This window comes from Kitasatospora sp. NPDC127035, assembly GCF_042726075.1.
Lineage (GTDB): Bacteria > Actinomycetota > Actinomycetes > Streptomycetales > Streptomycetaceae > Kitasatospora.
In genome coordinates, this window is the sequence record NZ_JBHXDN010000019.1 from 93296 (window position 1) to 143303 (window position 50008).

The following is a 50008-nucleotide window of genomic DNA, read 5'->3' on the forward strand; positions in this document are numbered from 1 at the left end:
CTGAGCCCGAAGGCGTTCAGCAGCAGCGCCAGCCAGAGCGAGCCGCCCAGCAGCAGCAGCGCGCCGAGCTCCGGGACGCCCAGCGCCGGGGCGCCGGGCCAGAGCACGGTGGCGGCGGCGTCGAGGGCGGCCACGGTGGTGAGGTAGATGAACAGGCATCCGAGCAGCACGCCGCCGGTGCGGCGGACGAACTCGATCGGCGTGTGGCTGGTCCGCAGCGCGGCCACCGCCATCGCCCGGTACCGGAAGAGCAGCCACTCGGCGAGGCCGAGACTGAGCGTCAGGGCGATCATGGCCGGCCCCGTCGGGCTGGCCGAGGCGCCCTCGGCGGCTCCGGTGCGCACCGCCTCGTGCACGGTGACGCCGAGGCCGGCGATCATGGTCAGGGTGCCGACCGCCAGGCCGAACAGCAGGTGCGGCACCTCCTTGACGAGCGGCAGCCGCAACGGCACCGGCTCCGGCTCGCTGCGACGACAGCGCACCAGCTCCCGGGCGGCCAGGCCGATCGCCAGGCCGAGGGAGGCCAGCAGCACCGCGGTGCGGACCACCTGCGGCACGTCGACGGCGAGCACCACGCCGGCGCCGAGCGCGGACGGTGCCAGCGCGAGCAGCAGGAACTTCTCCCGGCCGAGCACCAGCAGCACGGTGGCCGCCGCCAGGTAGCCGGACTGCCCGGCGGCGAAGCAGAGCGCGCCCAGCGGCCCGCCGACCACGTACCCGGCGGTGGCGGAGGCCACCGCACCCAGCGGTGCCCCGATCGCGAGGCAGGCGGCGGCGGACCGGCGCCGGCCCCGGCCGAGCCAGGCGTACGAGCGGTGCGCCAGTGCCTGGTTCCAGGCCCAGCTGGCCAGGGTGGCGACGGAGAGCGCGAGCATGCCCGAGGGCAGCCCGAACCGCATCCGGTCGGCGGCGAACAGGTTGGCGCCCAGCAGGTAGCCGAGGCCGGGCAGGGCGAACACCAGGCCCCGGACCACGCAGCGCCAGGGGTCGGCCCGCCAGGGGTTGGCGAACTCGGCGCTCGGGCCGGGGTAGCGGCGCTCGACCTTCTCGAACAGCTCCGCGGCGACGGTGAAGGAGTCGGGGCGGCCGTACAGCAGGGCCGCCTGCTCGTCGGAGAGGCCGTCGGACTCCAGGAAGGCCGCGATCTCGTACGGGTGGACGGCGTCCGCGCAGACGTCGCGCAGCCGCTCGGCGAGCTCGTCCAGCGGGTCGGGGGAGAGGTCGAGCGGGTCCTCGGCCGGTTCGGGGCGCTGCTCGGGCAGGACCGGGCGGCGCCGCCCCCGCGGCGGGAGGGTGCGCAGCTGCACGGTCTGCTCGGCCCAGTCGGGTCCGGCCTCGTCGGGGACGAGACGGAGGGGACCGCTCATGCGCCCACCTCGCTGCGCTCGGCGGCCGCTTCGCGGCACGCGCACCTGCTGATGATTCGCTCGCTGCGCTCGCTCATGCCGTGACCTCGCTGCGCTCGTGCTCGGACGGCTGCTCCCAGTCCGGGTCCGGCGGGCCGTCCGTGACGGCGACCACGCCTTCCGGCAGCCAGCGGGAGGTGCCCAGCAGCTCGGTGTAGATGCCGCGGAAGCCGTCGATGTTCTGGCGGAGCGTGAACTGCTCGATCACCCGCAGCCGGGCCTGCTCACCGAGCCGGGCCCGCCGCTCCGGGTCGCGCAGCAGCTCGATCGCGGCGGCCGCCATCGGCTCGGGCTCGCGCGGCGGAACGACCAGGCCGGTGTCGCCGACCGCCTCGCGCACACCGCCGACGTCGGTCGAGACGGTGGAGCGGCCGCAGGACATGGCCTCGATCAGGGTGAACGGGAAGCCCTCGCTGATCGAGGAGAGCATCACCACGTTCCCCGCGGCGTACGCGTCGGTGATGTCCGCGACGCGGCCCTCGAAGGCCACCGAGTCGGCGACGCCGAGCTCGGCGGCCAGGGCTATGCATCCGTCGCGGTACGCCTCGCCGCCCTTGGGCGTGCCGCCGAACAACCGCAGCCGTGCCTCGGGTATCTCCTGCTGGACGATCGCGAAGGCCCGGATCAGCGTCTCCAGGTCCTTGATCGGGTCGACCCGGCCGGCCCAGCTGAGGGTGGGGGTCTCCGGCTCGGGTCCGGCGGGCGGGAAGGCCGCCGGGTCGACACCGTTGTAGACGGTCCGGATGTGCGCGGAGGGCGTGCCGCCGCGCTCCTCCCAGCGCCGGTTGTACCGGTTCCCGGGGGTGACCAGCGCGGCCCGCCGGTAGCTCTCCTCGGCGAGCATCCGGTAGAAGCCGAGCAGCAGGGCCTTGACCGGCCAGCGGTACGGGCCGGTGCGGTAGCCGAGGTAGCGCTCGCGCAGGTAGATGCCGTGCTCGGTGAGGAGAAACGGTACGCCGTACTGCTGGGAGGCGATCAGGCCGGGCAGGGTGGCGAGGCCGCCGCTGGCTGCGTGCGCCACACCGTCGCGGGGCGGCTCGACCGAGAGCGGCCGGAGGGCGTGCTCCAGCAGGTCGGTGGCGTTCAGCGCGTCGTGCAGGGTGGGCCGGGAGACGGCGGTGGAGAGGTAGTCGCGGGTCCAGACGTGCTGGAGGGTGCGCAGGGCCCGCTCGCTGCGCAGCGCCGGGCTGAGCAGCCCGCGCCGGGCGAGGTCGGCGAAGCCGTACAGCTCGGTGCCGAAGTGGGTGGTGTAGACCGGGTCCAGGATGGAGTGCAGGAAGCGCTCGTAGGCGTTGAGGAAGCGCCGCATCTCCTTGCCGCGCGGTGCCCGGCCGTCCGCGGCCGGTGCCCAGAGCGGCGCGGTGGTGACGGACCGCACGTTGGCGGGCAGTTCCCAGGCCAGTGGTTCGTGGCCGGTTCCGGTGACGGCGATGATGTCGAAGTCGACGTCCGGCATGCCCTGGACGAGCTGGTCGCACCAGACGCTGACACCACCGTGCTGGTGCGGGTACGTCCCCTCGGTGAGCAGGGTGACGCGCATCTCTGTCCCCCCTCCTGTTCTTGCGTCAAGCACCCGGCCGTGGTGGCCGGGTCGGGTGGTTCCGGTGGCGGGCCGGGAGGACCGGCCCGCCACCGGGTCACCGTTTAGCGGGTGCCGGTCTTGCCGGCGGTCTTCTTGGCGGGTTCGGCCTTCCCCCCGGAGGCCTTGCCGTGCTGCGGGGTGGTGCCCTTGCCGGCGGCCTTCCCGGCGGTACCGGTCGTGCTACCAGCAGTGGTACCAGTGACCGCGCCCTTGCCGGCCACCGGGGCCCCGCTTCCGGGGACCAGGGTCGGCGCGTCGGTGCGGTCGGTGTCGCCCGGGCCGGCCGGGACGGCGTCCGCCGTGCCCTGCGGCACGACCTTGGTGTCGCTCGGCGCCGGGGCGGTGACCGACTTGGCGGCGACGCTCGGGCTGGTGCCGGCCGGGGCGGCCGGGGTGCCCGCGGCGGGCAGCTTCAGCTGGATGCCGCTCTGCAGCTGGCCGGGCTTGACCCAGCCGGAGAGCGAACCGGCGTAGGCGGTGCCGAACGCGGTGCTGCCGATGGCGAGCTGCTGGACGGTGCCGGTCGGCATGGTGGCCTGGACCTGGACGCCGGCCGGGGCGTTCACCGTGACGGTGTCGCCGGTCCGGTAGGCGGTGACCTGGCCGGAGGAGAGCGCCGTGTTCCAGGCCGCGCGGCGCTGGAACTCGACGCCGAGGTCCTTCTGCGCCAGGTTCACGATCGGGGTGTTGTCGGCGTGCAGCGACCGGTAGGTCGAGAGGATCCGCTCCAGCACCGGGTAGACGATCCGGTCCTCGGCCAGGTTCGACTGGTGGATGAAGTGCGGCCGCGGGTCGTTGCTCAGCACGTGGCCGAGGTCGATCCGGGCCTCCAGCGGAACGATGTACGAGAGGTAGCCGGTGTTCACGTCCAGCGGCGTCGGCAGGCAGGTGGAGTTGGCGTTGTTCTCGCAGACGCCGCTGCCACCGTTGGCCGCGCTGGTGTAGATCCAGTTGTACTCGTCCGTCTGCTCCTTCGCCGTGGCGGCGTTGTAGAAGACGTTCATCGGGTAGCGCGGCACGGTCAGCGTGGACGAGCCGACGGCCCGCTGGGCGGGCTCGCGGGACGCGTCGCTGGCGGTCCACTTGACCCCGTTGGCGGCCAGCGCGGGAGCCAGGAACGGGTTGTCGCTGGTCTCCTGCGGGGCGGTCAGCAGGCCGGAGTGCTCGCCGGTGACGAGCTCCGTCTTGTCCAGCGTGAGGCCCCGGGCGGTGGCCCAGTCGAGGTTGTTCTTGATCTGCGAGCTGATGGTCGCCTGGTCGATCCAGACGGTGTTGCCCGCGCCGTCCTTGGAGCACTTCCACGGGACCACCGAGACGTCCTGGAGGCAGCCCAGGTACGGGTGGGTGTAGGTGTGGTTGACCCAGCGGTAGCTGGTCTGGTCGGCGATCATCTGGTCCACCACCGGGTCGGTGGTGGTCTCGTGGTCGACCTTCCAGTCCTCGCTGCCACCGCCGTTGAACACCATGTCCATGGTGAAGTTGTTGGTGGTCTGCCACTGCTTCGCGAACTGCGCGTCGGCGACCGACATCCGGATCGGGTTGGCCGTCTCGGGGGTGCCGGGCGGGCAGGTGACGTCACCGGGGGTGCACTTGAGGACGGTGTCCCAGCGGTCGTCGGCGAGGAAGACGTCGTCGACGTGGGCAGCGAAGTAGTTGCGGTCGTAGCCGAGGTGGACACCCTGGGTTATCCAGTCGACTATGCCGCGGGCCAGCAGGCGGTACTGCTGCTGGTACTGGTTGTAGACGAAGGTGACGACCAGTTCCTTGCGGCCGTCGTGGCTGTACTCGCCGACCAGCGAGCCCTTGGCGGTGCTGCCGGGGATCGGCACCTCGACCAGCGGGGTGAAGCTCGATCCGGCCGGCAGCGTGGCCAGCGGGGTGGCCAGGTAGCCGTAGCTCTCGGAGACGCTGGGGTCGTTGTCCTCGAACGGGACGGAACCCTTGAGGTACCCGAACGGCCCCGTCAGGCCGGCCGTGGAGACCTGTCCCTGGAAGCCGTCCAGCGTGCCCATGTAGCCCGGGTTGACGGCCCAGTTCAGGCCGACCTCGGGCCGGGCGTAGGTGTAGGCGTCGACCTGGCGGACGTTGAACGCCGCCTCGTACGTGGCGATCGCGGTCATCTCGGCGGAGCCGGCCGCGAACGGGTTGTCGTTGGGCAGCACGATGCCCTGGTACTTGCCGCGCGGCTGCCCGTTCAGCGTGTCGCTGAGGAAGGCGGCGTCGATCACCGGGCGGTTGGCGTCGTTCAGGTCGACGATCTTGTACGGGGTGCCCTGGCTCTTGAGCTCGGCGGCGATCGCCGCCGTCGCCGGTCCGCCGTCACTGATGACCAGGACCGTGAGGTCGATCCGGGGCGTGGTGGTGGCACCGTGTGCGAGGGACGACTGCAGGCCACCGGCCAGCAGAACGGCTGCCGCGCAGGCGGCAACTCTTCGGGTCGCTCGACCCATGTTGTCTTTCCTCCCCTGGGCAGGGCGCTCCGCTGCTCGGCACTCGCCTGCCCTGTCGCTGTTCGCAGGCAGCATGCTGCCCGGCGCCCATCCTGGTGGAGAGTCCGTTCCAGGTGGGACCAAATGGGCAGGAGTGCAGCGAATCTGTTACCAACGTTCATGGTCGGGCCATGAAAGCGCTGATTGTGGCCGGAACGGCACCGGCTGCGCAAATAATCAATTAAAAATTAAAACCCGAAGCCTGAGCGTTACCGCTGCTCACCCACCGTGTGGTCCGGGCGGGCGAGGTGGACCCTACACTGGCGGCGTCGCGCCTCACACTCTCGCACACCCTGCCGTTTCGATGGGCAGGTTCATGCAATATCGCGCAGGGTTGTGCCACGTCACCGTCCGAATATCCAATGGAGGCCGCCGCGTGACCGAACAGCAGACCGAGACCGCCGTTTTCCCGGCCGCCCGCAGCCTGGGTCTGTTCGGTGCCGTCAATGCCCGCGACCTCGGTGGCTATCGGACGGTCGGCGGGCGGCTCCTCCGCCCCGGTGCCGTACTGCGCAGCGACGGGCTCAACCGGCTCACCGACGAGGACCTCGCCCTGCTGGCCGCGCTGGGCCTGCGGCAGGTCGTCGACCTGCGCAGCCTGGAGGAAGTGCGCGAGGCGGGCCCCGACCGGGTGCCCGGCCTGCCGGTCGCGGTGATCGCCGACGCCGAGCACTCCGCCACCGCGATCACCGTGGAACGCGCCGCGCCCGACGGCGTGACCCTTCATCACCTGCCCGTTTTCGCGGCGGACTTCGATATTTTCGCGGCACTGCGGGAAGCGCTCGGTGACCGTAGCCCGGAGAAGCAGCGCGCCCTGCTCGGTGACGGCCGGGCCGGCGCGATGATGACGGGCCTCTACCGGTGGTTCGTCACCGACCGGATCGCCCGCGAACGATTCTCGGCCGTCCTGCGCCTGCTGGCCGCGCCGGGCGGTGCGCCGCTGCTCTTCCACTGTTCGGCCGGAAAGGACCGCACCGGCTGGACGGCGGCCGTGCTGCTCACCGCGCTCGGCGTCGATCGGGAGACCGTGTTCGCCGACTACCTGCTCACCAACGAGCGGTCGGCCGCGATCGTGGCCTCGATCGTGGAGAGCTTCCGCGCCCGGGGGCTGATGCACGAGCCGGAGCTGCTGCTGCCGGTCTTCCGGGCCGAGCGCTGCTACCTGGAGGCGGCGTTCGAGGAGGTCGAGTCCGGATGGTCCGGTTTCGAGGCGTTCTGGACGGACGGCCTCGGTCTGGACGACGAGGTGCTGGCCGGTCTGCGCGCCAACCTGCTGGAGCCGTAGGGCCCGCCCGGCCCCGGCCCGCCCGGCGATCCGCCGGGCGTTCGGTCTGACCGGCGATCCGCGGGTGCCCCGGCGCCGGGTGCGCGTCCGGCGGGAGCCGTCGGGCACGCACCCGGTCGGGACGACGGAGTCACCCCTCGCTGATCAGGCCCTCGCGCAGCTGGGTGAGGGTCTTGGTCAGCAGCCGGGAGACGTGCATCTGGGAGATGCCGATCTCGTCGCCGATCTGCGACTGGGTGAGGTTGCCGAAGAACCGCAGCATGATGATCCGGCGCTCGCGCGGCGGCAGCTTCGCCAGCAGCGGCTTGAGCGACTCCCGGTACTCCACGCCCTCCAGCGCGAGGTCCTCGTAGCCGAGCCGCTCGGCCAGCGGTCCGTCGCCGTCCTCCTCGCCCGGGCTGGAGTCCAGCGAGCTGGCGGTGTACGCGTTGCCGACCGCCAGGCCCTCGACCACGTCCTCCTCGCTGACGCCGAGGCAGACGGCCAGCTCGGCGACGGTGGGGGAGCGGTCCAGCCGCTGGGAGAGCTCGTCGCCGGCCTTGGTGAGTGCCAGGCGCAGCTCCTGGAGCCGCCGGGGCACCCGGACCGACCAGCTGGTGTCCCGGAAGAAGCGCTTGATCTCCCCGACCACCGTCGGCATCGCGAAGGTCGGGAACTCGACCCCGCGCTCCGGGTCGAACCGGTCGATCGCCTTGATCAGGCCGATCGTGCCGACCTGGACGATGTCCTCCATCGGCTCGTTGCGGCTGCGGAACCGGGCCGAGGCGTACCGGACCAGCGGCAGGTTCAGCTCGATCAGCGTGTCGCGGACGTACGTGTGTTCGGCGCTGCCGGGGGCCAGGGCGGCCAGTCGCAGGAACAGCGAGCGGGAGAGCGTCCGGGTGTCCAGCCCGGCGCCGGACGGCGCCGGGGCGGCCTCCGGGACCGGCTCGGGGCCCGCCTCCGCGGTGCTCGGCCCGGCTGCCTCCGGGCCCGCCCCGGGGGGTGCTCCCGCTTCGGCGCCGGGTGGCGCGGCCGGGCCCCGCCGGAACGGGATCCGGTCGACGGCGAACGTCGCTCCTTCGGCCTGACCAGCGTGGATCTCCGCAGTGCCCAGCTCTCCGGACATGCACCCACCCCCTTGTGACTGACAGTTGAACGGGTGCCGTCGCCCGGCGGTTCCCGAGCGATGCCTTCCCCCTCCATACCGGAACACGGTCTCCGGCAAACCAGGGGGTCGCAAGACGTCACGCGCCGGTAACGCGGAGCGATCCCGCCGTCGCACGGAGCGCCGTCCTGTTTTGTCGGGGATTGTGACGGTCAGTCTTCCCAGGAGTTGCCGGTCCGAAGCCTGGCCAGGATCCGGGAGAGCAGCCGGGAGACGTGCATCTGGGACATGCCCAGCTCGGTGCTGATCTGGGACTGCGTCAGGTTGGCGAAGAACCGCAGCATGACGATCCGTCGTTCCCGCTCCGGCAGCTGCACCAGGAGGTGACGGACCATGTCCCGGTGCTCCACCTCGGCCAGCGCGGAGTCCTCGTAGCCGAGCCGGTCGAGGAGGGCCAGCCCGCCCTCGTGCTCCTGCGCGGCCTCCAGCGACGCCGCGTTGTACGCCCGGCCGGCGTCCAGGCAGGCGCGGACGTCCTCCTCGGGGATGCGCAGGCTGGCGGCGATCTCGGGGACCTTGGGGGCCCGGCCGTGCGTGACCGTCAGCTCCTCCATCGCTCCGCTGACCTGGACCCAGAGCTCCTGGAGCCGGCGCGGGACGTGCATGGTGCGGACGTTGTCCCGGAAGTAGCGCTTGATCTCGCCGAGGATGGTCGGCAGTGCGTAGGTCGGGAACTGCACGCCCCGGGTGGGGTCGAACCGGTCGATGGCGTTGATCAGGCCGATCGTGCCGACCTGGACGACGTCCTCCATCGGTTCGCTGCGGCTGCGGAACCGCGTGGCGGCGTACCGGACCAGCGGGATGTTGACCTCGATCAGTGCCGCCCGGACCCGCTCCCGCTCGGGGGCGTCCGGGGGCAGCTCGGCGAGCCGCTCGAAGAGCACCCGGGTCAGGGTCCGGACGTCCACCGTCGGACGGCCTCCGGGGCCGCGCAGGCCGTCCGGGCGGAGTTCGCCGGCCGGGCTGATCACGGTGGCCAGCACCTCGTCGTCCGGCACGCTCCCTGGTGTCCGCACGGACACGTCACCCCTCCCAAAGTCGACAACGGTGAGACCTGTGGACCGGGTGTCGTCGGGTTTCGTGCACCACCTAGCGATGTCCGGCAAAACCGGTCATAGCATCACAAGGCGGGCGCACGTCGGGCAAGCACCGCGTGGAGGTGTGTTGGTGCCGCGCCGGAGGATCCACCGGGCCCTCCGGCGGCACGGCGGCGGATCGTTCCGGGACAGAGCAAGGCGCCCCGTCCGGGTTCCGGGCGGGGCGCCGCGGCCGTCCGGGGGACGCGCCGGGGGTGCGTCGGGACGGCCCTCCGGGCTCAGACCTCGATGTCGGCGATCACCCAGGTGGCGAACTCGCGCCACTGGCCGGCCGCGGCCTGGTGGGCCGGGTGGGTGAGGTACGCCTGCAGGGCCTCGCGGTCCTCGACGAGGCTGTTGATCGCGTAGTCGTGGGCGATGTCGCGCTCGGTGGTGTTCCAGCCGCACTCCCACTCGCGGAGCTCGGGAACGACCGGGCCGAGCTCCTCGAAGGCCTTGGCGCCGGCGAGCGCGCGCTCGTCGTCCTTGCTGACGCCTTCGTTGAGCTTGAACAGGACCAGGTGCCGGATCACGATGCCGCTCCTCGCGGACGGGGGGTGAGAGTCAGGGCCCACCGTAGCCGGTGGGGTCCGGGCTACTTCACCAGCCCGGTCATGAAGGTGCCGACGGCCTTGGCGGCGTTCGAGATGCCTTCGAAGCCGAGCTGGACCAGCTCGGCGGCGCGGGCCGGCGAGGTGATGATCGTGTAGAGCACGAAGACGAGCAGGAGGACCATTCCGATCTTCTTCGCCTGTGCCATCCGGTGACCTTCCTCCTTGCCGTGGGCCGCCGCCATCCGGTCCCCGAGCGGTCCTCTGCACTGGGCAGCTTATCCACCCGGACGGCCCATCAGGTGTGCGACGCGTTCACCCGGTGGGACGAAGGTCCCCGTGACAGGGGCCTTTCTCCGGGTGCCCGCTCGCGGATCGGACGGCAGGATGGGGAACGTACCGAGGATCTGGCAGGAATCCCCGGTGCGTGGATCCGGAGCTCCCCGCTGTGGGACCGGGTGTCGCGACTTCCCCCCGACGCGACCCCGGTTGTGGGACTCCGTCGGGGGAGCGGTCAGTCCCCCCGAGCCGCTCCCCCCTTCCAGGCTCCGTACTCGACCGGGCGTTGGTGGTCATCGGCCCCCGAGTGCGGAGCCCATTTCCGTGTATGAGGGTGCGCGGAAACGCCGAGGGCCCGTCCGGACTTCCGGACGGGCCCTCGGGCTTTCTGGCGGTAGCGGTGGGATTCGAACCCACGGTGAAGTTGCCCCCACACACGCTTTCGAGGCGTGCTCCTTTGGCCGCTCGGACACGCTACCGAGGGGAACTCTACCGGACGGGTGGCACCGTCACGAAATCTTTGTCGGGGAAGGGCCTGCGGCGGTCCGCGGCGCGGTGCGCAGGGGCCTTCGGCGGTGCGCCGGGGGGTGGTGCCGACGGCGGTGTCCGCGGTGGTGTCAGCGGTGGCCGTCGAAGAAGGCGCGGAGCTGCTCGCCGCACTCGTCGGCGAGGACGCCCGGGACCACCTCGGGGCGGTGGTTGAGCCGGCGGTCGCGCATCACGTCGAAGAGGGAGCCGGCCGCGCCGGCCTTCTCGTCGAGGGCGCCGTAGACCACGCGGTCGATCCTGGAGAGCACGATCGCCCCCGCGCACATGGTGCACGGCTCCAGGGTGACGACCAGGGTGCAGCCGCCGAGGCGCCACTCCCCGATCTTCCCGGCGGCCTGGCGGATGGCGACCACCTCGGCGTGGGCGGTCGGGTCGCCGACGGCCTCGCGCTCGTTGTGGCCGCGGCCGAGGACCTCGCCGTCCGGACCGAGGACGAGCGCCCCGACCGGGACGTCTCCGGTGGCCGGCGCCAGCGCGGCCTCGGCGATGGCGAGGCGCATCGGCGCCGCCCAGCGGTCACGGACCGGGTCGGGGCGGACGGGGGCGGGCAGCGGCGGGATCGGGCGGGCGGACTGCATGGCATCCAGTGTCGGGCATGGCGGGCATCCGGCCGTCCGGACGGCGGACACGGACCGTTACCGGACCGCCTCCAGGACCTCGCCGCAGCCGAGCGCCTCGGCGATCTCCTCCAGGGCGTCGCCCGGCACCGCGCCCTCGCCGCTGAGGGCGAGCAGCCGGTCCGGGGCGAGGCCGAACTCGGTGAGCAGGTGGGCGTCGCCGAGCGGGCCGACCGGGACGCTGCCGCGGTCGCCGGACTCCTCGTCGTCGTCCTGCTCCCCGGCCTCGCCGCCCTCCTCCAGTTCGGCGACCAGGTTGTCGAGGTCGCCGAACTCGCTCTCGCCGGCCTGGTCGACCAGCTCGTCGGTGAGGACGGACCCGTAGGAGCTCCGGGCGGCGGCGGCGCCGTCCGACACGAAGATGCGGGGATCCTCCTCGCCGTCCACCCGGACGACGGCGAACCAGGCGTCCTCCTGTTCGATGAAGACCAGGACGCTGTCGTCGTCCTGGGTCGCCTCGCGGGCCAGGTCTGCCAGATCGGCGAGGGTTTCGACGTTGTCGAGTTCCGTCTCGCTCACATCCCACCCGTCGTCGGTGCGAGCAAGCAGTGCAGCGAAGTACGCCACCAGGGACACTCCCAAGATCTCGGTCTCGGCTGTCGGCGCTCTCGGGCAACGCGGAACTGGCCGCCCCCGCGCCAGAGGCGGTCCGCCGTTCGGACCGTCCCATCGGAATCGTGACAGAAAGCCCGGCTCTGCGGGGGGTGTTCGGCAGCGCGTCTTTGCAGGTCGTGTCGGAAGGGTTGGCTGCCGGACGGCGAACGGGGGACGGGGCGGGAAGGGGCATGTGGAGAAGCCGTGGAGGGCTTGTCAGATCCGGAAGGTTCGCATCCGCATCGCTTCGCGCATGCGGCGTTCCTTGGTCCGGCGTGGCTGGACCCGCTCGCGCAGTTCGCGCGCCTCGGTGAGCTCGCGAAGGAAGACGGCACGCCGTTTGCGGCGTTCCGCCTCGGTCTCCGGGCGGTCCGGGGGCGGGCCGAAACGGCCGTCCGACGAGGTCGCGGCCTCGTCCGCCGAGCCGTCCCCGGTGTTCGGGTTGCTCGTCATAAGACCTGACCTTCCCAGATCGGCCCGGTTGATACCACAGGAAGCGCATCCGTCCGGACGTTCGCGGTGCGTCACGGCGTGTCACTGTCCGGCAGGAGGCGGACGGGGGGCGGACGGGGGGCGGCGCGCCCGGGTCTGGCACGGCGTGTCGTACGGGCGTCCGGGCGCGGGCTAACCTCGATGCATGCGGACCCACGTCGTCGACCACCCCCTGGTCGCCCACAAGCTCTCCACCCTGCGCGACGAGCGCACCGACTCGCCGACCTTCCGTCGCCTGACCGACGAGCTGGTGACCCTCCTCGCGTACGAGGCCACCCGGGACGTCCGCACCGACGAGGTGGAGATCACCACCCCGGTGGCGGTCACCACCGGCACCCGGCTGTCCTACCCCCGCCCGCTGGTGGTGCCGATCCTCCGGGCCGGCCTCGGCATGCTGGACGGGATGACCCGGCTGCTGCCGACGGCCGAGGTCGGCTTCCTCGGCATGGTGCGCAACGAGGAGACCCTGGAGGCCTCCACCTACGCGACCCGGATGCCGGACGACCTCTCCGGCCGCCAGGTCTACGTGCTCGACCCGATGCTGGCCACCGGCGGCACGCTGGTCGCGGCGATCCGGATGCTGATCGAGCGCGGCGCCACCGACGTCACCGCCGTGGTGCTGCTGGCCGCGCCCGAGGGCGTCGCGGTGATGGAGAAGGAGCTGGCCGGCCTGCCGGTCACCGTCGTCACCGCCGCCGTCGACGAGCGGCTGAACGAGAACGGCTACATCGTTCCGGGCCTCGGCGACGCCGGCGACCGGCTGTACGGCACGGCCGGCTGAGCAGCCCCGTACGTGCGACGAGAGCCCCCCGGCGCGGTGCCGGGGGGCTCTCGTCGGTCGACCGGGCGGGCGGACCGCCGGCTGTCGGTGGTTCAGCAGCTGCCGGTGGTGCTCGGAGCCGGCGTGGGCTTGGTGGCCAGGGCCAGCGCGGCGGCGGCCTGGGTCTCGTCGAGCAGCGCGTTGTAGCTGTCGCCGATCACGAAGTCCACGGTGCCGTCGGTGCGGGCGTCGGCCGTGCTGGTGGCACCGGCGATCACCGAGCCGACCAGGGTGGACGCCCCGGCGCCGGCCGGGCCGGCGACCACCTGGGCGGTACCGGGCACCTTCTTGTCCAGTTCGGCGGGCGCGTTGCCGACCTTGCCGATGGTGAAGCCGCGCTTCTTCAGCTCCTCGGCGGTCCGCGCGGCCAGCCCCGCCTTGGCGGTGGCGTTGTAGACGTTCACGGTGACCGACGCCGGCTGCGGGATCGCCTGCGGGTCGACGGGGGCGCCGGGCGCTCCCGGGGCGGTCGCCGCGCCGTCCGGGGTGGGAGCGGCCAGCGGTTTGCCGGAGGGGGAGGCGCAGGCCTGGGCCGAGGCGTGCTTGCCCTTGCCGCTGAAGATGTCCCAGAGCTGGACGCCGCCGAGACCGATCAGCGCCAGCGCGAGCAGCGCGCCGATCAGGGCGAACACCTTGCGGCTCTTCTTCGGTGGTCGGCCAAGCCGCGGATAGGCGTTGCCGGTGATGCGGTACTGCTTCCCCTTCAGGCCTTGGGGAGTCAACATGCTCACGGTTTGTCTCCCCCTCGTGCCGGGGCGGGGATCGGGTGACGGGCCGGCCGGGGCGCGGTGTCGGAACGGGGCCGCGGCCGTAGTCAGCAGATTAGTGCCGTACGGCTGCGAAGGTACTAAACGATCATCATCTGGAGTATCCCGGCACCCGAAAGGGGGTATCCGGGTGCGAACGGACCGCCCTCCGGGTGGTGACCGGAGGGCGGTCCGACGTCGCGTGAGGGGCCGGCTGCCCCGACATCTCCGCCGGCGTTCCGGTCGACCCCGTCGACTTCTCCGCCGGTGGCCGGTCCGTCATTCCATTTCGAGGACACGGGCGTGCAGCACCTGGCGCTGCTGCAGCGCGGCGCGGACCGCGCGGTGCAGCCCGTCCTCCAGGTACAGGTCCCCGTGCCACTTCACGACGTGCGCGAAGAGGTCCCCGTAGAAGGTGGAGTCCTCCGCCAGGAGGGTTTCCAGATCCAGCTGGCCCTTGGTGGTCACCAACTGGTCGAGTCGCACCGGGCGTGGGGCGACGTCCGCCCACTGGCGGGTGCTGGTACGGCCGTGATCCGGGTACGGCCGCCCATTGCCGATGCGCTTGAAGATCACACGGAAAGCCTACCGTTTGGGCGGCGGATGGCGCAGCAGCCGCGGCGCCGCCACGCGCTCGGGTGCGAGCTGCGGGCGGCGGATTGGGGCTGTTTCATGGGAAATGTCGCGAAGGTCTATCTGTAGTTCTGCCCAGGAGTGTGCCCGATGTCCGCTGCCGAGCCGCCGTCCCCTTCTCTTTCCTCCTCCGGCGTGTCCCCCGGAGACGTCGTCCCGGCCGCCGTCCGGGAGATCGCCGACGGCTACGCCTTCACCGGCCCCGCCCTCGACCTGGGTGCGGTGCTGCTGGACGGCACCGCCTACCCGGCCGCCCAGGTGCGGGTGCCGCTCGGGGTGCTCAACCGGCACGGGCTGGTGGCGGGCGCCACCGGCACCGGCAAGACCAAGACCCTCCAGCTGATCGCCGAACAGCTCTCCGCCCAGGGAGTGCCGGTCTTCCTGGCCGACGTCAAGGGCGACGTCTCCGGCGTGGCCGCCCCCGGCACGCCCGGCGAGCGGACCGCCGCCCGGGCCGCCGAGGTCGGGCAGGACTGGCGGGCCCGGGGCTGTCCGGCCGAGTTCTACGCACTCGGCGGCCTGGGCGCCGGCATCCCGATCCGGGCGACGGTGACCAGCTTCGGCCCGCTGCTGCTCTCCAAGGTGCTGGACCTGAACGAGACCCAGGAGTCCTCGCTCGGGCTGGTCTTCCACTACGCCGACCGGAACGGCCTGGAGCTGTACGACCTCAAGGACCTCACCGCGGTGATCACCTTCCTCGCCTCGCCCGAGGGCAAGGAGGAGCTGAAGGGCATCGGCGGTCTCTCCGCCGCCACCGCCGGGGTGATTCTGCGTTCGCTGACCACGCTGGAGAACGAGGGCGCCGGCGCGTTCTTCGGCGAACCGGAGTTCGACACCGCCGAGCTGCTGCGGACCGTGGACGGTGGCGGCTCCGGCCCGGAGGGCGCAGGAGGCCGGGGCATGGTGTCGGTGCTGGAACTGCCGGCGGTGCAGGACCGGCCGCGGCTGTTCTCCACCTTCCTGATGTGGCTGCTGGCCGACCTCTACCAGGAGCTGCCCGAGGTGGGCGACCTCGACCGGCCCAAGCTGGTCTTCTTCTTCGACGAGGCGCACCTGTTGTTCAGGGGCGCGTCCAAGGCCTTCCTGGAGGCGATCACCCAGACCGTCCGGCTGATCCGGTCGAAGGGGGTCGGGATCTTCTTCGTCACCCAGACGCCGAAGGACGTCCCGGCCGACGTGCTGGCGCAGTTGGGCAACCGGGTGCAGCACGCGCTGCGCGCCTTCACGCCGGACGACGCGAAGGCGCTCCGGGCGACCGTCTCGACCTTCCCGAAGTCGCCCGCGTACGACCTGGGGGAGGTGCTGACCTCGCTCGGTACGGGGGAGGCGGTGGTCACGGTGCTCTCCGAGAAGGGCGCGCCGACGCCGGTCGCGGCGACCAGGCTGCGGGCGCCCCAGTCGCTGATGGGCCCGATCGAGCCGGCGGCACTGCAGGCGGTGGTGGACGGGTCGGCGATCGTGGCGAAGTACCGGGACGCCGTCGACCGGGAGTCGGCGTACGAGAAGCTGGCGGCGCGGGCGGCCCGGCCGGAGGCGGAACCGGCGCCGACGGGGGAACCCGACCGGGAGGAGTCACGCACCGGGCCGTCGGACGGCGGTGCGGTGCGGGGCGGTACGGCGCGGGACCGTGCGCCGGGAGAGAAGGAGAGCGGCGGGCTGCTCGGGTCGTTGCTGAGCAACCCGGCGCTCAAGTCCTTCGCCCGGTCCGCCGGGACGCAGCTCGGGCGGGAGATCTCCCGGAGCCTGTTCGGGACGTCCCGGCGGCGGAGGTGAGCCGACCGCGGCAGCGGCCTCTCCGGGAGCCGGAGGGGGGAAGGGGAGGGGGAGGGGAAGATCAGGCGAGCGCGGCGCCGATCCGGTCGAGCGAGGAGAGCCGCATCAGGCCGTAGTTGTAGAACTCGACCTCCGGCACCCCCAGGTCGCGGAGGACGGCGATCTTGGCCGCGAGGTTCGCCGGGCCGTCGCAGTCCGAGGCCATCGGCCGCAGGATCACCGCCATGTCCTGCGGGCGCACCCCGTGCAGGGCGAAGGCGGCGATCTTCTCGCGGACCGCCTCCGGGGTGCGCGCGTAGCCGAGCGTCTCGATCTGGTGCGCGGCCCCGGCCAGGCCCGGCAGGTCGATGCCGGAGAGCCAGCCGGTGCCCGGACCGCCGCCGTCCATGAAGCTCAGCCGCATGCCGTGCTGCTCCGCCGCCCCGGCGACCTCGGCGGCCAGCGAGGTCACGGTCGCGGCGGAGGCGTCCACGTAGGCGGCGACGGCGCCACCGGCCAGCTCGTCCAGCGCCGCGGGCTCGGCGGCGGCCGCGTCGTCGGCCAGCCGGCGGCGCAGCTCGGTCCGGACCGCCCCGGCCACCTCGTCCGCCGGTACGCCCGCGCGGACGGCGGCGGCGCGGCAGTGGTCGCAGAAGCAGAGGCCGAGCAGCGCCTCGGCGGCCGGGCCCAGCTCCTCGAAGTAACGCTCGTGGTGGTAACCGTGGCGCAGGCCGTGGAAGTGCAGCGACTCGGCCCGGATCGCGTCCACGCCGTACCGGGCCAGCTCGGCGACCAGGGAGACGGCGTACTCGCGGACCTCCGGATTGGCCGGACAGAGCTCGGTGAGGTGCCGGTCGCCGAAGGCGTTGGCCGGGGCGCAGTCCGGGTGCTCGAAGCCGAGCCGGTCGTTGTGGCAGAAGACCGTCCAGGCGTGGAGCTTCATGCCCCGGCGGCCGGCCTCGGCGGCGGCCTCGGCGAACGGGTCGCGGTCGCCGATCGCGGTGGACGCGACGGGCCGCAGCCGCCGTCCGGACCAGAGGGCCGGGTCGGGGCGGAAGTAGGCGGCGCCCGGCTCCAGGTAGCGGATCACCCGGCGCGGGTTGTGCGGGAAGACGTCGCGGGCCTCGTGGTAGACCGACGCGAGGGTGACGCCGCCGACCCCGGCCCGGTCGGTGAGGTTGCCGAAGAAGGTGTCGGCCCCCTCGTCGATCAGGTCGGTGGCGAAGGCGAGGACGGACGACTCCACGGTGCGGCTCCGGAGCAGGGGGCAAGGTGCCTGCTCACGCTAACCGCAGTGAGGGGAATGGTCTATACCTGACGTGACCGGCCGGTACGGCTAGATGCCCAGGTCGTCGAGTTCCCTGAGCAGGGCGGAGCCGGGTCCGGCGGGTCCGGCGGGTGCGGGCGTGGGGGCGGCAGCCGCCTTCGGGGCCCGGTCGCGCAGCAGCCAGGCGCCGGCGAGCCCGCCGATCAGCCCGCCGAGGTGGCCGAGCCAGCTGACTCCCTGGGCGCTCGGCAGGACACCCAGCAGGAGGTACGAGTACAGCGCGCCGACGACCACGCCGATGGCGGTGTCCACCAGGTTGCGGTCGAAGATCCCGCGCAGCACCACGTAGCCGAAGTACCCGTAGACCAGGCCGCTGGCCCCGGCCGTCACGGCGTCCGGGCGCTCGAAGAGCCAGACGGTGAGCCCGCCGGCGACCACGATCAGCAGCGTCGCGAGCAGGAACCGCTTGACCCCCCGGTACGCGGAGAGGAAGCCGAAGGCGAACAGCGGCCAGGAGTTCGCCTGGATGTGGTCCCAGCCGAAGTGCAGCAGCGGCATGGTGAACACGTCCGGCAGCTCGTCCAGCCGTCCGGAGCTCATGCCGTACTCGTAGGAGAGCCGGTAGTCGTCGAGCCAGTTCGCCACCTGGACGGCCCAGATGACGGCCAGTACGCCGAGCATCGTGAACAGTGCGAGGCGGGAGTCGCGGAGCAGACGGGCGAATCGCGGGGCCATGACTCCGACTGTAGGGCCGGGCCACCGCCGCGGTCACCCCACTAAGGTGAATCGCGTCGATCAACCCGCGCCCCGGTCGGGGCCGTTCCCGGCTCGTCGAGAGGTGACCCGCCCCATGAGTGTTCGTCCCCCGCTCCCGTACGAGTTCCTTCCGCAGGTCCCGTCCTTCGAGCTGACCAGCGAGGACATCACCGAAGGCGGCACGCTGGCCGAGGAGTTCATCCACGCCGGGGGCAACCTCTCGCCGCAGCTGGCGTGGTCCGGCCTGCCCGAGGGCACCCGGTCGATCGCCGTCACCTGCTACGACCCGGACGCGCCGACCGGCTCCGGCTGGTGGCACTGGCTGGCCCTCGGCCTGCCCGCCGACACGACCGGCCTGCCGCGCGGCGCCGGCTCCTCGGACGCCGACCTGCCGGGCGGGAACTCCTTCCACGGCCGCAACGACTTCCCCGGCAACAAGTACGACGGTGCCGCCCCGCCGCCCGGCCCGGCCCACCGCTACGCCTTCGCGGTGCACGCGCTGGACGTGGACGCCCTGGACGTCGCCGCCGACCTCCCGCCGGCCCAGATCGGCTTCAACATCACCTTCCACACCCTGGCCCGCGCGGTGCTCACCGCCGAGTACGGGATCTGAGCGGTCTTCCGTTCCGTCCTGTTCTCCCTGCTGTTGCTGTTGCTGCGCTGTCGCTGCCGCCCGCTCGTCTGCGGGCGGCAGCGTTCGCGTTCCGGCGGCTCCGGGTGCGTCGGTGCCCGGGTGGGTCCGGGGTCAGTGGCCGGCGTCGGCCGCGCGGGCGGCCCGGCCGGCGAGGGCGCGGAGGTGGGCGTGCATCTCGGGGGGCTCGTGCACCTCGAACTCGCAGCCCAGCATCAGCAGGCGCATCGCCAGCCACTCCAGGGAGTCGGCGCGGGAACGCAGCCGGCAGGTCCGGTCGTCGACGGCCTCGACCTCGGAGTCGCCGTTGTGGCTCAGCCAGCGTTCGACCTCGGCGGCGGGCACGTGCAGGGTGGCGTCCAGGGTGTAGACCGGGGCGAGGCGGCGCAGCTTCTCCGCCACGTAGGCGGCCGCGTCCTCGGCGGGGAGCGGACGCGGGGTGAACCGGGCGCCGGTGGCGAAGGGGTCGGCGAGCCGGTCGACCCGGAAGATCCGCCAGTCGTCGCGGTCGAGGTCGAAGCCGACCAGGTACCAGCGGCGGCCGGCCGAGACCAGCCGGTCCGGCTCCACCTGGCGCCGGGTCTCGGCGCCGTCGCCCGCCCGGTAGCCGAAGCGGAGGCGTTCGCGGTTGGCGACGGCGTTGGCGAGCACGGTGAGGTCCTCGGGGTCGACGGTCGGCCCGTCGCCGCTGAGCAACGGGAGGGTGGCCTTGTCGAGGGCGGCGACCCGGTGGCGCAGGCGCGAGGGCAGCACCTGGAGCAGCTTGCCGAGGGCGCGGACCGAGGCCTCCTCGATGCCGACCACGGCGTGTCCGGCCGCCGCCCGCAGACCGACGGCGATGGCCACCGCCTCCTCGTCGTCCAGCAGTAGCGGCGGCATCGCGGTGCCGGCGACCAGCCGGTAGCCGCCGATCGGGCCCATGGTGGCCTCGACCGGGTAACCGAGCTCCCGGAGCCGGTCGATGTCGCGGCGGATGGTGCGGGGGCTCACGTCGAGGCGCCCGGCCAGTTCGCTGCCGGGCCACTCACGGGGGGTCTGGAGGAGGGAGAGCAGGCTCAGGAGTCGTGCCGGAGTGTCGGTCATGGCATCCAGGGTGCCGGAAGTCCAGGACAGGATCTGGCCTAGATGCCTCCTAATGTCGTCGACGTGTGGAGGAACGGCGACGAGGAGCAGGCAGTGGGAACGGTTTCGGACCGGGCGGCGGACCGGCGGAGGTGGATCGCGTTGGCGATCGTGATGACGGCCTCGTTCATGGACCTGGTGGACGTCACGATCGTGAACATCGCGATCCCGAGCATCCAGGAGTCGACGGGAGCGTCGTTCTCCGCCGTGCAGTGGGTGACCGGCGGGTACGCGCTGGCCTTCGCGATCGGCCTGATCACCGGCGGTCGACTCGGTGACATCTACGGTCGGAAGCGGCTGTTCCTGATCGGGATGGGTGGGTTCACGCTCGCCTCGGCACTGTGCGGCCTGGCCGGCGGGGCCGAGATGCTGGTCGCGATGAGGATCCTGCAAGGCGGGACGGCGGCGCTGATGGTGCCACAGGTGCTGTCGATCGTCCATGCGACCTTCCCGGCGGAGGAACGCGGCAAGGTGTTCGGCCTGTACGGTGCGGTGATCGGGCTGGGCGCGGTCACCGGTCCGATGATCGGTGCGGTACTGACGGAGTGGGACCTGTTCGGGCTGGGCTGGCGGCCGATCTTCCTGATCAACCTGCCGGTCGGCGTGGCCGGACTGCTGCTCGGCCGGGCCTTCATCGGCGAGTCGAAGGCCGAACGGGCCCTGAAGCTCGACCTGGTCGGTGTGGCGCTGGCCAGCGCCGGACTGCTGATGCTGATCTACCCGCTGACCCACGGCCGGGAGGCCGGCTGGCCGCTCTGGGGGTACCTGACGATGGCCGGCAGCCTGCCGGTGTTCGCCCTGTTCGTCGCCTACGAGCGGGTGAAGGCGCGGCGGGACGGCTCCCCGCTGGTGGAGCTGTCGCTGTTCCGGGTCAAGAGCTTCGCCGCCGGGATCGGCGTGCAGCTGACCTTCGGGGTGGTCTCCGGGATCTTCTTCCTGGTCTGGACGCTCTACATGCAGCTGGGGCTCGGCTGGAGCCCGCTGAAGGCCGGCGCGACGGGCATCCCGTTCTCGCTCGCCGTGTCGACCGCGGCCGGGATCTCGGTGCAGCAGCTGGTGCCGCGGTTCGGGCGGAAGGTGCTCCAGGCGGGGGCGCTGGTGATGGCGGCCGGCGTGCTGCTCTACATCGGTGAGGCCGAGCGGTACGGCACGGAGGTCACGCCCTGGCAGATGGCCCTGCCGCTGGTGGTGATGGGCGCGGGGATGGGCCTGATCGTCGCGCCGATCACGGACGCGGTCCTGGCGGAGGTGCCCCGCGAGCACGCCGGGTCGGCGTCCGGGCTGATCAACACGGTGAATCAGGTCGGGCTGGCCCTGGGGCTCGGACTGGTCTCGGTGGCGTTCTTCGGGGCGATGCCGGCTGCGGCCCCCTCGGTCGGGGACGCGTTCGGGGCGGCGTTCGTGCACGCGATGTGGTGGGTGCTGGGCGTGCTGGTGGTGGCGTTCCTGCTGATGTTCGCGATGCCGGCGCGAAAGGCGTCGGGTGGGGATGCCGGTGCGGACACCGGTGCGGGTGGGGGTGCGGCTCCGGTGGCCCGGGAGCCGGTGCTGGTCTGAGCGTCCCCCCGGTAGGAGGGCGGACCCCGGTCGCGCGGTGCGGCCGGGGTCCGTCGGCATGTCCGCCGGTGCGCCCGTCGGTGCGCCCGTCGGTGGTGCGTTCCGTCCGGGGCGGGTCGCCGGGGTGGGTCGCCGGGGCGGGGCGGGGCGGCCGGATCGGCGGACGGGGCGCGACGGTGGGGCGCGACGGCGGGGCCCGGAAAAGTTTCTTCGGCGCGGCTGTCACACACGCGCGGTGCTGCGGGTCAGGGAAGCGAGAACGCAACGAACACCCACCGCACGAGGAGCCCTCCGATGTCCACCGCCTTCATCGTCGTCACCGTCCTCGCCGCCGTCATGGCGGGCTTCTCGGGCGGATCGATCTTCGCCCGCGCCGCCTTCGTGGTGGAACCGCTGACCGAGTACGGCGTGCCGCGGTCGTGGTGGAACTGGCTCGGCGCGGCCAAGGCCGCCGGGGCGCTGGGGCTGCTGGTCGGCCTGTTCGCACCGGTCGTCGGGGTGCTGGCGGCAACCGGCCTGGTGCTCTACTTCGGCGGCGCCGTCATCACGGTGGTCCGCGCCCGCTCCTACGCCCACGTCGCCTTCCCGCTCGTCTACATGGCGCCGGCGGCGGCCTCACTGCTGCTGATCTGAGCGGTGCGGCGGAGGAAGTCCGTCACCGCCGGTGCCCGGCACTCGCGTCGGAGTGCCGGGCACCGGCGGTGACGGACGTTCAGAAATACCGGGAAGTCAGGGCGTTCAGGCCCGGACCTTGGCCTTCGCGTCGGCCGCCACCTTGGCCTCCTTGGCGACCCGCTTCACCTCCTGTTTGTGGGCGCGGACCTGCTCCAGAGACTCCGGGCCGGTGATGTCGGCGACCGAGTGGAAGGCCCCCTCCTCGCCGTACGTACCCGCCGCCTCGCGCCAGCCGTCCGGCTGCACGCCGTACTGCTTGCCGAGGAGGGCCAGGAAGATCTGCGACTTCTGCTTCCCGAACCCGGGAAGGGCGTTGAGCCGGCTGAGCAGTTCCTTTCCGGTCGTGGCGCTCTGCCAGAGGGCGGCGGCGTCCCCGTCGTACTGGGCCACCAGGAACTGGCAGAGCTGCTGCACCCGTTTGGCCATCGCCGCCGGGTAGCGGTGCACGGCCGGCTTGTCGGAGAGCAGCGCGACGAACGCCTCCGGGTTGTACGCGGCGATCTCGTGCGCGTCGAGGTCCTTGTGTCCGAGCCGCTGTGCGATGGTGAGCGGCCCGGCGAACGCCCACTCCATGGGCACCTGCTGGTCCAGCAGCATTCCGACGAGCGCGGCGAGCGGGCTCCGCCCGAGCAGTTCGTCGGCCTCGGGCTGTTGCGCCAGCCGCACGGTGACGTTCATGGGGATGACCTCCTCGGAGCATGGACTCGGGTCGCCGCCCAGTCTGCTGGACGGGGGAGGAGGCGACGGCGTCAACACGCCAGAAGGGATGGATTGCTTGGCTCAAGCGGATGGTTCGTCAGCGGAATTGTTTCGGTGTCGACGAGCGGGGCAGCGGCGCCCCGGTGGGGGGCCGCCGCGCGGCGTCGTTCACGCCAGGCCGAGGGCCAGGTGGGGGCAGCCGAGGTGGAGGCGGGGACCCAGGGGGATGCGGAGGGAGGCGATGAACGCCTCCAGCCGGGCGGTGGCGTCCTCGACCGTGTCGGCGTCACCCTTGAACTCGAACTCCACGAAGTCGCCGAGCCCGGCCACGGTGTCGAAGGCGACGGCGACCTCGTCGGCCCGCCACTCCTCGCGGACCTTGTCGACCACGGTCAGTTCGGCGAAGTCGAGGGCGTCGAGGAGGCGGCGGACCGCCTCGGCGTCGGCGACGGTCGTCTCGTACTCGTCGCAGTGGGTCTTGACCGGCTCCGGGAGCGGGTGGAAGCGCTTGAAGTTGAGGGAGGACGAGCCGTCCTCGACGCGGACGGGGAGCCATTCGGAGACCACCCGGTTGTCGAGGAAGTCCCGGTGCGGGGCGTTGTCGTACGTGTCGACCTGGCGGCTCGGGCGGCCCGGGGTGGCGCCGCGGGCGAGGAGGATCGCCTTCAACTCCCCGGGAGGGCAGGGGAGTCGGAACTTCTGCTCGATCTCGGTGTACTGCACGACGGGTACCCCCAGGGTGCGGTTCGGGCTCCGGTGGGCGGAGCGCCGGCGCCGCCCGGGTGATCGGTCACCCGTCACTCTCCCCTCCGGTGCCGGTCGGCGGCGCCGGTCGGTCGACTCGTAGGCCGGTCAGCCAGTCGCCCGTTCAGCGGTTCGCTCGTTCAGCCGTTCGCTCGCTCAGCCGTTCAGGCCCAAGGATCGTACGAGCGCGCCGAGTTCCTGGTCGAAGAGCTTTCCGGGGCTGACGGTCTGCCGGCTCAGGTGCCCGTAGACCTCCAGGGAGACCGTGCCGTGCAGGGAACCCCAGATGCGAAGGGCGAGCGCCACGCCGGCCGGCGGCAGGTCGGGGTACGCCGGGCGGACCTTGGCCAGGAGGCCGGGGTCGAAGTCGGACCAGTCGAAGCCGGGCGACTCCGGCCCGTGGTCCGCGTGGCGCGGGCCGGCGTGCGGCCAGGCGGCGTCGGCCAGGCCGGCGAGCCCGGTGCAGACGCGGTGCGCCGCGTCCGGTGCGGCGCCGCCCTCGGGGGCGCGGTAGCCGGGCACGGGGTCGCCGTAGATGAGCCGGAAGCCCTCCGGATTGCCCAGTGCCCAGTCCCGGAAGGCGCGCGCCCAGGCGCGGATCCGGGTGGCCGGTGGATCGGCGGGCGTGGCGGCCCACGCGGCGTCGACGGCGTCGGCCAGCGCGGTGTAGACGTCGTCGATCAGTGCGGTGACGAGGTCGTCGCGGGTGGCGAAGTAGCCGTAGATGGCGTTGGCGGTCATGCCCATCTCCCGGGCGATGGCCCGCAGGGTGATGGCGTCCGGTCCGCCCGAGGCCATCAGGGCCAGCGCGACGTCCTTGATCTCCGCCGTCGTCTCGGCCCGCAGTCGTTCGCGGCGTCCCCGGGTGCTTCTCGTCGTCGCGCTCTCCACGCCGGTCACTGTACAGCGCCTCGGTTCTGATTGCCGTATCAAAACTTCACGCCGTATAGTTTCGCAACGCCGTATGGCAATCATGTCGGACGTGCCGGAACAGGGGAGAGCCATGCACATCGGAGTCATCGGAGCGGCCGGGACCATCGGCAGCCGCGTCGTCACCGAAGCCCTCGCGCGCGGGCACCGGGTGGCCGCGTTCAGCAGGGACGCCGCCCGGATCCGCGAGGGGCGGGAGAACATCGACTGGAGGAGCGTCGACGTCCTCGACGCCGGCAGCATCGCGGCCGTCCTGCCCGGGCTGGACGTGCTGATCAGCGGTTACCAGCCCGGCAACGCCGCGCAGGACATGGCCGACACCCTGCGCCGGTCGATCGCCGATCCCACCGCCTACGCCACCGCCGCCCGGGCGCTGCTGAAGGCGCTGGAGTCCCACCCCCGCACCCGGCTCATCGTGATCGGCGGCGCCGGCAGTCTGGAGGCCGAGCCGGGCCTCGTCCGGGCCGACTCGGACGAACTCCTGCACGACACCCTCGACGGGGTCGGCCTGCCCCGGGAGTACGCCGCCGCGGTGCGCGGCCACCGGGACGCGCTGAACGTCCTGCGCACCTCCAACCGGCTCTGGACGTACTTCAGTCCGGCGGAGTCCATCGCCCCCGGCGAGCGCACCGGCCGGTTCCGGATCGGTGGCGACCAGCCCGTCCTCGACGCCGACGGGCGCAGTCACATCTCCGCGGAGGACGCCGCGGTCGCCCTCGTCGACGAGGCCGAGCTGCCCCGCTTCGTCCAGCGCCGCTTTACGATCGGCTACTGACCCCGAGCCCCCCGCCCGCCGAACCCTCGACCGGGGCTGGGGCGGGCTGCCGCCAGGACTCCTTCCGGGCGGGCCCCTCCGGCTGCGGGATGCGGATCCCCTCGGCGCGCACTCCGGCGCTGACCTTTCCGGTGACTGGGGTGGGGCCGATCAGTCGTACAGGTGATCCAGTGTGGGGGTGGTTTTTGGGCGGGTGTTCGAACCGGTCGGGTTATCTCATATGACTGTTCCTGTTCGTCGGTCGAGATCGTCGGTGACGGGTAATGCTGAGCCGACCGGGTGGCGGTGCCGTGCAACGGAGCTCCGTTTCGCCGTGCCGGTCGGCCCCGTCGACGCGTCCAGAAAGGCTCGCCCGGTGACCCAGCCGTTCGAACTGCCGTCCTTCTACGTGCCGCACCCGGCGCGTCTCAGCCCCCATCTCGAACAGGCCCGGGTCCACTCCCGCGAGTGGGCCCGGGAGATGGGCATGCTGGAGGGATCGGGCATCTGGACCCAGGTCGACCTGGACGCCCACGACTACGGACTGCTCTGCGCCTACACCCACCCCGACGCCTCCGCCGAGGCGTTGTCACTGGTCACGGACTGGTACGTCTGGGTGTTCTTCTTCGACGACCACTTCCTGGAGATCTACAAGCGCACCAACGACCGGAAGGGCGGCAAGGCGTACCTGGACCGGCTGCCGCTCTTCATGCCGGCCGACCCGGGTGTCCCGCTGCCCGAGCCGACCAACCCGGTCGAGGCCGGCCTGGCCGACCTCTGGCGTCGCACCGTGCCGTCGATGGGCGAGGACTGGCGGGTCCGGTTCGCGGAGAGCACCCGGAACCTCCTCAACGAGTCCCTCTGGGAGCTGGCCAACATCAACGCCGGCCGGGTCAGCAACCCGGTCGAGTACATCGAGATGCGCCGCAAGGTCGGTGGCGCGCCCTGGTCGGCCGGGCTGATCGAGTACGCGGCCCACGCCGAGGTGCCGGCGGAGGTGTCCGGTTCGCGTCCGCTGCGGGTGCTGATGGACGCCTTCTCGGACGGGGTCCACCTGCGCAACGACCTCTTCTCGTACCAGCGGGAGGTCGAGGACGAGGGCGAACTCAGCAACGGCGTGCTGGTGCTGGAGAGGTTCCTGGACTGCACCACGCAGGAGGCCGCCGAGGCCGTCAACGACCTCCTCACCTCGCGGCTCCAGCAGTTCGAGAACACCGTGTTCACCGAACTCCCGCAGCTGTTCGCCGACTCCGGGCTCGACCCGGCGGGCTGCGCCAAGGTGCTGGCCTACGTCAAGGGTCTGCAGGACTGGCAGTCCGGCGGGCACGAGTGGCACATGCGGTCCAGCCGGTACATGAACGGCGGCGGCGCGGCCGCGGGCAAGGCCACCTGGTGGGACCCGTTCGCGATCGGCGGCGTCGGGACCTCGGCGCTGGACGTGCTGCGCTCCGGCGCGCTGCGTGACCTCGCCGACGAGCTGGGGTCGTTGAGCCGGTCCGGGCCGGCTTCGCGCGCCGCCGCCGGGCCCGGTGCGGCCGTGATCGCGGGCCTGTCGCCGGCCTCGCTGGAGTCTCCGGGGACGGGGCTGATCGGCGGTTCGCACGGCGACGCCGAGCCCGGCGTGCGGCGGGCGCGCTCCCACACCCACGTGCCGTTCCAGGAGGTCGGACCCTCCCGGCTCCCCGAGTTCAGGCTGCCGTTCACCGTCGAGCTGAGCCCGTACCTGGACGCGGCACGGCTCAACACGGTCGAGTGGGGTCGCCGGATGGGCATGCTGGAGCCCCAACCGGGCGTCCCCGCCTCGCACATCTGGACCGCCGAGAAGCTCGCCGACTACGACTTCCCGCTCTGCTCGGCCGGCATCCACCCGGACGCCAGCGCCGCCCAACTCGACCTCACCTCGGCCTGGTTGACCTGGGGCACGTACGCGGACGACTACTTCCCGGCGGTGTTCGGCCAGACCCGGGACCTCGCCGGCGCCAAGGCGGTCAACGCCCGGCTCTCGGACTTCATGCCGGTCGACGGCGGGCCCGCCCCGGTGCCGGGGAACGCCCTGGAGCGCGGGCTGGCCGACGCCTGGGCGCGGACCGCCGGGCCGATGACCGTCGAGGCCCGGCGGCGGCTCCGCGAGGCCGTCGAGGAGATGACGCTGAGCTGGATCTGGGAGCTCAACAACCAGGCACAGAACCGGATCCCGGACCCGGTCGACTACCTGGAGATGCGTCGGGCCACCTTCGGGTCCGACCTCACCATGAGCCTCTGCCGTCTGGCCCACGGACAGATCGTCCCTCCCGCCGTCTACGAGAGCGGCCCGATGGGTTCGCTGGAGAAGGCGGCTGCCGACTACGCCTGCATGATGAACGACCTCCACTCGTACCAGAAGGAGGTGCAGTTCGAGGGCGAGGTGCACAACATGGTGCTGGTGGTGCAGAACTTCTTCAACTGCGACTACCCGGCGGCGGTCCGGATCGTCGACGATCTGATGCACTCGCGGCTGGCCCAGTTCCAGCACGTGGCGGCGAACGAATTCCCTGTGCTGTACGACGACTTCGCGCTGGAGCCCGCCGCGCGGGCGATGCTCGACGGGTACGTCGGCGAGCTGGAGAACTGGCTGGCCGGAATCCTGATCTGGCACCGGGACTGCCGCCGGTACCGGGAGGAGGACCTGCTGCGGCACTTCGGGAGCGAGGCGGGCCCGGTCCCGGACGAAGTGGGGGCGGGAGACGTGGCGCCGGCGGCTCCGGACGCCGCGGCCTCGGGTATCGCGGCCTCGGGTATCGCGGCGCCGGGTGTCGCGGCGCCGGGTACGGCGGTGACGGCGGGTGCGGCCGACGGCGGTGTGGTGCCGGAGCCCGCCCGGGCCGGGTTCGCGTGGTTCGTCCCGACCGGGCTGGGGACGTCCGCGGTCCGCCCGGCGGCGGCGGTGTCGGTCTCGGCGTCGGTGGTGCGTGCGGAGGCGGGGGCGGTCGGCGGCGCCGCGGAGTCGGCGCCGCGTCCGGGTGCGGTGCCGGCCGGGCCGACCGGGTTCGGCACGCTGGGTGCGCAGCCGGTGCCGGTCGCGGGTGTGTCGCAGGTCGGGTAGCGGTCACGACGGTGCGCGGCGGTCCGCCGGGGAGTGTCCCGGCGGGCCGCCGTCGCGTCCCGGGCGGGGCGGCGGGGCGGGCCTCGCGGGTGGTCGGGGCCGGGTGGACGCGCGGGCGCCCGGGGGACTGGCTAGTGTGGCAAATCGGGACGAAATGCCACACGGAGAGGGCTGGGCCATGACCGTGCAACCCGAGGGAACGCCCTGTTGGGCCGACGCGATGTTCACCGACCTGGAGGGCGCGAAGGTCTTCTACGGAGAAGTACTGGGCTGGACCTTCGGCGAGTCCTCGTCCGAGTACGGCAACTACACGCAGGCCTACGTGGACGGCAAGGCCGTCGCCGCGATCGTCCCGCCCATGCCCGGCCAGCCGATCGAATCGATCAAGTCGGCGTGGTGCCTCTACCTCGCCTCGCCGGACGCCGCCGCCACCGCCGAGAAGATCCGCGGCAACGGCGGCGAGGTCCTGATGGGCCCGATGCAGGTCGGCGAGTTCGGTTCGATGGTGATCGCCAAGGACCCGGGAGGCGTCGTCTTCGGCGTCTGGCAGGCCGGCACCCACGAGGGGTTCGAGGTGCAGGGGGTCCCCGGTGCCTACACCTGGGCCGAGGTCGTCACCCGCGAGCCCGGTCGGGCCGACGCGTTCTTCCCCGCCGTCTTCCCCTACACGGTCAAGCGGATGGACGTCGAAGAGGTCGACTACAAGGTCTTCGAGATCGGCGGGGCCCCGGTGCTCGGCCGGATGAAGGCCGGTCCGGACGACCTGCCGCCCGAGGCGCCGAACTACGTGAGCGTCTACTTCGCGGTGGAGGACTGCGACGCGACCGTCGCCAAGATCACCCTGCACGGCGGGCAGCTCTACTTCGGCCCGATGGACAGCCCGTTCGGCAGGTTCGCGGCGGTCGGCGACCCCGGGGGCGCGGCGTTCGGCGTGATCGCCCTCGGCGCGACCGTCGGCGACATGCCCGGGATGGTGGCCGAATGAGCGGCAACTCCGAGCGTGCGGACCTGCTCCAGACCCTGGACAAGCACCGGGGCTTCCTGCGCTACACCGTCCGCGACCTCACCGACGAGCAGGCCGCCCGCCGCACGACGGCCAGCGAGCTGTGCCTGGGCGGCCTGATCAAGCACGTCTCCGGGGTGGAGTCCCGCTGGCTGCGGTTCGCGGTCGGCGGCGCGGCCGCGATGGAGGACGAACCGGTCGACTGGGCAGGGCAGTTCCTGATGACCGACGGCGAGACCCTGGCCGGACTGCTCGCCGCGTACGAGCGGGTGGCGGCCGAGACCGACGAACTGGTCGCGACCCTCCCCGACCTCGACCTGGCCCACCCGCTGCCCCAGGCGCCGTGGTTCGAACCGGGTGCCTCCTGGTCGGCCCGGCGGGTGCTGCTGCACGTCATCGCCGAGACCGCGCAGCACGCCGGGCACGCCGACATCATCAGGGAGTCGCTGGACGGCGCGAAGACGATGGGCTGAGCGGGTCCTGCCGCGCCTCGAACTCCACCCCGAGCAGCTCGCGCAGCGCCCGGTCGCCCTCCGCCGTCACCCGCAGCGCCCGTCCGGAGCCGATGCGTTCCACCCAGGCCCGGTCCAGCGCCGTCCGGCACAGCGCCGCCCCGAACGCGCCGCCCAGGTGCCCGCGCCGCTCCGTCCAGTCCAGGCAGCTGCGGACCACCGGGCGCCCGCCCCCGCGCCCGGACCGGGCCGGCAGCTCCACACCCAGCTCGGCCAGCCACGCCCGCCCCCGCTCGGTGAGGGCCGGACCGGAGTCCTCGGCGACCAGCCCGCGCGTCAGGACGGCGTCGCAGACCGCCACGCCGAGCCGGCCCGCGAGGTGGTCGTAGCAGGTCCGGGCGCGGGCCTCGGCGCTCATCCGGGTGGATTCGCGCAGGGAACGCGGCCCGGGGGCGGACCGCGGGGTCGCGGACAGCGGGGTCGGGGCCAGCGTGACGCCGGACGCCGGGGTCGCGGGCGAGAACGACGACAGGTCCTCGATCAGTGTGGCCACCGCCGGGCCGGCCAGCCGGACGTACCGGTGCCGGCCCTGCCGCTCCTCGGCCAGCAGGCCGCCGGCGATCAGACGGGACAGATGCTCACTCGCCGTGGACGGGGCCACGCCCGCGTACCGGGCCAGCTCGCCGGCGGTCCAGGCCCGGCCGTCGAGCAGAGCGGTGCAGAACGCGGCGCGGGTCGGGTCGGCGAGCAGTCCGGCGAGCTGGGCGAGCGACATGGCTCCATGGTGCCGCGTGGACGCTTCGGCCGACACCGAAGTGTTCCGTCCCTAGCGTGAGGGCCATGCGTACTCCGGTCGTTCGTGTCGCCTCCTCCTCGTCCGCTCCCGTTCCGGCTCCCGTTCGTGCGTCCGTTCCTGCCCTGGGCCCGGATGCGGTCCCCGAGTCCGTCCCCGAGCCGGTGACCGGTGCGGCCAGGGGCGCCGACGCGCTCGTACCGGTCCGGTTCGACCGGTACGAGCACGTCACGGCCGCGCTCGCCGATCCCGCCCTCGTGCCGGTGCCCGCCGCCCCCGGGCCGGTCGGCGGCGCGGCCTGGCTGCGTGCCACGGTGGCGCGGTTCAGCGCGGGCGAGCGGCACGCCGTGCGCCGGGCGGGCGTCGAGGCCGACCTGGCCCGCCTCGACCCGGACGCGCTGCGGGCGTCGGCCGCCGCCGGCTCCGAGCCGGACGCCGGTCTGCGGGCGGTACGGGTCCTCGCGCAGGCGTTGGGCCTGGCCGAGCCGGACGCGGTCGCGCGAGCGGTCGCCGCGGTGGCGCGCGTCTACTTCGTCGAGCGGCCGGACGACCCGGAGGCCGACGCCGCCGTGGCCTGGCTGCTGCCCCGGATGCTGCCCGACGAGGACCCGGTGGGGCGCGGCGGGGCGGGGGCGGAGGCGGGCCACGGTCCGGCGGAGCGCCGTCCGGCGGAGCACGGCGCGGCTGCCGTCCGCGCGGCCGAGGAACGGGCCGCCAACCGGATCGGCCTGCTCGTCCAGTCCTTCGACGCCACCGCAACCCTCGTCGACCACGCCCGCCGGGCCGTCGGCAGCGGCGCCGACCCGATCGACGCGGCGCTGCGCCACGACCCGCCCGTCCGGACGATGCGCCGCCACGCCGTCCGGGACACCGAGGTCGGTGGGGTGCCGGTCCCCGCCGGGGCCCAGGTGGTGCTCGACGTCGCCGCCGCCCAGGCGGGCCGCCCCGGGCTGCCCCCGCTGACCTTCGGCGCTCCGCCCCGGCTCTGCCCCGGCCGCACCCACGCCCTGGCGATCGCGTCCGGCATCCTGCACGGCGCCGCGGACCCGGCCGGATCCTCGCCCGACGCCCCCGACCCCGACCCCGACGGGCTCGTCCCCGCCCCGGGCGTCCCCGGCCCGGTCGTCCCCGCCCCGGTCGGCGACCTCCGCCCGCACGAGAGGACCGCCCGATGAGCGCGCCCACCCCGTTCGCCGCCCTGCACCACCGGGCGGGCGAGCCGTTGCTGCTCCCCAACGCCTGGGACCACGCCTCCGCCGCCCTCCTGGCCGAGCAGGGCTTCCCCGCCGTCGGCACCACCAGCCTGGGCGTCGCCGCAGCCGCCGGGCTGCCCGACGGCGTCGCCGCCACCCGCGCGGAGACCCTCCGGCTGGCGCGCCGCCTCGGCCGTACCGGCCGTTACCTGCTCTCCGTCGACGTGGAGAACGGATTCAGCGACGACCCCGGAGAAGTCGGCTCCCTCGCAGCCGAGTTGGCCGATGCCGGGGCCGTCGGCATCAACCTGGAGGACGGTCGTGCGGACGGCACGCTCACCCCCGCCGCCCTGCACGCCGCCAAGATCGCCGCCGTCAGGTCCGCCGCTCCCGGCCTCTTCGTCAACGCCCGTACCGACACCCATTGGCTCGCCGTGCCGGACGCCGGCCGGGAGACCGACCGCCGGCTCGCCGCCTACCGGCAGGCCGGCGCGGACGGGGTGTTCGTCCCGGGCCTCGCCGATCCGGCGGCCATCGCGGAACTCTGCGCCACCCTCGACGTCCCGTTGAACATCCTCTACAGCCCGACCGGACCGACCGTCCCCGATCTCGCCGCCCTCGGCGTCTCCCGCGTCAGCCTCGGCTCGCTCCTCTACCGCACCGCCCTGGCCGCCGCCACGGCCACCGCCGTCGCGATCCGTGCCGGCGCCCCTGCCCCGGATCCCGGCACCGGGACGCCCGGCTACGCCGCGGTGCAGGCCCTCCACCACGACCGGCCCGGACCGGTCCCCCCGGCCGGGCCGCCGCCCCGCTGACCGCCGACGCCGGTGCTCCGCCGCCCGGCGTCCCGTCGCCCGTCGCACCCCGGCGTCCCGCCGTCGTCCTGCGGGAGGCGGCGGGACGGGGAATCGGAGGCCGGCAGGTGCGGAGGGTCAGCGGGTGAGGAGGGCGCGGAGGGCGGACGCCACCTCGGCCGGGGCCTCCTCGGCCATGAAGTGGCCGTAGGGGACGGTCGCGTGGTGCAGGTCGGGAGCCCAGGCGCGCCAGCGGGCGGCGGCGTCGAAGCCCAGGGCGGCGCCCCAGTCCTGCTGGAGGACGGTGACCGGCATGCGCAGCCGTCGGCCGGCCTCGCGGTCGGCGCGGTCGTGGTCGACGTCCGTACCGGCCGAGGCGCGGTAGTCGGCGACGATCGACGGGACGGCGGCGCGGCAGGCGGACAGGTAGGCGGCGCGGACCTCGTCCGGCAGGGCCTCCGGGTCGCGTGCCCAGAGGTCGAGGAAGTGGCCGAAGAAGGCGTCCGCGCTCGCGCCGATCATGGTTTCGGGCAGTCCCGGCGGCTGAGCCATCAGGTAGAGGTGGAACCCGACGGCGGCGGTGGTGCCGTGCATGACCTCCCACGTGTCGAGGGTCGGGAGCACGTCCAGCGCGGCGAGGTGGGTGACGGTGTCCGGGTGGTCGAGCCCGGCCCGGACCGCGACCAGCGCGCCGCGGTCGTGCCCGGCCAGCGCGAAGCGGTCGTGACCCAGCGCCCGGGCGAGGGCCACGACGTCGGCGGCCATGGTGCGCTTGCTGTACGCGGTGCCCCCGGGGTCGGTGGGCTTGTCGCTGGCGCCGTAGCCGCGCAGGTCGGGACAGATGACGGTGTGGTCGGCGGCGAGGTCCGCGGCCACGTGCCGCCACATCAGGTGGGTCTGCGGGAAGCCGTGCAGGAGGACGACCGGGCTTCCGCTGCCGGCGACGGCGGTGTGGAGCGCCACGCCTTCCGCGACGGGGACGCGCAGGTACTCGAAGCCGGGGACGGCGGGGGAGGGCGTGGGGACGGGGGTCGGCCGGGGGGTGGGGAGGGGCACGGGGCGGCCTTTCTCGGTGGGCGGTTCTTCGCTGCACCACGAGCCTCGCCGACGCGAATCAGCATCCGGTCAGCGTCAGCGGCAGTTGTCGGCGGCTGGTGTCTGCGGCCGGTGTCGGTGCGGCCGCAGGGGTCGCCAGGAGCGCCGGGGTCGCCGGGGTCGCCGGGGTCGGCGTACCGGGCCGGTGCGGCGGACGCCGTACGGTGGCGGAGTGACGAGGGTGTCCGGAGAAGCGGGGCGGACGGGGACCGTGTTCGGGGTCCTCGGGCCGGTGGTGGCCGAGCGGGCCGGCGGCGGGGTGCTCGCACTGAAAGGGCCGCGGCACCGGGCGGTGCTGGCGCGGCTGATCGTGGCCCGCCGGCGGGTCGTTCCCGTCACCCGTCTGGTCGAGGACCTCTGGACGGAGCCGCCGCCGGGCGCCGTCGGGGCCGTACAGACCTTCGTCTCCGCGCTGCGCCGCGTCCTGGAACCGGATCGTCCGCCGCGTTCCCCGGCGAGGCTGCTGGTCACGGAGGGGCGGGGCTACGCGCTGCGCGCCGGACCGGACGAGGTCGACGCCTGGCGCTTCGAGGCCGCGGTCGCCGGCGCGGTGCACGGGGAAGGAACGGCGCGGGGTGAGGGCGCGGAGGCGGCCCTGCTGCGGTTGGACGAGGCGCTCGCTCTCTGGCGCGGCCCCGCCTACACCGAGTACGTCGAGGAGGACTGGGCCCGCGCGGAGCGGGCCCGCCTCGCCGAGCTGCGGCTGCTGGCCGTGGAGCGGCGGGCCGAGGCGAGGCTGGCGCTCGGCCGGGCCGCCGACGCCGTCCCCGACCTCGACGCGCACCTCGTCGACCACCCCTGGCGCGAGGACGCCTGGCGGCTGCTGGCGCTCGCGCTCTACCGGCAGGGCCGCCAGGGCGAGGCGCTCGCCGTGCTGCGCCGGGCCCGGACGACGCTGGTCGAGCAGTTGGGACTGGACCCGGCTCCGCGGCTGCGTGCCCTGGAGGCGGACATCCTCGCGCAGTCGCCCGCCCTCGACGGCGACCGGGACCGGGACCTCGACCCCGGCCCTGGCCCTGGCCCTGGCACCGGTCCCGGACCGGGCCCCGGTGCCGTGGACGGCGGGCCCGTCGACGCCACCGCCCGGCTCTGGACGTCCGCCGCCGCGGCGTACGACCGGAGCGTGGCCGCCGGGGCCCGGGCCCGCCTGGAGTCCACCGTCGGCCTGCTCCGCAGCCTGGCGGTCACCGGCCCCGACGGCCTGGCGGCTGCCCGACAGCACCGGTGGGCCGCGGTCGAGGCGGCGGAGGAGTTCGGCGATCCCGAGCTCACCGCCCGGGTTCTCGGGGCCTTCGACGTCCCCGCGATCTGGCCGCGCAGCGACGATCCGGCGCTCGCGGCCCGGCTGGTCGCCGCCGCCGAACGCACCCTCGCCGCCCTTCCGGACGGCGGCGTCCACGATCCGGCGCGCTGCCGGTTGCTGGCGACGGTCGCCGTCGAGACGCGCGGTGCCCGGTCGGCCCGTGCGCTGCGGGCGGCGCACGAGGCGGAGACGATCGCCCGGCGGCTGGACGACCCGGCGCTGCTCGCCTTCGCCCTCAACGGTGTGTTCATGCAGTCCTTCGCCGGAGCCGGCCTCGCCGGGCGGCGGGATGCGATCGGGGCGGAACTGGTCGCGCTGGCCGCCCGCCACGGTCTGACCACGTACGAGGTGCTCGGCCACCTGATCCGGATGCAGTCCCGCAGCGCGTTCGCGGACTGGCCGGCCGCCGACGGGCACGCCGCCGCTGCGGACCGGCTCGCCGAGCGGCACGAGCTTCCGTCGGTGGGGGTGTTCACCGACGGGTACCGCGCGCTGCGGCTGGCCGCCGAGGACCACCCGGCCTCCGCCGGGTGGGCCGCCGCCGGGTGGGCCCCCGCCGGGTGGGCCCCCGCCGGGTGGGCCGCCGACAGGCGTGGACGGGCCGAGGCCGCCTACCGGGCCGTGGCCGACCGGCTCGACGCGGCCGGGATGCCCGGCATGGCCCCGGGACTCCGCGCGCTTGCGCTGTTGTCGCTGCCCGCCGCCGAACGAGCCCGGGCCGAGGCCCGGCGGCCGGACGAGGTCGAGAGCGGGGCCGAGGGCGGCTCCGAGAACAGGGCCATGGACGGCGACACGGACCGCGACCCGGACTGGGCGCGCGCCGTCGGACCGGACCGGGACTGGGGTCCGTACCGCCCGTGGGTCGAACCGCTCGTGCTCGCCGCCGCAGGCCGGGACACCGAGGCCCGCGCCGCCCTGCACGCCCTCCCCGAGCCCCTGGCCGATCCCCTCTACGAGGTCTGCTGCTGCCTGGAGGCCGCCGCCGCCCGCCTGCTCCACGACCGCCCGGCGCTCCGCCGCGCCCATGCCCGCCTGCTCCCCGCCGTCGGCGAACTCGCGGGCGCAGCATCGGGGTTGCTCTCCTTCGGCCCGGTCGCCGGCCACCTCGCGACCGTCGCCCGGGCGCTGGGTCACGCCGGCTGATGGCCGGTCCGGGGCCCGCTTCGTCCGCCTCCGCCCGCCGGGTGCGCCTGCCTCCGTCCGTCTCCGCCTCGCCCCTGTGCCCGCCTCCGGTCGCCGTTCCGGTTGACGGTCGAGCGAGTGAACTGCGCCGCGGAAGGTTCGATCACGGACTCCTGCGAGGTATCCCTGCCCGGGACCTGCGCAACCGTCGGATCGGCGCCGAAGCACGGCCCGGGACAGGTGGATCCATGAGTTCGACCGTCAGTCAGAGACGCATCCGGGCCGGCGCCCTGGCCGTCCTCCTCGCCGCCGTGACCCTCGGCACGGCCGCGCCCGCGTCCGGGGCGCCCGAAGACGGCATCCTCGGCTCCCTCAGCCCCGACATCCGGGCGATCATGGCCAAACCGGCCTACCAGCACGCCCAGTGGGGCCTGCTGGAGATCGACGACACGACCGGTGAGGTCATCCACTCGATCTACCCGGACCAGTTCTTCATCCCCGGTTCGACGGCCAAGCTGGTCAGCGTGTCCGGCGCCTGGCACGCCCTCGGCGGCGAGCACCGCTTCACCACGCCCGTGCAGGCCGTCGGCAGCCGGGACGGGGAGGTCCTGAACGGCTCGCTCGTCCTGGTCGCCCAGGGCGACCTCACGATGGGCGGCCGGACCGCGCCCGACGGCTCCGTCTCCTACACCCCGATCGACCACACCTACGCGAACGACGTCCCCGGTGCGACCCTCACCCCCGAGAACCCGCTCGCGGGCCTCGACGAGATCGCCGGGCAGGTGCGGCAGGCCGGCATCACCGAGGTCCACGGGGACGTCGCCGTCGACTCCCGCCTCTTCACCTCGTTCCCCGACCTGGACCCGAGCCCCACCCCGTTGATCATCAACGACAACGTCATCGACCTGCTCACCACCCCGACCGCCCCCGGCCAGGCCGCTCAGCTCAGCTGGCGCCCGCAGGTCGCGCCGTACCAGGTCGAGTCGACGGTGCAGACGGTCGCGGCGGGCGGCCCGACCGAGCTCACCGTCTCCGCCTCACCCGACGGCACCCGCATCACCCTCTCCGGGACGATCGCCGCCGACGCGCCCCCGACGCTCCGGATCTCGAACGTGCAGGACCCGGCGTCCTTCGGTCGTACCGCCCTGATCGAGGCGCTCGCCCGGGCGGGTGTCACCGTCACCGCCCCGCCGACCGGGCCGAACCCGTCCGGCACGCTGCCGGACTCCTACGACGGCACCCAGCGCGTCGCCGCCTACGTCTCCCCGGTCTTCGCCGAGTACACCCGGCTGATCCTGAAGGTCAGCCACAACCTCGGCGCCAACCTCGGCATCTGCCTGATGGCCGTGACGGCGGGCAGCCACCAGTGCGAGGACGGGTTCCCCGTGCTCACCGCCTTCCTCCGCCAGGCCGGCATCGACCCCACCCAGGTCCAGCTCCTCGACGGGCGCGGCGGCAACCCCGTCGACCGGGTCACCCCGCGCGTCGAGAACCAGATCCTCCACTACTGGCAGGGCACCCCCGAGGCGACCCGGTTCCGTGAGGCCCTCCCGATCCTCGGCGTCGACGGCAGCCTCGCGTCCGTCTGCGAGGGCTGTCCCACCTGCCCGGGGAAGGGCAAGGTCTGGTCCAAGCCCGGCACCGTCGCCGGCTTCGACGCCGTCAACAACCGCATCGCCGTCGGCGCCCAGACCCTGGGCGGGTACCTCGACGCGGGCCACGGCCGCCTCCACACCTACTACCTGGCCGTCAACGGGGCTTCCACGCCGGACATCGAGGGCGTCATCGAGATGATCGGCGACCTCTCGCTCATCTCCGGCCTCCTCCAGGAGCAGGCCGAAGCCCGCTCCTGACCCCACCCCGCTCGCTCCGTCAGCTCTGTCGGCTCCGTTCGCTCCGGTGCTCCCCTCCGGCCCCGAAGGCCCTCGCCGCTCCGCCCCCGTGCGCGGCCGGGGCCTTCGGGCGTTTTCGCGACCGGCCACCTGGCGTGTAGGACTGGGACCCGACGTGCGGCCCGCCGGGGTTCCGACCGGACCGCCGTCCGGCAGCCACCGCAGAGACGAGACATCTCCCTCCTCCCCGGGGAAGGGAGTACGGAGAGGGGGAGCCCGTGTCCACGCCCGCCATGCGGCCCGACGCGAGCGAGGTCTACCGCCGGTACCTGAGCGCCGTGCTGCTCCACGGCCACGCGAGTGCCAAGGCCTGCGAGCTCGGCGCGACCGACCTGTACGCGCTGAACATCCTCCAGCTGTCCGGGGCGATGACCCCCGGCGAACTGGCCACCCGCACCGGGCTGACCACCGGCCCGACCACCCGCCTCGTCGACCGGCTGGAGCAGGCGGGCTACGTGCGCCGGGCGGCCGATCCCGGCGACCGGCGCAAGGTCATCGTCGAACCGGTCGGCGGGCCCGCCGATCTCGACCGGGTGATGGCCCCGGCCCGGGAGCGGGTCGGCGAGATCCTCGCCGGGTACGCGCCGGAGCAGCTCGACGTCCTCTTCGACTACTTCGCCCGCGCCGCCGACGCCTACCGGGAGGCCGCCGACCACCTCCGCACCGGTCCCGCCGACGTCTGACCCGGTCCCCGGCCCCGGCCCCGGCCCCGGCCCGAAGACAGGGGGCGGCGTCCACCCGGCGCCGGGGTTCGCGCGATCGGTCACGACCACCGGGTGCCGGAGTGCTCCGACCGGCGGGCGGACAGCGTCTGCCCCAGCACCAGCAGGCTCAGACCGAACATCAGCACGCCCAGGGGGACGTGGAACGACGGGACGTGCGCGACGCCCAGCACGACCTGGACCGAGGCGAGCACCAGGAAGCCGGACGCGTACAGGACGGGGCGGGGCGATCCGCCGCCCGGCCGCCACGCGAGGATCGCGGCGAGCAGGTACAACATCGACGCGCCGTACATCACGCGCGCTCCGACGCTGTGCAGGACCTCGCCGCTGTGGGAGGTCAGCAGCAGCCCGGCGGTGACCGCCTGGAAGAGGATGGCCAGGGTCTGCAGGGCGATCGCGACCTGCGCGAACGTGAAGCTGCGGTGTCCTGCCGTCATCGGTGTGGCCATGGTGCGGTCCCCTCTTCCGCCTCGCGGCGGTTGATCGGTACTGTCTCGGTAGTCCGACGACGTGGGCCCGCGAAATGTGAGGTGGAGCGTCGATGTCCGGCCCGGGGGTTCGTCGACGTGACGGCTGCGGAGGCGGACGGGAAGAACCAGGGAGCGGCCCCGGCCATGAGCACTCCGTCCGAGCCAGGGCATGACGGGTCCGAGCCGGGCCTGCGCGAGATCGTCGGCGAGCGGCGGCACCTGACCAACGTCGCCTACCGGCTGCTCGGTTCGCTGGCCGAGGCCGAGGACGCCGTGCAGGAGACGTACGCCCGCTGGTACGCGATGCCGCGCCGGAGCCAGGAGGCCGTCGAGTCGCCCGGTGCCTGGCTGACGACGGTGGCCGGCCGCATCTGCCTCGACCTGCTGGGCTCGGCGCGGGTCCGGCGCGAGCGCTACGTCGGTGAGTGGGTCCCCGAGCCGCTGCCCGACCGCGCGGAGTGGATCGGCGGGCCGGTGGGCGGCGGCGGGACCGAGCCGGCCGACCCGGCCGACCGGGTGACGCTGGACGAGTCGGTCAGCATGGCATTCCTCGTCGTACTGGAGACGATGACGCCGGCCGAACGCGTGGCGTTCGTCCTGCACGACGTGTTCCGGTACTCGTTCGCGGAGGTCGCCGAGATCGTCGGCCGGACGCCGGCGGCCTGCCGTCAGCTGGCCTCCTCGGCCCGCCGGCGTGTGCGCGCCGCAGGGGCCACGGCCGTCCCGGCGGCCGGTCAGGCCGGGCTCGTGCGGAGCTTCAAGGAGGCGTGGGAGGCCAGGGACATCAAGTCCCTCGTCGACCTCCTCGACCCCGACGCCACGATGGTCGCCGACGGCGGCGGGCTGGTCGGCGCCGCCCTCCGCCCGGTCGAGGGCAGCGAGCGCATCGCCCAGTACCTGATCCACATCGCCGACAGGGCCCCCGGGCTGACGCTCCTGGAACGGACGGTCAACGGCAGCCCCGGCCTGGTCGCCCAGTTCGGCGGCGTCACCGTGACCGTGGCGGCGTTCGGCCTCGCCGACGGCCGCGTCACCCGCATCTGGGCGGTCCGCAACCCGGAGAAGCTCCGCCCCTGGCACCGGAACGGCGACAGGACCGACGGCTGACCCGTGCGGGCTCGGTCCGGGCTCGGTTCGGACCTGCTGCTCCCCGCGCGCCGATCGGCTCGCCGGCCCCGGCGAGCCCGCACGGCGTGCGGGCCCCGTTCGTCCCCGGGTCGCCATGCCCGGGCGCTCCTGCCCGCCGGTTGCTCCGCGGTCCGCCCGACGGGCTCTTCCTAGGACGGAATCCGTCCTAGATGCTCCCTACCGTCTGTCGGGAAGGAACTGATCGGAACGGTGATTCGGAGGGATCCGTCATGATTCTCGTGATCGGCGCGACCGCGCACTTCGGGCGGCAGACGGTGGAGGCGCTGGCGGGCGCCGGGCGGCAGGTCCGGGCCCTGTCGCGCACCCCTGAACGGGCGGGACTGCCCGAGGGCGTGGAGGTGGTGGGGGGCGACCTGGCCCGGCCGGAGACGTTGGGGCCTGCGTTGGACGGCGTCACCGAGTTGTTCCTGGCGCTTCCCTACGGTGCTGATGCACGGCCGCTGCTGGACCAGGTGCGGCAGGCAGGGGTGCGACAGATCGTGTTCCTGTCCTCGGGGGCCGTCGTCGACGGCGCGGACCCGCAGCCCGATGTGATCGCCGCCTACCACGCGAAGGTGGAGCAGGAGATCAGGGCGACGGGCGTCGACTGGACGTTCCTGCGGTTGTTCTTCCCGGCGATCAACTCGCTGGCCTGGGCGATGCAGGTGCAGGGCGGGGACACCGTCCGCGGGCCGCACGCCGCGGCCGCCGCCTCGGTGGTGCACGAGCGCGACGTCGCCGAGGCAGCCGCCGCCGTGCTCGGCGCCGTCGAACACCACGGCCGGGTCCACGAACTGACCGGGCCGCAGTCGCTCACCCAGACCGAGCAGGTCGAGGTGCTCGGCCGGGCCCTGGGCCGTGAGCTCCGCTTCGAGGAGGTGGCGGATCACGTGGTGCGGCAGCAACTCGGCCGGTTCATGGACGCCGACTTCGCGGGTGCCCTGATGGACTTGATGGCGAACACGGTGGGCGGGCCGGCGCCGGTGGGCGACACCGTCGAGAAGCTGACCGGCCACCCGGCACGCCCGTACGCGCAGTGGGTCGCGGATCACCTGGCGGACTTCCGCTGACCCCCGCCGCTCCGCCCGAGGTCGTGGAATCGGGCGCGGGCGCGCGGGAGCGGGAGGAACACCGGGTGCACCGGATCCCCGCCGGACCGTCTCCGCCCGTCCCGCGGAACGCCGAAGGCCCCGACCGCTGGGCGGTCGGGGCCTTCGGGCTGCCATGGCCGGTCCCGCACGCGGACCACGTCGGCGAAAAGGCGGGCGTGCCGCCCGGCGGCCGACCACGGCACCGCGATCAGCTCCGCGAGTCGGTCGTCACCTGCCCACGAGTGCGGGTTCGCGGTCGGCCTTGTCCGCCCGCGGCCGGGGGTCGTCATGGTGCCTGAACAGCTTGCCCGGCCACCACATCCATCGACCCACGTCCAGGGTCAGCGCGGTGACCAGCACCGAGCGGACGATCATGGTGTCCAGCAGCACGCCGAACGCCACCGCGAACCCGAGCTCGGCCGCGAACACCAGCGGCAGCGAGGCCATCGCCGCGAAGGTGCCGGCCAGCACCAGACCCGCTGAGGTGATCACACCCCCGGTGGTGGACAGACCCGTCAGCGCGCCGCGCCGGGTGCCGTGCAGCAGCGCCACTTCGCGCACCCGGGTGACCAGGAAGATGTTGTAGTCGATGCCCAGGGCGACCAGGAACACGAACGTCAGCAGCGGGAAGGAGGCTTCCGCGCCGGCGAAGTGGAACACGTGGTTGAACAGCAGACTGCTCACGCCGAGGGCCGCTCCGAACGACAGCACCACCGTGGCCATGAGCAACAACGGCGCGACGATAGCCCGCAGCAGCAGCGCGAGGATGAGGAGCACCACCACCAGGACGATGGGGATGATCACCTTGGAGTCGCGAGCGGCCGCCTCCTGCGTGTCGAGCATGATCGCCGTGCTGCCGCCGACATGGGCATCCGCATCCTCGATCTTGTGGACCGCGATTCTTGCCTGCTCCACAGTGCGCATCGCGGTCGTACTGCTGGGGTCGTCCTTGAGCTCCGCCAGCAGGACGGCCTCGCCGCCCTTGACCATGGGCGTCGAGACGTCGCCGACTCCCGGTACGCCGGACAGCGTGGTCCTCACCCGCTCCGCCGAGGCGGCCTTGGCCACGACGAGGACGGGGTCGCCCGACCCGGCCGGGAAGTGCCCGGACCGAATCTCCTCGCCGACCGCCATCTGTGGTGTGTTGGTGAACTGGTCCTTGTTGGAAAGCCCGTCGGCCTTGAGCCCGAACGCCCCGATCGCCATGACGGCGAGGGCGAGCGTGGTGCCGATCCACACGATCCGCGGCCGGCGGGAGACAGCGGTGCCGACCCGGGTCCAGATGCCTTCCCCGGCCGCCTCGGCCGACCCGTGCGACGGCTTCACCGGCCAGAAGATCCAGCGGCCGCAGACGACCAGCAGGGCCGGCATCAGGGTGACCATGGCGACCAGTCCGACGAGCACGCCGACAGCACAGGCCGGCCCGAGCCCCTGGGTGGAGTTGAGAGTGGCCAGCATCAGCAGCATCAGGCTGACCGCGACGGTCGCGGCGCTGGCGACGATCGCGGGACTGGAGCGGTACAGGGCCTCGGCCATCGCCTCGTGCCGGTCCTCGTGCCGCAGCAACTCCTCCCGGTACCGCGAGATGAGCAGGAGCGCGTAGTCGGTCGCGGCGCCGAACACCAGCACGGTGAGGATGAAGCTGGTCTGCTTGTTGACGACGAGTCCGGCATCCTTCGCCAACAGGTAGATCACCGCTTCCGAGGTGACCAGGGCGACGCCCACGGTCAGCAGCGGCAACACCGGAAGCAACGGGCTCCGGTAGGTGAGCAGCAGGATCACGACCACCACCAGTGCGGTGATCGTCGTCAGCGCGCCTCCCCCACTGAACGCCTCGATCGAGTCGGACGCGTAACCGGCCGGCCCGGTGACGTGGAAGCCGAGACCGTCGGCGTTCTCCCCGCCGACCTTGTTCATCGCGGCAACGATCTCGCCGATCCCCTCCCAGCCCTTCTGGTCCTTGTGGAGCTGGACCACGGTCTGGACGGCCTTGCCGTCCTGGGCCTTCAACGGCCCGTGCGGCTGACCCACGACGTTGTCGATGCCCTTGAAGGCTTCGGCGTCGGCTTCGGCCTTGGCCATGTCGGCAGGGGTGATGCCCTCGGGCCGGTCGTAGATCACAATCGCGGGCAGTGTGTCGCCGAGTTGGAAGCTCTCGACCCGCTCGACGACCTTGGTGGACTCCGCGTTACCGGGCAGCCAGGCCGAGTTGTCGTTCTTCTCGACGTCGCCGAGCCGGCCGGCCAGCATCAGGGCCGGCACCAGGACGACCGCCCAGAGTGCGAGGACGACCCACTTCCCCACCCTTCCACCGGGCAGGGACGCCATTCTTCGTATCACGTTGATTCCTCAGTGTTCACTTGGCGTGGGAGAGCTTGTCGGGCTCGGCGACGGTGCAGGTTCGGCACACCTGGCTGCCGTCCGGAGCGAGGCCGAGGTCGAGGACGAGGACCGACCGGCGCCGGCGGGTCGCCGTCGGCCCTGCGTCGGGTGACGGTGAGGCCTCGGCCGGAGTCGGGGGCGAGAGCCGCGAGCAGACGGGCGACCTTGTCCCGGCCGTGGACGGGGCGAGCCCCGGCTCGGATGAGGTGATCATGGCCGTGACGCCCCCGGGTCTTCTCTTCGTCCGCTTTCGCTGTCAGAACTTCGACGAAACAGCGCACCGGAGTGTGAGGTCGGCGCTTCGCCCCACAGGCCACGCACCACGCGGCCGGCCCACCGAGGGCACCGCCGACCCACCGCCGCGATCCGCGCGGCGGGGCGGCGGTGCGGCGCCGACCAAGAGACTCCGGGCGGTGCTGTACGGAGGCGAGTGCAAACCAAAGCTGCAACAGGAGAACGCCGAAGGCCCCGACCGCCGAGCGGTCGGGGCCTTCGTGCTGCCATGGCCGGCAGAGGCGGAGGATACGAGATCCGAACTCGTGGGGGAGTGGCCCCCGACAAGCGTTCCCGATGCTCGTCCGGCCGTTCGGCGGTGGTCACAGTGGCGGTGCTGTGCGTTGGCATGGGAGGGACTTCGGCAGCAGGGGGAGGGGTGGACGTTCCCCAGTGAACTGCCGGGCGGGATGCCGGATCCGTAGCCGGGCTACGGGCCGTAGCCCGGCTACGGGTCAGATGATCTGCACGCCCGCGCGGGCGGCGAAGTCCCGAACGCCGGGAAGCTTGCGGTCGTGCCACAGCAGGCCGGCGGCTTCCTGTTCCTCCTCGAATACGAGCTGGATCCGCATCTGGGCGGGGACGGCCCTCCATCTCTGGCCGGGTACAGCTGGATGCGAGGGCTCGTTCCTGCATAGCGATGGGACGGCCGTCGAAGTGGGTCCAGGTCTGGTTGTCGAGGTAGGCCGAGAGGTCTGCGTCGAGTAGCACGGCAACGACGTCGGGACGGGCGCCGGTGTGGATCACGTGGCTGAGGCGCCGGTCCTCGGCGCGGTCCCCGTCGGTCATGGCGTCGACGATGTCCTCGGCGATGGCGAGTTCGGTGCCCGGGAGTATGTCGCGCCGATGGGTCCAGCGGGTCCTCGGTGCTGTGTGCGATGCGCGACGTCCTGTAGGCCGGGTAGTCCCGTCAGGACATCGCCGCCGGCGCTTCGCGCCGGGACCTGGCCGGCCCGGCTGTGAGGTGGTGTGCGCCAGGCGAGACCGGGCGCGGTCTCGCCTGGCGCACACCGGGGTCCGGCTGCCATTCGATCGAGCTGTTCCCGGGGTGGCCCGGGTGTGACCAGCGGAGGTGTCACCACCGCCGGGCACATTGGCCAGCCGGCGTTCGGGCTAGTTCGGTCAGTAGGCGGTGTAGACCGAGTCGACGCTCAGCGGGTAGCTGTCCTTGAAGATGAAGTAGTACTGTCCGGCCGTGGTGCGCTCGCCCCAGTCGACGGTGTTGCAGAAGTTGCCGCGGCCGCCGTAGCTGGTGTCCGGGGACCAGGAGATGTCCCTGTCCAGCTCGATGGTGGCCTGCCCACCACGGTTGAAGTAGTCCGCCGAGCCGTTGTGGTAGCAGCCGCTGAAGCTGACGGTGGTCCAGTTCCCGTCCGTGTGGTTGTCGGTCCACCGGCGGGACTCGAAGTTGTACGTCCAGTCGCTGATGTGGGAGCTCCAGCTCCCTTCGGCGTGCGCCGGTATCGTTCCGGCGAGAGTGGCCGCTGCGATCGTGGCCAGCACGAGGCCTGTGCGGCGCCGCATGAATCCGGTGAGCTGCATGTCGCTTCTTCCCCTTGCTCAGTAGGCGGTGTAGACCGAGTTGACGTCGAGTCGGAAGTCGCTCTTGTGGATGAAGTAGTACTGTCCGGCCGTGGTGCGCTCGCCCCAGTCGACGGTGTTGCAGAAGTTGCCGCGGCCGCCGTAGCTGGTGTCCGGGGACCAGGAGATGTCCCTGTCCAGTTCGACGGTGGTGGGCCTGCCGGAGGCGAACCAGCCCGAGTTGTTGTCCGAGCAGCCGCTGAAGCTGACCGTGGTCCAGTCCCCGTCGTTGTGGCTGTCGGTCCATCGGCGGGACTCGGCGTTGTATCCCCAGTAGGAGATGGAGGAGCTCCAGCTCCCCTCGGCGTTCGCCGGCACTGCTCCAGCGAGCGTGGCTGCCGCTATCGCGGCCAGGGCGACGCCTGCACGGCGCCGCATGAATGCAGTGACCTGCATATTAGTTCCCTCCTGCGGAGGCTCCGCACATCGGCGGATCCGGTACTCCGGTAGCCCCGGAGCGCTGGAATTAATGATGCACACGCACGACTGTCGATCGAATGAATTTCCAAAACTCTCGTGCGATTGGCCGGTTTTTGCGGGGCGGCGCCAGGTGTCCGGTGGAGTGGAAAATATAGGTCAAGGCAATTCATCCTGGAAACTTGTGGGAAATTTCCGGTATCGATACAAAGTGTGCATTGCGATGCATCGGACGCCCGACTCCCGAATGACCCATTTGTCGCATACGGGGTGCCCGGGTTCCTGGAAGTCGCTGCGAAGGTGGCGCTCGTACGGCATGATCGGTCCCGAACTCTCCCGGCAGGCCTCGCGGCGCAACGCTCCGGAAGGAAGTCAGTGCAGATCAACAGATGTGAGCGCGCTTCCTTTGCTGTCGCCACGGAGGGGCGCCTCGGCATGTGCCGCACCATGCATCACGCTCTCCGTGGGGCGACGCGCACCCCTCCGGTCGTGCTGCGGAATTCGGGGATCCGCAAATTCTCGTGCCGGAATGGACTCGGGCCCATGTCCGGCCTGCGCCCGTCCCGGTGGAGAAGGGCGGATATCCTTGGTTCGTTCACAACCCGGCAGGTGTGCGCCGGAGTGTCCGGTGGTGTACCTACCTGTTGGGAAAGCACGTCCCATCGGCGGGGCTGTGTTGGATCTTTCAGCAGCTCGAATGCAAAGCGGATCGGTGATTATGCCTGCTCAAGTGACTGACTGTTCCTTCGGGTACCGCAAGGGATCCCGCGTCCTGGACTCCTTCAGCCTGCGCCTGGACAAAGGGTGCAGTGTGCTCCTGGGCCCGAACGGCGCCGGCAAGTCGACCCTGCTTGGCCTGATCGCCTCTGCTCTCAGGCCAGAGGCCGGCCGCATCACCCTCGACGGGCTGGACACGGGCAACTCCAAGCACCTCAAGGCCTACCGCCGGAAAGTCGGCTGGCTCCCCCAGCAGGTACGGCCGGTACCCGGCCTGCGGGTGCGGGAACAGGCGGCCTACGCGGGCTGGCTCAAGGGTATGTCGCGTAGTGAGGCATGGGAGCGCTCCCAGCAGGCCATCGAGAAGGTCGGGCTCACCTCGCTCGCCGACCGGCGCAGTGGGGAGCTCTCCGGGGGGCAGCTACGACGGTTAGGGATCGCCCAGACCCTGGTGCACGACGCTCAGGTCGTGCTCCTGGACGAACCCACCGCGGGACTCGACCCGGTACAGCGCGGAGTGTTCCGAGAGCTGATCGGCGAACTGCGCGGCTTCGCGAGTTTCGTCGTCTCCACCCATCAGACCGAGGACCTGGCCGAGATCTACGACTCGGTCGTCGTTCTCGACCAGGGAAAGGTGCGTCATCAAGGGCCTATCGAGTCCTTCCTGGCGCTCGCACCGCACGGCGTCTCCGCGCAACGGCGCGCCGAGAGTGCCTACGCCGGCATCGTCACCGGGGAGGCGTGACCATGCCCTGGCGCAGCATCTTCCGCATCTCCTCAGCCGTGCGGGCCATGCCCGTCCTGCTCGTGTGGATCGCGATGTACAGCAGCGACATGACCGGCTGGATTACCGACGGCTACTGGCCATCCGTCGTGGCCCAGAGCAGCTTCCTGCTCAACTTCACGGCGCCCGCCGTCGCGGCCTGCGGGGCCTGGGAAGGCCTCAAGGTGCGCCAGTCAGCGGTCCTTGGTATGGCGCCGGCTCGTTCCACCGCCGCCATCGCCCTCTCCGTCCTGGCCCCGGCCCTTGCCCTCGGCACGGTCTCCGTCCTGGTCGCCCTGGCCTTGTTCGTACCGCAGGCCAGCGGCGTACCGGGCTGGTCCACCCCCGTCGTCATCCTCCTGGAACTGCTGGTCGTCCTCGCGCACACAGCAGTCGGCTACGTTCTCGGGCACGTGCTGCCGCGGCTGCTCGCCGTGCCCCTGGCCCTCATCGCCAGCTTCCTCTGGATGGCCTACCCGTCTGCGCTCGACGCCTTCTGGGTCCGCCAGCTCAACGGCCGCAACCTCACCGAGTGCTGCGCGCTGGACCAGCTGCCGGCCACCCGAGCGGTCCTCGCACCGGCTGTCGTGGCTGTCGGGATGGCGGCCGCCGCCTGGATCTGGACGACGCTGCGCGGGAACAACCGGCTGAGCGCCGTTCTGGCCCTGGCGGCCACGGTCGCGGCGGGGGCATGGATCGCCGCACCGCTCGGCTACCGCGCGGCGCAGGCACGCCCGGAAAGCGAGCAGACCTGCACCACGACGGCACCACGCGTGTGCCTGTGGCCCGAGCAGCGGGCCGCCGCCACCCGCATCACCGACTGGGCGGTCGAGGCCGACCGGCATCTCCACGCCGTCGGTCTGTCTCAGCCCTTGACGGTGTCACCGTTCTCCGCCCGACCCGGCAAGGACGAGGTGCAGTCACTCGTCGCGCTGGGATACATCCCCGACCGAGCCCCCGACTGCGCCAAGGAGCCGTTCGCCCGCTGGCCCGGTGCCGAGGCCGTCTCCCCCCTGTCCTCCTGGCTGAAGCTGACAGCCGGAGTCACCCCCACGACGGTCGAAGGTCGTTATCGGCCACAGGAGGTGCAGATCGCCCGTCAGGTCATGACACTCCCGCACGCCGAACAGCTCGCGTGGTTCCAGAAGAATGCTGACACACTGGCCCGCTGCGACGTCAAGCCAGTACTTGACCCTGCGCAGTACCACCAGTCGGGAGCACCCTCCTTCCAGGCGGCCCGATGATCTGGTGGCTGCGCATCAGGTACGTTCCCGCCGTCGCCCTCGGCCTGCTCTCCTGCATCCTCCTGGGCACCGGCGCCGACTCCGTGACGGTTCCCGTCCCGGTGGTGATCGGTGGGCTGACATTCGACCTCCCCATGTCCTCGCTCCTTCCGCTGGTTCCCGTCTGCCTGATCCTGGAGGGCCAAGCCCGCGCCGACGCCGTCGCGGAGCGCGTCGCGGTTCGCGCCGTCGGCGGATGGGACGCGGCCTTCATGGCTGGATGTGTCCTGGTCTGCGCCGTGGTTGCCGGTGTGGCAACCGCGGCGGGCGCGGGCAGCGCCGCTGTCGCGATGGCCCGCGACTTCGCCGGCTACCTCGGCCTCGCCCTCATCATTCGCTGGTTCGGGGGAGGGCGCCTCGCCACGGCGGCCACCGCACTGTTTCCCTTCCTGTGCGTCTCCTTCGGCCTGGTCCACAACAGACCGGGCATCTGGGCCTGGCCACTGCACGACGCCACATCAGTCACCGCGTCGATACAGGCCCTGACCCTGCTCGCCACCGGCGCCCTGTCGCTCGTCATCCCCCCGCCGCGCCGGCGTCCCAACGTCGATGGCGAATGACGCCTCGATCGCGTCCTGACCGAGTCCGGCGGCGTGCCCGACGGACCCGAAGGGCACCCTGAACTTGATCGGGTGAAGTCGGGTCTGGTCGCCTGGCGCTGGTTGGTCCGTTCCGGTAGCCCACGAACTCGGGCTTCGGCAATTGCGGCAGGGGCTGACTTACGGGGAGATCTTCTCCCGAAGGACTGCCCCGGCAATACCCGCCGACCCGCGAGACGGGCGACTCGTGTCGGGCGGCCCGTCCCGATATCCCCCGATCAAGTTCAGTAGCCTTCACTGCGGCCGCCCTCACCGCCGCCGCGCTCGATGCGACCGTCAGCACGACGCCGGCACACGCCGACGATCTTCCCGCCTGGGTCGACTGGCGCACACTGGGAGCCGTAGAACCGTTCCGTAACCGGGGCCTGTGCACCGACGGCGAAGGATTCGCCCCCGCACTCTGGAGAGCGCAGTCGAGACCAAGACCGGTCACCAAGGCGTTGGCTAGGCGGCAACTGAGACCACTAAACGCCGAAGGCCCCGACCGCTGGGCGGTCGGGGCCTTCGTGCTGCCATGGCTGGCAGAGGCGGAGGATACGAGATTCGAACTCGTGAGGGGTTGCCCCCAACACGCTTTCCAATTCTCCTCAGCTCTGTCCGCCCGGGTTCACACCCGTCCTGACCTGCGGCGGAGTGTGCCGCAGGTCAGGACGGGTGTGTAACCCGGGGGGCGGTGGGGTACGAGACCCAAAAAGTTGAC

General features: G+C 72.6%; 45 protein-coding genes and 1 tRNA gene (1 of these 46 only partly in view). 20 read left to right on the forward strand and 26 right to left on the reverse strand.

The annotated features are described in order from the left end of the window. The 3 genes from ACFWIC_RS16025 to ACFWIC_RS16035 all read right to left on the reverse strand — a co-directional run. On the reverse strand, positions 1-1367 hold the 5' portion of the coding sequence (locus ACFWIC_RS16025; protein WP_329884934.1) for a hypothetical protein. 166 nt of this gene lie to the left of the window's left edge; 1367 of the gene's 1533 nt are visible here — the first part of the coding sequence; it begins with the start codon at positions 1365-1367; the stop codon falls past the left edge of the window. 73 nt (positions 1368-1440) lie between these two features. Then, complete coding sequence (pelF, locus tag ACFWIC_RS16030) at positions 1441-2946, reverse strand: GT4 family glycosyltransferase PelF (protein ID WP_355405347.1); 1506 nt, start codon at positions 2944-2946, stop codon at positions 1441-1443. A gap of 104 nt (positions 2947-3050) precedes the next feature. After that, a complete protein-coding gene (locus ACFWIC_RS16035; RefSeq protein WP_329884936.1) occupies positions 3051-5438 on the reverse strand; it encodes a hypothetical protein in 2388 nt (795 codons plus the stop codon). 415 nt (positions 5439-5853) lie between these two features. Between ACFWIC_RS16035 and ACFWIC_RS16040 the strand changes: the two genes are divergently transcribed. Further along, positions 5854-6762 (forward strand): tyrosine-protein phosphatase, encoded by a 909-nt coding sequence (locus ACFWIC_RS16040; RefSeq protein ID WP_380519006.1) that lies wholly within the window; start codon positions 5854-5856, stop codon positions 6760-6762. A gap of 130 nt (positions 6763-6892) precedes the next feature. On the opposite strand, the gene ACFWIC_RS16045 is transcribed toward ACFWIC_RS16040, so the two are convergent. From ACFWIC_RS16045 to ACFWIC_RS16080, 8 genes are all read right to left on the reverse strand, one after another. After that, positions 6893-7870 (reverse strand): RNA polymerase sigma factor SigF, encoded by a 978-nt coding sequence (locus ACFWIC_RS16045; protein WP_380519009.1) that lies wholly within the window; start codon positions 7868-7870, stop codon positions 6893-6895. Between the two features lie 191 nt (positions 7871-8061). Next, on the reverse strand, positions 8062-8907 hold the full coding sequence (locus tag ACFWIC_RS16050; RefSeq protein WP_329948780.1) for an RNA polymerase sigma factor SigF: 846 nt from the start codon (positions 8905-8907) through the stop codon (positions 8062-8064). Positions 8908-9224: 317 nt separating this feature from the next. Further along, positions 9225-9518 (reverse strand): Dabb family protein, encoded by a 294-nt coding sequence (locus tag ACFWIC_RS16055; protein ID WP_329948779.1) that lies wholly within the window; start codon positions 9516-9518, stop codon positions 9225-9227. 62 nt (positions 9519-9580) lie between these two features. Then, positions 9581-9745: a hypothetical protein gene (locus tag ACFWIC_RS16060; RefSeq protein WP_329884941.1), complete on the reverse strand. Its 165-nt coding sequence runs from the start codon at positions 9743-9745 to the stop codon at positions 9581-9583. 459 nt (positions 9746-10204) lie between these two features. Then, a tRNA-Ser gene (locus ACFWIC_RS16065) sits at positions 10205-10294 on the reverse strand. Positions 10295-10432: 138 nt separating this feature from the next. Next, complete coding sequence (gene tadA, locus ACFWIC_RS16070) at positions 10433-10942, reverse strand: tRNA adenosine(34) deaminase TadA (RefSeq protein ID WP_329884942.1); 510 nt, start codon at positions 10940-10942, stop codon at positions 10433-10435. 57 nt (positions 10943-10999) lie between these two features. Continuing rightward, positions 11000-11548 (reverse strand): hypothetical protein, encoded by a 549-nt coding sequence (locus tag ACFWIC_RS16075; RefSeq protein ID WP_329884943.1) that lies wholly within the window; start codon positions 11546-11548, stop codon positions 11000-11002. Between the two features lie 243 nt (positions 11549-11791). Next, positions 11792-12028, reverse strand: coding sequence for a hypothetical protein (locus ACFWIC_RS16080; protein ID WP_329884944.1), 237 nt, complete (start codon positions 12026-12028; stop codon positions 11792-11794). Positions 12029-12212: 184 nt separating this feature from the next. On the opposite strand from ACFWIC_RS16080, the gene upp reads away from it, so the two are divergent. Continuing rightward, entirely contained in the window at positions 12213-12848 is a 636-nt protein-coding gene (upp, locus tag ACFWIC_RS16085) for a uracil phosphoribosyltransferase (RefSeq protein WP_329884945.1), read from the forward strand. 92 nt (positions 12849-12940) lie between these two features. On the opposite strand, the gene ACFWIC_RS16090 is transcribed toward upp, so the two are convergent. After that, positions 12941-13612, reverse strand: a complete 672-nt coding sequence (locus tag ACFWIC_RS16090) for a LytR C-terminal domain-containing protein (RefSeq protein ID WP_329885014.1) — start codon at positions 13610-13612, stop codon at positions 12941-12943. Positions 13613-13912: 300 nt separating this feature from the next. Beyond that, positions 13913-14209 carry a type II toxin-antitoxin system VapB family antitoxin gene (locus tag ACFWIC_RS16095; RefSeq protein ID WP_030061387.1) on the reverse strand — a complete coding sequence of 99 codons (297 nt, stop codon included), beginning with the start codon at positions 14207-14209 and terminating at the stop codon, positions 13913-13915. Between the two features lie 147 nt (positions 14210-14356). On the opposite strand from ACFWIC_RS16095, the gene ACFWIC_RS16100 reads away from it, so the two are divergent. Then, positions 14357-16039: a helicase HerA-like domain-containing protein gene (locus ACFWIC_RS16100; protein ID WP_380519013.1), complete on the forward strand. Its 1683-nt coding sequence runs from the start codon at positions 14357-14359 to the stop codon at positions 16037-16039. Positions 16040-16100: 61 nt separating this feature from the next. Here the strand turns inward: ACFWIC_RS16100 and ACFWIC_RS16105 are convergent, their stop codons facing one another. Further along, the gene (locus ACFWIC_RS16105) at positions 16101-17264 is read right to left on the reverse strand and encodes a hypothetical protein (RefSeq protein ID WP_329884947.1); all 1164 of its coding nucleotides are present in this window, start codon (positions 17262-17264) and stop codon (positions 16101-16103) included. A gap of 90 nt (positions 17265-17354) precedes the next feature. Then, positions 17355-18020: a rhomboid family intramembrane serine protease gene (locus tag ACFWIC_RS16110; RefSeq protein ID WP_380519015.1), complete on the reverse strand. Its 666-nt coding sequence runs from the start codon at positions 18018-18020 to the stop codon at positions 17355-17357. 115 nt (positions 18021-18135) lie between these two features. On the opposite strand from ACFWIC_RS16110, the gene ACFWIC_RS16115 reads away from it, so the two are divergent. Continuing rightward, complete coding sequence (locus ACFWIC_RS16115; RefSeq protein WP_329884949.1) at positions 18136-18654, forward strand: YbhB/YbcL family Raf kinase inhibitor-like protein; 519 nt, start codon at positions 18136-18138, stop codon at positions 18652-18654. Positions 18655-18786: 132 nt separating this feature from the next. Here ACFWIC_RS16115 and ACFWIC_RS16120 read toward each other — a convergent pair whose 3' ends face one another. Further along, positions 18787-19755: a YafY family protein gene (locus tag ACFWIC_RS16120; RefSeq protein WP_329884950.1), complete on the reverse strand. Its 969-nt coding sequence runs from the start codon at positions 19753-19755 to the stop codon at positions 18787-18789. 153 nt (positions 19756-19908) lie between these two features. Here ACFWIC_RS16120 and ACFWIC_RS16125 point away from each other — a divergent pair, with 153 nt between their 5' ends. Next, positions 19909-21351, forward strand: coding sequence for an MFS transporter (locus tag ACFWIC_RS16125; protein WP_380355998.1), 1443 nt, complete (start codon positions 19909-19911; stop codon positions 21349-21351). 294 nt (positions 21352-21645) lie between these two features. Continuing rightward, entirely contained in the window at positions 21646-21984 is a 339-nt protein-coding gene (locus ACFWIC_RS16130) for a DoxX family protein (protein WP_329948775.1), read from the forward strand. A 105-nt stretch (positions 21985-22089) separates the two neighbouring features. On the opposite strand, the gene ACFWIC_RS16135 is transcribed toward ACFWIC_RS16130, so the two are convergent. From ACFWIC_RS16135 to ACFWIC_RS16145, 3 genes are all read right to left on the reverse strand, one after another. Next, a complete protein-coding gene (locus ACFWIC_RS16135; RefSeq protein ID WP_380519019.1) occupies positions 22090-22704 on the reverse strand; it encodes an HhH-GPD-type base excision DNA repair protein in 615 nt (204 codons plus the stop codon). 189 nt (positions 22705-22893) lie between these two features. Beyond that, positions 22894-23448, reverse strand: a complete 555-nt coding sequence (locus tag ACFWIC_RS16140) for a class IV adenylate cyclase (RefSeq protein WP_380519021.1) — start codon at positions 23446-23448, stop codon at positions 22894-22896. 177 nt (positions 23449-23625) lie between these two features. Beyond that, a complete protein-coding gene (locus ACFWIC_RS16145) occupies positions 23626-24360 on the reverse strand; it encodes a TetR/AcrR family transcriptional regulator (protein WP_355405335.1) in 735 nt (244 codons plus the stop codon). A gap of 73 nt (positions 24361-24433) precedes the next feature. On the opposite strand from ACFWIC_RS16145, the gene ACFWIC_RS16150 reads away from it, so the two are divergent. The 4 genes from ACFWIC_RS16150 (at position 24434) to ACFWIC_RS16165 (ending at position 29711) form a co-directional block, all read left to right on the forward strand. Continuing rightward, positions 24434-25174 carry an NAD(P)-dependent oxidoreductase gene (locus tag ACFWIC_RS16150; protein ID WP_380519024.1) on the forward strand — a complete coding sequence of 247 codons (741 nt, stop codon included), beginning with the start codon at positions 24434-24436 and terminating at the stop codon, positions 25172-25174. A gap of 355 nt (positions 25175-25529) precedes the next feature. After that, complete coding sequence (locus tag ACFWIC_RS16155; RefSeq protein ID WP_380519027.1) at positions 25530-28235, forward strand: germacradienol/geosmin synthase; 2706 nt, start codon at positions 25530-25532, stop codon at positions 28233-28235. Positions 28236-28413: 178 nt separating this feature from the next. Beyond that, positions 28414-29220 carry a VOC family protein gene (locus ACFWIC_RS16160; RefSeq protein WP_329884961.1) on the forward strand — a complete coding sequence of 269 codons (807 nt, stop codon included), beginning with the start codon at positions 28414-28416 and terminating at the stop codon, positions 29218-29220. Beyond that, positions 29217-29711: a DinB family protein gene (locus ACFWIC_RS16165; RefSeq protein WP_380355962.1), complete on the forward strand. Its 495-nt coding sequence runs from the start codon at positions 29217-29219 to the stop codon at positions 29709-29711. Before ACFWIC_RS16160 ends, ACFWIC_RS16165 begins: the two co-directional genes overlap by 4 nt. Here ACFWIC_RS16165 and ACFWIC_RS16170 read toward each other — a convergent pair. Then, positions 29674-30465 carry an ArsR/SmtB family transcription factor gene (locus ACFWIC_RS16170; protein WP_380355965.1) on the reverse strand — a complete coding sequence of 264 codons (792 nt, stop codon included), beginning with the start codon at positions 30463-30465 and terminating at the stop codon, positions 29674-29676. The two genes, ACFWIC_RS16165 and ACFWIC_RS16170, sit on opposite strands and share 38 nt — an antisense overlap. A 65-nt stretch (positions 30466-30530) precedes the next feature. On the opposite strand from ACFWIC_RS16170, the gene ACFWIC_RS16175 reads away from it, so the two are divergent. Together ACFWIC_RS16175 and ACFWIC_RS16180 are read left to right on the forward strand one after the other, a co-directional pair. Continuing rightward, complete coding sequence (locus ACFWIC_RS16175; RefSeq protein WP_380519031.1) at positions 30531-31658, forward strand: hypothetical protein; 1128 nt, start codon at positions 30531-30533, stop codon at positions 31656-31658. Then, the gene (locus ACFWIC_RS16180; RefSeq protein ID WP_329948763.1) at positions 31655-32491 is read left to right on the forward strand and encodes an isocitrate lyase/phosphoenolpyruvate mutase family protein; all 837 of its coding nucleotides are present in this window, start codon (positions 31655-31657) and stop codon (positions 32489-32491) included. Before ACFWIC_RS16175 ends, ACFWIC_RS16180 begins: the two co-directional genes overlap by 4 nt. Positions 32492-32608: 117 nt before the next feature. On the opposite strand, the gene ACFWIC_RS16185 is transcribed toward ACFWIC_RS16180, so the two are convergent. After that, positions 32609-33526: an alpha/beta hydrolase gene (locus tag ACFWIC_RS16185; protein ID WP_329948762.1), complete on the reverse strand. Its 918-nt coding sequence runs from the start codon at positions 33524-33526 to the stop codon at positions 32609-32611. Between the two features lie 211 nt (positions 33527-33737). Here ACFWIC_RS16185 and ACFWIC_RS16190 point away from each other — a divergent pair, with 211 nt between their 5' ends. The 3 genes from ACFWIC_RS16190 (at position 33738) to ACFWIC_RS16200 (ending at position 38565) form a co-directional block, all read left to right on the forward strand. Next, entirely contained in the window at positions 33738-36011 is a 2274-nt protein-coding gene (locus tag ACFWIC_RS16190; RefSeq protein ID WP_380519035.1) for a BTAD domain-containing putative transcriptional regulator, read from the forward strand. A gap of 227 nt (positions 36012-36238) precedes the next feature. After that, entirely contained in the window at positions 36239-37843 is a 1605-nt protein-coding gene (dacB, locus tag ACFWIC_RS16195; protein WP_380519038.1) for a D-alanyl-D-alanine carboxypeptidase/D-alanyl-D-alanine-endopeptidase, read from the forward strand. Positions 37844-38100: 257 nt separating this feature from the next. Then, positions 38101-38565 (forward strand): MarR family winged helix-turn-helix transcriptional regulator, encoded by a 465-nt coding sequence (locus ACFWIC_RS16200; RefSeq protein WP_380355984.1) that lies wholly within the window; start codon positions 38101-38103, stop codon positions 38563-38565. Between the two features lie 80 nt (positions 38566-38645). Here ACFWIC_RS16200 and ACFWIC_RS16205 read toward each other — a convergent pair whose 3' ends face one another. Continuing rightward, positions 38646-39053, reverse strand: coding sequence for a hypothetical protein (locus ACFWIC_RS16205; protein WP_329884968.1), 408 nt, complete (start codon positions 39051-39053; stop codon positions 38646-38648). A gap of 165 nt (positions 39054-39218) precedes the next feature. On the opposite strand from ACFWIC_RS16205, the gene sigJ reads away from it, so the two are divergent. Together sigJ and ACFWIC_RS16215 are read left to right on the forward strand one after the other, a co-directional pair. After that, positions 39219-40181: an RNA polymerase sigma factor SigJ gene (sigJ, locus tag ACFWIC_RS16210; RefSeq protein WP_329884969.1), complete on the forward strand. Its 963-nt coding sequence runs from the start codon at positions 39219-39221 to the stop codon at positions 40179-40181. 251 nt (positions 40182-40432) lie between these two features. After that, positions 40433-41272, forward strand: a complete 840-nt coding sequence (locus ACFWIC_RS16215) for an NAD(P)H-binding protein (RefSeq protein WP_380519042.1) — start codon at positions 40433-40435, stop codon at positions 41270-41272. Between the two features lie 249 nt (positions 41273-41521). On the opposite strand, the gene ACFWIC_RS16220 is transcribed toward ACFWIC_RS16215, so the two are convergent. The 4 genes from ACFWIC_RS16220 to ACFWIC_RS16235 form a co-directional block, all read right to left on the reverse strand. After that, entirely contained in the window at positions 41522-43633 is a 2112-nt protein-coding gene (locus ACFWIC_RS16220; protein ID WP_380519045.1) for an MMPL family transporter, read from the reverse strand. Positions 43634-43649: 16 nt separating this feature from the next. Further along, positions 43650-43889, reverse strand: coding sequence for a hypothetical protein (locus tag ACFWIC_RS16225; RefSeq protein WP_380519048.1), 240 nt, complete (start codon positions 43887-43889; stop codon positions 43650-43652). Between the two features lie 1181 nt (positions 43890-45070). Beyond that, positions 45071-45490: a hypothetical protein gene (locus ACFWIC_RS16230; RefSeq protein ID WP_380519051.1), complete on the reverse strand. Its 420-nt coding sequence runs from the start codon at positions 45488-45490 to the stop codon at positions 45071-45073. Positions 45491-45508: 18 nt separating this feature from the next. Then, the gene (locus ACFWIC_RS16235) at positions 45509-45925 is read right to left on the reverse strand and encodes a hypothetical protein (protein ID WP_380519054.1); all 417 of its coding nucleotides are present in this window, start codon (positions 45923-45925) and stop codon (positions 45509-45511) included. A 751-nt stretch (positions 45926-46676) separates the two neighbouring features. On the opposite strand from ACFWIC_RS16235, the gene ACFWIC_RS16240 reads away from it, so the two are divergent. The 3 genes from ACFWIC_RS16240 to ACFWIC_RS16250 are packed head-to-tail and all read left to right on the forward strand — an operon-like array spanning position 46677 to position 49269. Next, complete coding sequence (locus tag ACFWIC_RS16240; RefSeq protein ID WP_380519057.1) at positions 46677-47408, forward strand: ATP-binding cassette domain-containing protein; 732 nt, start codon at positions 46677-46679, stop codon at positions 47406-47408. A gap of 2 nt (positions 47409-47410) precedes the next feature. Next, on the forward strand, positions 47411-48670 hold the full coding sequence (locus tag ACFWIC_RS16245; RefSeq protein WP_380519060.1) for a hypothetical protein: 1260 nt from the start codon (positions 47411-47413) through the stop codon (positions 48668-48670). Next, the gene (locus ACFWIC_RS16250) at positions 48667-49269 is read left to right on the forward strand and encodes a hypothetical protein (RefSeq protein ID WP_380519063.1); all 603 of its coding nucleotides are present in this window, start codon (positions 48667-48669) and stop codon (positions 49267-49269) included. Before ACFWIC_RS16245 ends, ACFWIC_RS16250 begins: the two co-directional genes overlap by 4 nt. Positions 49270-50008: the final 739 nt, after the last annotated feature.

Excerpts from the sequence above, each read along its gene's own strand:
- dacB (WP_380519038.1), top strand. The coding sequence starts at position 36,239 with ATGAGTTCGACCGTCAGTCAGAGACGCATCCGGGCCGGCGCCCTGGCC.
- ACFWIC_RS16160 (WP_329884961.1), top strand. The coding sequence starts at position 28,414 with ATGACCGTGCAACCCGAGGGAACGCCCTGTTGGGCCGACGCGATGTTC.
- ACFWIC_RS16090 (WP_329885014.1), bottom strand. The coding sequence starts at position 13,612 with ATGTTGACTCCCCAAGGCCTGAAGGGGAAGCAGTACCGCATCACCGGC.
- ACFWIC_RS16120 (WP_329884950.1), bottom strand. The coding sequence starts at position 19,755 with ATGACCGACACTCCGGCACGACTCCTGAGCCTGCTCTCCCTCCTCCAG.
- ACFWIC_RS16235 (WP_380519054.1), bottom strand. The coding sequence starts at position 45,925 with ATGCAGGTCACTGCATTCATGCGGCGCCGTGCAGGCGTCGCCCTGGCC.
- ACFWIC_RS16110 (WP_380519015.1), bottom strand. The coding sequence starts at position 18,020 with ATGGCCCCGCGATTCGCCCGTCTGCTCCGCGACTCCCGCCTCGCACTG.
- ACFWIC_RS16045 (WP_380519009.1), bottom strand. The coding sequence starts at position 7,870 with ATGTCCGGAGAGCTGGGCACTGCGGAGATCCACGCTGGTCAGGCCGAA.
- ACFWIC_RS16125 (WP_380355998.1), top strand. The coding sequence starts at position 19,909 with ATGACGGCCTCGTTCATGGACCTGGTGGACGTCACGATCGTGAACATC.
- ACFWIC_RS16165 (WP_380355962.1), top strand. The coding sequence starts at position 29,217 with ATGAGCGGCAACTCCGAGCGTGCGGACCTGCTCCAGACCCTGGACAAG.
- ACFWIC_RS16060 (WP_329884941.1), bottom strand. The coding sequence starts at position 9,745 with ATGGCACAGGCGAAGAAGATCGGAATGGTCCTCCTGCTCGTCTTCGTG.
- ACFWIC_RS16035 (WP_329884936.1), bottom strand. The coding sequence starts at position 5,438 with ATGGGTCGAGCGACCCGAAGAGTTGCCGCCTGCGCGGCAGCCGTTCTG.
- ACFWIC_RS16150 (WP_380519024.1), top strand. The coding sequence starts at position 24,434 with ATGGCAATCATGTCGGACGTGCCGGAACAGGGGAGAGCCATGCACATC.
- ACFWIC_RS16130 (WP_329948775.1), top strand. The coding sequence starts at position 21,646 with ATGTCCACCGCCTTCATCGTCGTCACCGTCCTCGCCGCCGTCATGGCG.
- ACFWIC_RS16080 (WP_329884944.1), bottom strand. The coding sequence starts at position 12,028 with ATGACGAGCAACCCGAACACCGGGGACGGCTCGGCGGACGAGGCCGCG.
- ACFWIC_RS16135 (WP_380519019.1), bottom strand. The coding sequence starts at position 22,704 with ATGAACGTCACCGTGCGGCTGGCGCAACAGCCCGAGGCCGACGAACTG.
- ACFWIC_RS16225 (WP_380519048.1), bottom strand. The coding sequence starts at position 43,889 with ATGATCACCTCATCCGAGCCGGGGCTCGCCCCGTCCACGGCCGGGACA.
- ACFWIC_RS16215 (WP_380519042.1), top strand. The coding sequence starts at position 40,433 with ATGATTCTCGTGATCGGCGCGACCGCGCACTTCGGGCGGCAGACGGTG.
- ACFWIC_RS16175 (WP_380519031.1), top strand. The coding sequence starts at position 30,531 with ATGCGTACTCCGGTCGTTCGTGTCGCCTCCTCCTCGTCCGCTCCCGTT.
- upp (WP_329884945.1), top strand. The coding sequence starts at position 12,213 with ATGCGGACCCACGTCGTCGACCACCCCCTGGTCGCCCACAAGCTCTCC.
- ACFWIC_RS16230 (WP_380519051.1), bottom strand. The coding sequence starts at position 45,490 with ATGCAGCTCACCGGATTCATGCGGCGCCGCACAGGCCTCGTGCTGGCC.
- tadA (WP_329884942.1), bottom strand. The coding sequence starts at position 10,942 with ATGCAGTCCGCCCGCCCGATCCCGCCGCTGCCCGCCCCCGTCCGCCCC.
- ACFWIC_RS16245 (WP_380519060.1), top strand. The coding sequence starts at position 47,411 with ATGCCCTGGCGCAGCATCTTCCGCATCTCCTCAGCCGTGCGGGCCATG.
- pelF (WP_355405347.1), bottom strand. The coding sequence starts at position 2,946 with ATGCGCGTCACCCTGCTCACCGAGGGGACGTACCCGCACCAGCACGGT.
- sigJ (WP_329884969.1), top strand. The coding sequence starts at position 39,219 with ATGAGCACTCCGTCCGAGCCAGGGCATGACGGGTCCGAGCCGGGCCTG.
- ACFWIC_RS16205 (WP_329884968.1), bottom strand. The coding sequence starts at position 39,053 with ATGGCCACACCGATGACGGCAGGACACCGCAGCTTCACGTTCGCGCAG.
- ACFWIC_RS16170 (WP_380355965.1), bottom strand. The coding sequence starts at position 30,465 with ATGTCGCTCGCCCAGCTCGCCGGACTGCTCGCCGACCCGACCCGCGCC.
- ACFWIC_RS16115 (WP_329884949.1), top strand. The coding sequence starts at position 18,136 with ATGAGTGTTCGTCCCCCGCTCCCGTACGAGTTCCTTCCGCAGGTCCCG.
- ACFWIC_RS16100 (WP_380519013.1), top strand. The coding sequence starts at position 14,357 with ATGTCCGCTGCCGAGCCGCCGTCCCCTTCTCTTTCCTCCTCCGGCGTG.
- ACFWIC_RS16180 (WP_329948763.1), top strand. The coding sequence starts at position 31,655 with ATGAGCGCGCCCACCCCGTTCGCCGCCCTGCACCACCGGGCGGGCGAG.
- ACFWIC_RS16250 (WP_380519063.1), top strand. The coding sequence starts at position 48,667 with ATGATCTGGTGGCTGCGCATCAGGTACGTTCCCGCCGTCGCCCTCGGC.